The following is a 56,032-nucleotide window of genomic DNA, read 5'->3' as shown; positions in this document are numbered from 1 at the left end:
AGCCGACATGACCCGCAATCACGAAATACGCCCCGATCTGGATGAGGGAATCGACCGCAAGGTCTTGAGCCAGTTGCGCGCACGTTTTCTCAAGCTCAACACCATCCGGATGGAACGTGCCCTGGAAGGCCTCTCGCCTCGCCAGCAAAGCGTATTGACCTTGCTGCCCCTGTTTTTCCACGTCAATCACCCCTTGTTGCCCGGCTACGTCTCGAGCACGACTCCGGCAGGGCTGTCGAACTACGAACCCGACGCCAGCGTCCTCACCGAGGCCCAGCGGCTGACCCGCTCCTTCTCCTACAAGCCGCGCCACGGCAGCAACCCACCAAGGCCGATCCTCGGCCTGTTCCTGATGGGCAGCCTGGGCACGCTCGCCCAGGCGGATCAGAGCGACATGGACGTATGGGTCTGTCACGGACCGGACCTGAGCGACGATGAACTGGCCGAGCTGCGCAAGAAATGCCAGTTGCTCGAGGCCTGGGCGGCGACCCAGGGCGCCGAAGCCCACTTCTTCCTCATCGACCCGGCCCGGTTCGTACGGGGCGAAAGGGACAACCAGCTCAGCTCCGACGATTGCGGAACGACCCAGCACTACCTGCTGCTGGACGAGTTCTACCGCACCGCGATCTGGCTGGCGGGGCGTACGCCGATCTGGTGGCTGGTGCCGGTCTACGAAGAAGACAACTATGAGCAGTACACCCACACGCTGATTTCCAAGCGCTTTATCCGAGCGGACGAGACACTGGACCTCGGACACCTGGCCTACATCCCGCCGGGAGAGTTCATTGGCGCCGGCCTCTGGCAGTTGTTCAAGGGTATCGAGTCCCCTTACAAGTCCGTGCTCAAGCTGCTGCTGACCGAGGTCTATGCCAGCGAGCACCCCGACGTCCGGTGCCTGAGCCTGCGCTTCAAGCAGGCGGTATTCGCCAATCGCCTGGACCTGGAAGAACTGGACCCGTACATGCTGATCTATCGCCGCATCGAGGAATACCTCAAGGCCCGCGGCGAGCCCGAGCGTCTGGAACTGATCCGGCGCGCGCTCTACCTGAAGGTCAACCGCAAGCTCACCGGCCCGGCGCGCAGCAGCGGCTGGCAACGCACGCTGCTCGAGCGCCTGGCCAGCGAATGGGGCTGGGATCAGCGCCAACTGGCGCTGCTGGACAGCCGCAGCCAGTGGAAGGTGCGCCAGGTCAGCAACGAAAGACGGGCCCTGGTCAATGAACTGACCTACAGCTACCGCTTCCTGACCCAGTTCGCCCGCACCGAGAAAACCGTCAGCCTGATCAACAAGCGTGACCTCAACGTCCTTGGCCGACGGTTGTACGCGGCGTTCGAACGCAAGGCCGACAAGGTGGAGTTCATCAATCCCGGCATCGCGCCGGACCTGGCCGAAGACACCCTGACGCTGGTTCAGTCACCCAACAAGAAAGAACCCGGGCAAAACCAGTGGGGCCTTTATAACGGCAGCCTCAATGCCCTGGAGTGGGAGAATTTCGCGCCGATCAAGCGCAGCCGGGAATTGCTGGAGCTGCTGACCTGGTGCCATCGCAACGGCGTGATCGACAGCAGTACGCGGCTGGCGCTGCACCCCGGCGAGAGCGACCTGAGCGAGTTCGAGCTGTTCAACCTGCTGGGCAGCCTGCAACAGGCCATCGCGCTGCCCCTGGCCACGGTCGACGAAGAACGGCTGCTGCATGCCAGCGTGCCCAGCGAGGTGCTGATCCTGGTAAACGTCGGCATCGACCCGCTCAAGCATCACCGCGACCTGAACATCCTGATGACCACCGAACGCACCGACTCGCTGAGCTATGCCGGTGTCCGGGAAAACCTGGTGCTGACCCTCGACCAGGTCACGCTCAACAGTTGGAACGAAGTGCTGGTCAACCGCTTCGACGGCGAGCACGCGCTGCTCGACTGCCTGCGTGACTACCTCAACGACCTGCCCTCCGGGCCGCGCCAGCCGCGCTTGCAGGTCCGCTGCTTCTGCCACAACCGCGCGCAGTTCATTGCGCGAAGGGTCGAAGAAGTCATCGAAACGGCCCAGACGCTGCTGCTCAGCAACCTCAACCATCGCTATCTGCTTCAGGTCCAGCAGCACTACCATGTGCTGGAACTGGTGCCCGGCCAGGTCAACCACATTCCCCTGGCCAGCCTCTCGGCGCTGATGGATTACCTGGGTGAAGAGCTGGCCGCCTACAGTCCGCTGCACCTGGACTCGATGGCCCTGGAAGATCATGACCTGGCACTGGTCCTGCCCATGGGCCAACCCGAGTGCATCCAGGTGTTCTACCGGGTCAACGAGGACGACGCCGACCTGTACGTGCTCGACGAACTCAACGCCCTGTGGCAGCAGCGCCTGCCCTATCACGACGAGCAAAGCCTGCTGGTGCCGCTGCAACGCTTCCTGCAATCGGTGCTGTACCGCCGCGACGCCCTGCTGCCAATGGATGCCGCCCAGCCGTTGAACCTGGAAACCCTGTATTACCAGTTGCTGCCCTCGGGCAACGGACGGGCGCGGCGGATCGAGGCACGCCAGGCTCCGCAGACACCGGTGAACAAACCGTTCTATGACGTACAGGCCATCATCGGCAAAGCGGCCCATGGCCAGGTGCACGTCACCCTGTACTGCAACCAGCAGGAGTTCTCGGAACTGGAACACGGCGACCAGCTGTTCCGCGTAGTTGCCGGGGAAATCGTCGGCCAGCGCCGCGAGGCCGAACGCTATCGCTGCTACATCACCGACCTGGACCTCTCGGGCCTGGTGGGTGACGGTGCCTGCTCGAGCAATCTGTACCTGCGCTACAAGGCCGACCTGGAACGCGCCCTGAACGAGGCGCTGACCCTGGTCTGAATCAGAGGTGGAAATCGCCGCCCGCTTCGGGCTGGTATTCCACGGCCAGCAATGTCAGCTTCAGGGTCTTGCCGCCCGGCGCCGGCCAGTCGATGTGCTGGCCCACCTTCAGGCCCAGCAGCGCGCTGCCTACCGGCGCCAGGATCGAGACCTTGCCTTCATCGGCATTCGCGTCCTGTGGATAGACCAGCGTCAGGCGATAGTCCTTGCCGCTGCCTTCCTCGCGGCAATGCACACGCGAATTCATCGTCACGACGTCGGCGGGCACGTCTTCATGGCCCACCAGGGTCTCGGCGCGATCCAGTTCGGTCTGCAACGCGATCACGCCCGGGAGCGTTTCGTCCAGGCTGTCGATCAGACGCTCCAGACGCTGAACGTCCAGGCGGGTAAGAGTGATGGAAGGTGCGGTCATGATCCAGGCAGACTCCTTTCTTCTGCACGAAAAAAGCAAAACCCCGCCACAGGAAGACGGGGTTTTCACGGGCCTCGGCAAGGTGAGGCATAGCCGGACACTAACACAGCTCAATAAATATACAAGTCGGGGGGCTGGCACACCCAACTGTGGCGTGAGGATTTATCCCATCTGGGCTGTGCAGCCCTGAACTTGCCTGCCCTATCGACCTGCCTGGCTGCGTTCAGTCTTTCGGGCTGCTTGGCAACCAGCGGGGATAAATCCCCTCGCCACGGATGGTTACACCTGAGGTTTGCGCCTGGCCGCCTCGGCACAGATGACCCGCCGCCGCTCATCATCGGCCGAGCGCCACTCGCGGATATCCTCCACATGACGAAAGCATCCGAGGCAGACCTTTTGCTCGTCAAGTCGACAAAGGCTGATGCACGGCGACGGCACGGCGGGGCTGACGTTGCTGTAGAGCGGCTTGGGTGGCCGAACCGGGGCAGTCTGGTTCACGCGATCACAGGCCTTCGAAGTCGAATTCCACACCAGCCTGCTGCTTGACGATGCGTTCGAGCATCTCGCCCAGTTGCTCTTCGCTCTTGTCGCACAGCCAGCGCCCGCTCTCCTCGTCGTAGTCGAAGTGGAAGCCACCCGAGACCGCCGCCAGCCAAAGCTGGCGCAGTGGCTCCTGGCGACTGAAAATCAATTGGGTACCGTTTTCGAACTTGACAGTCAGCACGCCGGCGGAGCTTTCCAGGTCGATATCCAGCTCGCTGTCTTCGAATACATCCTCCAGGGTTTGCTGGGTCGCATCGACCAGATCGTGGAAACGGGCTTCAGTCAAACTCATTGCGGCAACCTCGAAAATGTCTGCTTATGCTCAAGCGCCGCAAGATACGGGCGCTTCCCGACGATTGCAAAGGATATACCGACCAACGACAACCGCAGCCACCGCAATCGATAACGGCGCCAGCCCCGCCGGACGGGAGGCCCGTTGCATAGGCAAGCCGCCGGGTGGCCGGTATACTCCGGCGCAATTAACGCATTTTCAAGGATTTCGCCATGAAGCGCCTGATCTCTTCCCTTGCTGCGCTCGTCGCGGTTGCCTGCCTAGTGACAGCCTGTGGTCAAAAAGGTCCGCTGTACCTGCCCGACGACAGCAAGTCTCCCGAAGAGCAGGCCAAGTCGTCACAATCCAGGTCCCACTCCCACGACACCCAGACCACTTACTAAGGGATTGCCATGGACGCTTTTAACTACCGTGGCGGGGAGCTGTTCGCGGAAGGGGTTGCCCTGTCTGCGATCGCCGAACGTTTCGGCACGCCGACCTATGTCTATTCCCGTGCCCACATAGAAGCGCAATATCGGACCTTCGCCGACGCCCTCGTCGGCATGCCGCACCTGGTGTGCTTCGCCGTCAAGGCCAACTCCAACCTGGGCGTGCTCAACGTCCTGGCACGCCTGGGCGCCGGCTTCGACATCGTCTCCGGTGGCGAGCTCGAACGCGTCCTGGCCGCAGGCGGCAGTGCCGACAAGATCGTGTTCTCCGGCGTCGGCAAGACCCGCGAAGACATGCGCCGCGCCCTGGAAGTCGGCGTGCACTGCTTCAACATCGAATCCACCGACGAGCTCGAACGCTTGCAGCTTGTCGCCGCCGAACTGGGTGTGCGCGCGCCGATTTCCCTGCGCGTGAACCCGGACGTCGACGCCGGCACCCACCCGTACATCTCCACCGGCCTGAAGGAAAACAAGTTCGGCATCGCCATTGCCGACGCCGAAGACGTGTACGTGCGCGCCGCCCAACTGCCGAACCTGGAAGTGCTGGGCGTCGACTGCCACATCGGCTCGCAGCTGACCACCCTGGAGCCCTTCATCGATGCCCTCGACCGCCTGCTGGCATTGGTCGACCGCCTCGGCGACTGCGGCATCTACCTGCGCCATATCGACCTGGGCGGCGGTGTCGGCGTGCGCTACCGCGACGAAGAGCCGCCCTTGGTGGCCGACTACATCAAGGCCGTGCGCGAGCGCCTCGAAGGCCGCGATCTGGCACTGATGTTCGAGCCTGGCCGGTACATCGTGGCCAACGCCGGCGTGCTGCTGACCCAGGTCGAATACCTCAAGCACACCGAGCACAAGGACTTCGCCATCGTCGACGCGGCCATGAACGACCTGATCCGCCCGGCGCTGTACCAGGCCTGGATGGACGTGTCCGCGGTTCGCCCACGCGATACCGCCCCACGCAGCTACGATATCGTCGGGCCGATCTGCGAAACCGGCGACTTCCTGGCCAAGGGCCGGGAACTGGCATTGCAGGAAGGGGATCTGCTGGCCGTGCATTCGGCCGGAGCCTACGGGTTTGTCATGAGTTCCAACTACAACACCCGGGGCCGTTGCGCCGAGGTGCTGGTGGACGGTGATCAGGCATTCGAAGTACGTCGCCGCGAGACGATAGCCGAGCTGTTCGCCGGCGAAAGCCTGCTGCCGGAGTAAGACCATGCTGCTGCGTTTCACCAAGATGCACGGCCTGGGCAACGATTTCATGGTCCTCGACCTGGTCAGCCAGCACGCGCACATCCTGCCCAAGCACGCCAAGCAATGGGGCGACCGCCACACCGGCATCGGTTTCGACCAGTTGCTGATCGTCGAAGCGCCCACCAACCCGGATGTGGACTTCCGCTATCGGATCTTCAACGCCGACGGCTCGGAAGTGGAGCAATGCGGTAACGGTGCGCGCTGCTTCGCCCGCTTCGTGCTGGACAAGCGCCTGACCGCCAAACGCAGGATCCGCGTCGAGACCAAGAGCGGCATCATCGAGCTGGACGTGCGCAACGATGGCCAGATCGGCGTCAACATGGGCGCCCCGCGCCTGAAGCCGTCAGAGATTCCGTTCGAAGCGCCGGCCCAGGCCCTGAGCTACCCGCTGGAAGTCGATGGCGCCACGGTGGAACTGGCCGCGGTGTCCATGGGCAACCCCCATGCCGTACTCCGGGTCACCGACATCAACAGTGCGCCGGTGCATGAGCTGGGGCCGAAGATCGAGCATCACCCGCGCTTCCCAGCGCGCGTGAACGTCGGTTTCCTGCAAGTCATCGACCGTCACCGCGCCCAACTGCGCGTCTGGGAACGAGGTGCCGGGGAAACCCAGGCCTGCGGAACCGGCGCCTGCGCCGCCGCGGTCGCCGCGATCAGCCAGGGATGGATGGATTCGCCCCTGCTGATCGACCTGCCGGGCGGGCGCCTGTCCATCGAATGGGCAGGCCCCGGCCAACCGGTGATGATGACCGGCCCGGCAGTTCGCGTATACGAAGGACAAGTTCGTCTTTGAATGAGCCAAACCCATGACCGACAAGCCACAGGTTCCAGCCTCGCAGCCCGACGAATCCCCTAGCCAGCTTCCGGATGCCGCGGCGGTGGCCGCTTATCTGGAGGCTCACCCGGACTACTTCGTCGAGCGTGAAGACTTGCTTTCAGTGATGCGCATCCCCCACCGACGCGGCGATACGGTGTCGCTGGTGGAGCACCAGATGAAGATCCTGCGCGAACGCAACATCGAGATGCGCCATCGTCTCTCGCACCTGATGGACGTCGCCCGGGACAACGACCGGCTCTTCGACAAGACCCGTCGCCTGATCCTGGCCTTGATGGACGCCAACACCCTCGAAGACCTGGTGATGAGTGTCGAAGACAGCCTGCGCCAGGACTTCCAGGTGCCTTTTGTCAGCCTCATCCTGTTCAGCGACAACGCCATGCCGGTGGGTCGCTGGGTGACCCACGCCGACGCACAGACGGCCATCGGTGGCTTGCTGACTGAAAACAAGAGCGTCAGCGGCAGCCTGCGCGAACACGAGCTGGACTTCCTGTTCGGCGAAGAACAGCGCAAGCAGATCGGCTCCACTGCCGTCGTCGCCATTGCCCATCAGGGCGTGCATGGCGTTCTGGCCATCGCCAGTCGCGATCCCCAGCACTACAAGAGCTCGGTGGGCACGCTGTTCCTCAGCTACATCGCCGAGGTCACCGGCCGGCTGCTGCCACGGTACACCGGCTCGCTGCGCTCGGTACGCTGATGATGGAGCGGCAGCTGGACGCCTACTGCGAGCACCTGCGCAGTGAGCGCCAGGTGTCGCCCCATACGCTGGCAGCCTACCGTCGCGACCTTGCAAAAGTGCTGGGCTGGTGTCAGAAACAGAACGTTGGCAGTTGGTCGGCACTGGACATCCAGCGCCTGCGCAGCCTGGTCGCCCGCCTGCACCAACAGGGCCAATCCTCTCGCAGCCTGGCCCGCCTGCTGTCGGCGGTGCGCGGCCTGTATCACTACCTCAATCGCGAAGGCCTGTGCGATCACGACCCGGCCACCGGCCTGGCGCCCCCCAAGGGCGAGCGCCGGTTGCCCAAGACCCTCGACACCGACAGGGCCCTGCAACTGCTCGAAGGGGCGGTCGAGGATGACTTCCTGGCACGACGGGACCAGGCGATCCTCGAGCTGTTCTATTCTTCCGGCCTGCGGCTATCGGAGCTGACGGGGCTGAACCTCGATCAACTGGACCTGGCCGACGGCATGGTCCAGGTACTGGGCAAGGGCAGCAAGACTCGCCTGCTGCCCATCGGCCGCAAGGCCCGGGAAGCCCTGGAGCTGTGGCTGCCGCTACGGGCACTGGCCAACCCCGCCGATGATGCCGTTTTCGTCAGCCAGCAGGGCCGCCGCCTCGGCCCCAGGGCGATCCAGCTGCGGGTCAAGGCCGCCGGCGAACGTGAACTGGGGCAGAATCTGCATCCGCACATGCTCAGGCACTCCTTCGCCAGCCATGTCCTGGAGTCATCCCAGGACCTTCGCGCTGTCCAGGAGCTGCTAGGCCATTCGGACATCAAGACCACCCAGATCTACACCCACCTGGACTTCCAGCACCTGGCGACGGTCTATGACAGTGCCCATCCCAGGGCCAAACGCATCAAGGGCGACGAATCATGACCATCGAGCTGATCACTTTCGACCTGGACGACACCCTGTGGGACACCGCCCCGGTGATCGCCAGCGCCGAAGCCGTCTTACGCCAATGGCTGGCCGATAACGCACCGAATCTGGGCGGTGTACCGGTGGAGCATCTCTGGACGATCCGCGAACAGGTGTTGCGCGAAGAACCGGGCCTGAAACACCGCATCAGTGCATTGCGCAGGCGCGTGCTGTTCCGTGCGCTGCAAGAAGCCGGCTATGACCAGTGGCAAGCCTCCGAGCTGGCAGACCAGGCCTTCGAGACCTTCCTGCACGCCCGCCATCAACTGGAGGTGTTCCCCGAGGTGCAACCGACCCTGGAGATCCTGGCCAACCACTTCGCCCTGGGCGTGGTCACCAACGGCAACGCCGATGTACGCCGCCTTGGGCTGGCCGATTACTTCAAGTTCGCCCTGTGCGCCGAAGACATCGGCATCGCCAAGCCTGACGCCCGGCTCTTTTACGAGGCCCTGCAACGCGGTGGCGCCACTGCGCAGACCGCCGTGCACATCGGCGACCACCCGGGCGACGATATCGCCGGCGCGCAACAGGCTGGCCTGCGCGCAGTGTGGTTCAACCCGGCGGGCAAGACCTGGGATGCAGAGCATGCGCCGGACGCCGAAATCCGCAGCCTGACCGAACTGCCAAGCCTGCTGGCGGGCTGGCATAGCCAGCGCTGAACGCTGCTTCACAGTCGCCAGAACCCTCCCCCTCCGGGGGAGCGAGCTGGCTCGCGAAGGCGGTGGCATAGCCAACATCAATGCCAGCAGAGCCATCGCTATCGTGAGCAGCTCGCTACACAGGAACTGCGCCTGATTCGGGAAATTCAATAGCGCCCATGAAAAAGCCCGCGACGACGGCGGGCTTTTTCGGCAAGCAAGAAGCAGAAGCTCAGATAGGACGGCTGCCGTACTTGTTGTCGGGCTTCTTGGGCGGATCGGCGACCACATTGGCCTCCACTTCCTGCACCTTTCCGCCCCTGGCCAGGAATTCTTCCATGGCCTTGGCGAGCGCATCACGCTCCTTGTTCTTGGCCTCTACGCTCGGCAACTCGTCGATCGATACTGCTGCCTTGGCCTTGCCCTTGGCAGGCGCCGGGACATCGGCAACATCATCGTCGGCCACATCTTCAGCCGCCGCTTCCAGACCGTCTTCGGCCTCGTCTTCGTCACCTACTTCGAGGTCGTCGTTTTCCAGATCATCGTCGCTCATGTTCTACCTCATGACTTGCGAAAAGCAGATTAGTTATAGCCCAGCTTCGCCATCTGTCGAAGGCTGCCAGAAAAAATTCAACATCCACCGGCAATCGGCGGTCATGCCCCTTCACCGTACAAGGTGGCGAGGACTTTACGGGCACCGCCATGATCACGGTGCTCGCCCAGATAAACACCTTGCCAGGTGCCCAGTGCCAGTCGCCCGTCCTTTACCGGCAGGCTGAGCTGACATCCCAGCACACTGGCCTTGAAGTGCGCCGGGAGGTCGTCCAGGCCTTCGTCGTTGTGCTCATAGTCGGCATTTCCTTGTGGGATCAGCCGATTGAAAAATCGTTCGAAGTCTCGACGTACCGCCGGATCGGCGTTCTCGTTGATGGTCAACGAGGCCGAGGTGTGCTGCAGCCACAGATGCAACAGACCGACACGACACGCCCTGAGTTCAGGCAGGCCGGCGAGCAACTCGTCCGTCACCAGGTGAAAGCCCCGGGGCCTTGCCCGCAGGGTAATCAGCGTCTGTTGCCACATACAGTTCTCCGCACGTTCGGCGCGCATTCTAGCGCGCTCTGGGAAAAAACAAAGAGCCTAATATTCCTCCTTCGATGTAAGCCTTTGACGGTAGAAAAGTCCTGTCGCCTGCATGGCAAAAAGCGCCTGGAAAACCGGCCCCTTCTTTGAGCAATGACAAATTCCAGACAAAAAAATGCCCGGCAAGCCGGGCATATTTTTTTGCGTGCGCTTACAGGTTGTAGCCACGCTCGTTGTGCTGGGCCAGATCCAGGCCGACAGCCTCTTCTTCCTCGGAGACGCGCAGTCCCATGACCGCATCCAGAACCTTGAGGATGATGAAGGTGACGATCGCGGTGTAGATCACGGTGAAACCCACGCCCTTGATCTGGATCCACACTTGCGCACCGATATCGGTGACGGTGCCGAAGCCGCCCAGGGCCGGCGCAGCGAACACGCCAGTGAGGATCGCACCGAGAATACCGCCGATACCATGCACGCCGAAGGCATCCAGGGAGTCGTCGTAGCCGAGCTTGCGCTTGAGGGTGGTTGCACAGAAGAAGCACACCACGCCTGCCGCCAGGCCGATGACCAGGGCGCCCATCGGGCCCACGGTACCGGCTGCCGGAGTGATCGCGACCAGACCCGCCACCACGCCCGAGGCAATGCCCAGTGCGCTTGGCTTGCCGTGGGTGATCCACTCGGCGAACATCCAGCCCAGCGCCGCGGCGGCGGTAGCGATCTGAGTCACCAGCATGGCCATGCCGGCGGTGCCGTTGGCGGCGACGGCGGAACCGGCGTTGAAGCCGAACCAGCCGACCCACAGCATGGCGGCACCCATCAGGGTGTAACCCAGGTTATGCGGCGCCATCGGCGTGGTGGGGAAGCCCTTGCGCTTGCCCAGTACCAGGCACGCCACCAGGCCCGCGATACCGGCGTTGATGTGCACCACGGTGCCACCGGCGAAGTCCAGCACGCCCCAGTCCCACATCAGGCCACCGTTGCCGGACCAGACCATGTGTGCGATCGGTGCATACACCAGGGTGAACCACACGCCCATGAAGATCAGCATGGCGGAGAACTTCATCCGCTCGGCGAAGGCGCCGACGATCAGGGCCGGGGTGATGATGGCGAACGTCATCTGGAAGGTGATGAACACCGCTTCGGGAAACAGCGCCGCCGGACCGGTCAGGCTGGCCGGGGTAACGCCTGCCAGGAACGCCTTGCCCAGGCCGCCGACGAAGGAATTGAAGTTGACGACGCCCTGCTCCATGCCGGTGGTGTCGAACGCGATGCTGTAGCCATAGATGACCCACAGGATGCTGATCAGACCGGTAATGGCAAAGCACTGCATCATCACGGAAAGAATGTTTTTCGACCGGACCATGCCGCCATAGAACAGCGCCAGACCGGGAATGGTCATGAACAGCACGAGAATCGTGGCAGTCAGCATCCAGGCGGTGTCGCCGGAATTCAGTACGGGGGCTGCCGCTTCTTCCGCCATGGCCAGGCCAGGCATTACGAAGGACAACAGGGCTCCTAGCCCTGCGAATTTACGCAGAGTCATATTGTTTTCTCCTGGGGCGTTGGGTTTGGCGGCTTAGATGGCGTCGGTATCGGTTTCGCCGGTACGGATGCGGATAGCCTGTTCCAGATTGACCACAAAGATCTTTCCGTCACCAATCTTGCCGGTGTTGGCAGCCTTGGTAATGGCCTCGATGACCCGGTCAAGATCCTTGTCGTCGATGGCGACGTCGATCTTCACCTTGGGCAGGAAGTCGACCACGTATTCCGCGCCGCGATACAGCTCGGTGTGGCCTTTCTGCCGGCCGAAGCCTTTGACCTCGGTAACGGTGATGCCCTGCACGCCGATTTCGGACAGCGACTCGCGCACGTCGTCCAACTTGAACGGCTTGATGATGGCAGTGACTAGCTTCATGAAACTCTCTCCCGAATTGGTGGACTTGCCCCAGGAAAACAAACCCGACTCAAGTCTAAGCGCAGTGCCTGGCTTTGTAACGCGTCGTCGGCCCAAGTTGCCCGACCAGCGCCAGTTAACCGTTCCTGACGGAGCTCCCCGCTCCGTCCGCTGCACTGCATTCGTCACAACGACTGCATCAGTGCATGGGTCACCAGCCTCTAAGCAGAAACCTTGCCATCTGTGCCCAAACCCTCTGATTTCAGTCTCTTACCTGCACAGCCAGCCCGCATGACGCCACGAACCGCAGCGATACGCACAACAACGGTGCGACAGCGCCCGCCCCCATGCGCGAAAAGCGTGCATCCCGGGCTTGCGGATTGACTATAGACACTGCGTGATACACTGCCCGTCATCGTTTCCAGGACACCTGCCATGCTTGCGCCAAAAGACCTCCTCGACGCCCTGAGCGGCCACGCCTCCCGCCTCCTGAGTGGCGACACGCCCCTGCCCAGGAGTGAAATCGAAAGCCAGCTCAAGGCCCTGCTTCAAAGTGGCTTCAGCAAGCTGGACCTGGTGAGCCGGGAAGAATTCGACAGCCAGATGGTCGTGCTGGCCCGCACGCGCGCGCGCCTCGAGAGCCTGGAGGCGAAGGTGGCGGAGTTGGAAGCCAGGCTGGGCTCGGCGGCCGAGTAACGAAGACGCATCAAGGGGCACAGGCCCGATCGGCTTTTCGCCGTTCAGCCACTGAGCACCTGCCGAGCCTGCTCCGACAGCGTCACCATCGGCAACTCCAGGATGAAGAGCGCCCCCTGCCCCGGACCGGCGCTCTGCACCGCCAGGTCACCGCCCATCTCGTGCGCGGCCAGGATGCAGCTGTGCAGGCCAAAACCGTGGCCGTCGGCCCGTGTCGTGAAGCCATGCTCGAAGACATGGGCGATATTGCCCATGGCAATGCCTTCGCCGTTGTCCTCGACTTCGATACGTGCCCGCTGATCACCCACGGCTTTCAGGCGAAGGACGATCCGTGACGGGCGGTCCGTCACCGACTCGAGCGCCTGCCGGGCGTTGTTGATCAGGTTGATCAGTATCTGCAGCACCTTGTGCTTATCCAGTGCCATCAGCGGTATGTCGTCGAGCTCCTGGACCAGCGTCACGTCATGGCGAGCCAGGGATCCATGGCAGATGCGGACCACGTCCTCCATCAGCTCTTTCAGTGAACCTGGCTCCAGCACGCTGGAATTGCCGGCATAGGACTGCTGGGTGGCGACGATCTCCTTGATGTGGTCGATGCTCCTGGTGAGCAGGGCCAGCTCCTTGATCATGCTCTCGCGCTCGGTCGCCAGCGATTCGGCCAGCATGCCAAGGTATTCCGGCAGCGCGCGGCCTTTCGGATCGCGGCTGATGAAATCCCCCAGGTTGTCCGAATGCTCTCTCATCAGTTGAACGACCTTGGCCACCCCCACCGCCTTCGATGCGTGCACCTTGTCGTACAGGACCTGGGCCGACACGTTCACGCTGTTGAGCACATTGCCCACGTTGTGCAGCACATTCGTCGCGATTTCCGCCATGCCGGCCCGACGCGCCGTGGTGACCAGCTCGGCCTGCGCCTCGCGCAGTTCATCGTTGACCCTGGCCAACTGCTGCGGACTGGGGATCCTCAGCGCCGCGGGCACCAGCCGGACCAGGAGAATGGCAGTGATCACCGAGGCAATCGCCGTGACCACCTTAATCAGCGCCGACAACCAGTAGTAGGGTTGCCAGATCGTCAGGATTTCGATCAGGTGGCTGGTGCCGCAGGCCAGGATGAAGACGCCGAAGGCCGCCAGCATCCAGTCGAACGGCACGTCCTTGCGCTTGTGGATAAAGTAGATGAGGGTGAAGGGGATGGTGACGTATGACAGGGCAATGAGGCTATCGGCGATCACATTGGTCCAGAGCAGGTCCGGGCGCCACATGTAGCAGTGCCCATGGGGCATGAAGCGTTTGTCGGTCAACAGCGCCAGCAGATCGTCCATGGCCGCGTCCTCCCTGTGCCTTTGAACCGACAGATGCCGATCAAATGCAGTCTAGCAGAGGCCCGGGACGCTCAGGACCGCCCGGGCCTTCGGCAACATTCTGCGAAAATTTGCGCTGCAATTGCCGCTCCGACGCACTCTGTCACGACTACCCTTCAGGAACCGCAGGACGCGGCCCTTATTCACTCAAGGAACGATTCATGTCGCTCGCCATCATCCATAGCCGCGCCCAGGTAGGGGTGCAGGCTCCCGCCGTTACCGTAGAGGTTCACCTGGCCAACGGCTTGCCGTCGCTGACGATGGTCGGTCTGCCCGAGGCCGCGGTGAAGGAAAGCAAGGACCGGGTGCGCAGCGCGATCATCAATTCGGGGCTGAACTTTCCGGCCCGACGCATCACCTTGAACCTGGCGCCGGCCGACCTGCCCAAGGATGGCGGGCGGTTCGACCTGGCGATTGCCCTGGGTATCCTGGCCGCCAGCGTGCAGGTGCCGACCCTGGCCCTGGAAGATGTGGAATGCCTCGGTGAGCTGGCCTTGTCCGGCGCGGTGCGCCCGGTGCGCGGGGTTTTGCCCGCAGCGCTGGCGGCACGCCAGGCGGGGCGGACGCTGCTGGTTCCACGGGCCAATGCCGAGGAAGCCTGCCTGGCGTCGGGCCTGAAGGTGATCGCCGTCGACCACCTGCTCGAAGCGGTGGCGCACTTCAACGGCCACACCCCGGTCGAGGCCTTCGTGTCCAACGGGCTGCTCGCCGCCAGCAAGCCATACCCCGACCTCAACGAAGTGCAAGGCCAGGTCGGGGCCAAGCGTGCCTTGCTGATTGCCGCCGCCGGTGCCCATAACCTGTTGCTCAGCGGGCCACCGGGCACCGGCAAGACGTTGCTGGCGAGCCGCCTGCCAGGGCTGCTGCCGCCCCTGGCCGAGTGCGAGGCCCTGGAGGTCGCGGCGATTCAGTCGGTCGCCAGTTGCGTGCCGTTGAGCCACTGGCCGCAGCGGCCGTTTCGCCAGCCCCATCATTCGGCGTCCGGTCCGGCACTGGTCGGCGGCGGGTCCAAGCCGCAGCCGGGGGAAATCACCCTGGCCCACCATGGCGTACTGTTTCTCGACGAACTGCCGGAGTTCGACCGCAAGGTATTGGAGGTCCTGAGGGAGCCGTTGGAATCAGGGCATATCGTGGTCTCACGCGCCCGTGACCGTGTGCGATTTCCAGCGCGTTTCCAGCTGGTGGCGGCGATGAACCCCTGTCCCTGCGGTTATCTGGGGGAGCCCACCGGGCGCTGTTCCTGCACGCCGGACATGGTGCAGCGCTACCGCAACAAGCTTTCCGGCCCCTTGCTGGATCGCATCGACCTGCACCTGACCGTTGCCCGGGAAGCCACGGCACTGAATCCCAAGGGTGAACCGGGCGAGGATACGGCCACCGTTTCCGAGCAAGTGGCCGAAGCCCGTGAACGCCAGCAAAGACGCCAGGGCTGCGCCAACGCTTTCCTCGACCTGCCAGGCCTGCGGCGACATTGCACGTTATCCCCGGCCGACGAGACCTGGCTGGAAACGGCGTGCGAACGACTGTCCCTGTCCCTACGCGCTGCCCATCGCCTGCTCAAGGTCGCCAGGACACTGGCGGACCTCGAGCAAAAGGGCCGCATCAGCCGGGATCATCTGGCCGAGGCGTTGCAGTATCGACCCTCCGCCTGACCGCTTCATGGCTTGCTCAGGTCGACCAGGGGCATCTCCCGTACCTCGGTTTTCTGGCCGTTCTGGATCGAGTCGATATGCTTGAGCGCCTTGTCCACAGCGCCCTTATCCGCCAGCAGGCTGTAGTGGATCATGAACTGGCGGTGCTCTTTCGGCCCGATGACAGGCACCAGGCCCAACGGCCTCTGGTAGCGACGGTTATAGGAAAAACTGGTACCCGGCTCCAATCCGGTCACGTACCCCTGGCCTTGGGTGTCGGTGTTCTTCCACAGGGAAAACACCGGGAGCGTCGCGGTGTTGAAACCCACCGATACGCCAAGGTTACCGGCCCTGTTGTGGAGGACGGTAAGCGTGTCGCCCTTGGCATCGGCATAGGGCACGACGTTATAGACAGTTTCGTCGTAGTCCCTGGTAGGCCCCCGGTAGGTTTGCCAGTCGGCCAGGTCGCCCTTGGCCTTGTCGTTGAACGGCGAGACCTGCTTGACCGGCGCAGCGAAGCGGGCACCCTGCTCGAGGAACGGCGTGCTGAAATTGCTGTGATAAAGCGCCTGGTACTCCTTGGGATAATCGCCATTGTTGGTCAGGGTATCGTTGAGCGAAAAGGTCACGCTGCCAGGTTCGGTGACCAATTCGGTCTGCACCGAGAAATCCACCTTCTTGAAGGCCTGTTCCTTCAGCTCGCCCCGCAGGGTGATCGCGTACGGCGGCTTTTCATCGATATGCAGGGTGACCTTGTTGGCCGGGATGTTGGCGGCGCGACCGTGGAGGGTCAGCAACTCGCCGTTATCCATGCCAGGGTGGCCCACCCATTCGTAGCCACAACGCGTCACCAGTTCGTTGAACCCTTCGAGCCATCCCAGTCCGCCTCGGCCGTTGAGCTCGATGAAAGCCGGGTTGACGACTTCCTTGACCGGCGAATCCCAGCCCATGCGCACATTCCCCACCGAGGCCTGCAACACATTCATGCCCCGGGTCGGGACCACGGAGAGTTTCAGGGTGCCATTGTCGATGTCGACGACACTGACACCCTCCTGCCGCCCACCGTGCAGTGTGCGCAGGGTGACGGAAAATGGCTTGTCGGTCTTGACGCCCAGCTGCTGGCTGGTGATCTGCCAGGGTTGGGCGGCTTTGTCGGTGTCCAGCAGGACATAGTCCCAGGCCATGGCCTGGGAGGCAGCGCCCAAGGCGCCAAGGGCAATGATAAGTCGGAGCGGAGACATGGAGATGGCCTTCTTTTTTGGAGTTGTGCGGGTTTTATAGTCTTGGAGAAACGTTTCAGCAAGTCGAAAAACCGCAATCGATCAAAAACGAGGCGATGGAAAAGAGGGGGCGGGGGCAGCAGCGGGCTTACCCGCAAGGACGACGGAACAACGGGTGCCAACGATCAACGCTAATGCGGGGGTGATTCGCTGATCGGGGATGCAAAGATCGGCGTACACGGCAATTTCTGTGGAAGCTGGCCTGCTTCCACAGGAATGGGGGGCGTTCGGCTAAGCCTCAGCGAAACCGATCAACTTCCTGACGCAGGTCCTGGGCCAGCTTTTCCAGTTCCTTGGCGGTGATCGCCAGGTTAGAGACCACTTCACGCTGTTCGCTGTTGGCCATGGCAATGCTCTGCAGGTTGCTGCTGAGCAAGGTCGCGGTGCTGCTCTGCTCCTGGGTGGCGGTGGTGATGGCCGCGAATTGCTGACCGGCGGAGCGACTCTGCTCGTCGATGCGCGCCAGCGCCGAGGCCACATTGGCGTTGCGCGACAGGCCTTCCTGCATCAGCAGGTTGCCCTGCTCCATGGTGCTGATAGCGTTGCCGGTTTCCTGCTGGATGCTGGTGATCATGCTGGAGATTTCATCAGTGGCCTGACGAGTACGAGACGCCAGGCTGCGGACTTCGTCGGCCACCACCGCGAAACCGCGGCCCTGTTCACCCGCACGAGCCGCTTCGATGGCGGCGTTCAGGGCAAGCAGGTTGGTCTGCTCGGCGATGGACGTGATCACGCCCACGATGCCGCCGATTTCCTGGGAGCGCTGGCCCAGGGTATTGATGACCGTGGCGGTGCTGTTGAGCGCCCCGGCAATCTGCTCCAGGGAGGACGACGCTTCGTCCATCGAGGTACGACCGATCTGGGTCTGTTGCGCGTTTTCCTGGGCCAGGCGCTGGGTATTGCCCATGTTGTCGGCAATGTTCGCCGACGTTGCACTGAACTCCTCCACCGCACCGGCCATGCTGGTGATCTCGCCCGACTGCTGCTCCATACCCTCATACGCACCGCTGGACAGACCGGACAGGGCCTGGGCGCGGCTGTTGACTTCATGGGAGGCCTTGCGGATGTGCTCGACCATGGTCGACAGGGCCTGGCTCATCTGATTGAAAGCCCGGGACAGCTGACCGATTTCGTCGTGGCTCGATACGTTCAAGCGCACGCTCAGATCACCGGCTCCCAAGGCTTCCGCCTGGCGTACCAGATCCCCCAGCGGCGCCAGCTTGCTGCGCAGCAGCCATACCGCCGCACCAACGGCCAGCAGCATCGCCAGCAGGCTGCCGATGGCCAACTGGGTGCCCACGCTCCAGGTCACCGCGTTGATCTCGGTTTTCGGCATGCTCGCCACGACGGCCCAGGGCCCGCCTTCGAACGGCACGGCAACGCTATAGAACGTCTCGGCGCTATCGCTCCAGAACTCACCCTTGCCCGGCGTCTTGACCAGCTTCTGGATCGTCGTGCTCGCCTGGTCCAGGGCCTGCACGCCGGCAGGCGGCACCAGCCATTTGTTTTGCTCGTCCAACAGGGCCAGCGAACCGGTCTGGCCAATGCGGAAGCGCTTGAGATTCTCGAATTGCGCGTTTTGCGCGTCGGTGTAATCGAATCCTACGTACAGTGCGGCAATGATCTTGCCGCCGCTGTCACGAACCGGGCTGTACTGGGTCATGTAGTAGCGCCCGAACAGCAGGGTGCGACCGATGTAGCTTTGCCCACCCATCAGGCGGGCATAGGCCGGGCTGGCATGGTCGAGCACGGTACCGATGGCTCGCGTGCCGTCCTGCTTGGTGACCGAGGTGCTGACGCGGACGAAATCGTCACCGTTGCGCACGAACACCGTGGCGGTGCCGGCAGTCATCTGCTTGAACTCATCGACTTCGGTGAAATCGTTGTTCAGCACCGCATTGCCCAGGTTCAGGCTCGGGAGCTGCACGCCCGCCACTGCGACTGGCTGGTCGGGATGCACGCTCAGGCCGGCGCTGAAACGTTTTTCGAACAGGCCGGCCAACCGCTGGGTGCTTTCCCTCAGGGTGCCATGGAAAGTGCTGAGTTGATCGGCTAGAAGACGCGCTTCACTGGCCAGATGCTCTTCACGGGTGGCGAGGTTGGCTGTATCCAGCGAACGCAAGGCAAATACAGTACTGCCGGAAATTACGACCGCCAGTATCACGGCAAGGGCAAGCCCCAGCTGTGAGGCGATACGGGCACGGGGTTGAGACATGACGGCTCCTGGACGAGTGACCAGATCATCCTGATCGAGTCGCACACTCGGCTTTTTTTCGGGGTGAAATATCGGTAAGCCCTTTCTGAACGAAGGTTCCATCTTCACGGATTCGGCGGCAAAGCCGAATACTTGAGCGCGTTGGACGGATTAATGCCAACTAGCCACCATCCAAGCTTCAACGATTCAGCCCAGGCGCTCCACCGCAGGCAATTGCATGGCCTTGACCTCCCCCTGGAGGAAGTCACTGAGCCGACGCAAACGTTCTCCCCCTGGCCGGGTTTTCGGCCAGACCAGATAGTAGTGCTCTCCGCTGGCCACGGCGGTGGGCCACGGCAGGCTCAAACGTCCCTGGGCCACGTCTTCGGCCACCATCAACAGATCACCCATGGATACGCCGTAACCTCGGGCCGCCGCAATCATGCCCAGCTCCAGCGTATCGAACACCTGCCCACCCTTGAGGGACACCTTATCTGACAGCCCCATGCACTCGAGCCACTTGCGCCAGTCCCGACGGTCGGGCGTCGGGTGCAGCAATTCGACACTGGCCAGCCGTTGCGCATCCCAGGGTCGATCGCTTCCCAGGTTCGGCGCGCCTACCGGAATCAACTCCTCGGGGAAAAGGAAACTGGCCTCCCAATCCGCTGGAAAATGCCCATTACCCAGGAGCACCGCGCAATCGAAGGGTTCGGTGTTGAAGTCCACGGAGTCGACGTCCATCCAGGCGCTGGTCAACTGCACCTCATTGCCAGGCTGCAGATGTCGAAAGCGACTCAGGCGCGCCAGCAACCAGCGCATGGTCAGGGTCGAGGGCGCCTTCATGCGCAGGATGCCGTCCTCCCCGTGCAGGGTGTGGCAGGCCCGCTCCAGCGCCATGAAGCCTTCGCGCACGCCTGGCAACAGCAACCGCGCCGCTTCGGTCAGTTGCAGGTTGCGACCACTGCGCTGGAACAACCGACAGGCAAAGTGCTCCTCGAGGGTGCGGACATGCCGGCTGACCGCACTCTGGGTGATCGACAGCTCTTGCGCCGCCCGGGTGAACGAGCTGTATCGCGCCGCCGCTTCGAATGCCCGCAGCGCATACAGGGGAGGAAGACGACGGGACATGAGAAAAGCTCCGGGGATGAGTCCTGCACCTTAGCAAATAGTTGCTCTGCATGAGTTTTAATCATGCCAGCGATCTTTTTTATCCTTTTGTGCAAAGCCCGGCAAGGGCCGAGAATCGACGCTTTACTGCCTCGTCTGGACAGGGAGTGTTATGAACATGCGGCATCCGGTGCATACCGAACTCGGGGCCATTCTGCGGCTGGCGGGGCCATTGATTGCCTCGCAGCTGGCGCATATGTTGATGGTGCTGACCGACACCCTGATGATGGCGCGCTTGAGCCCCGAAGCCCTTGCCGGCGGCGGTCTCGGTGCCGCGGCCTACTCGTTCGTCTCGATTTTCTGCATTGGCGTGATCGCGGCCGTGGGTACCCTGGTGGCGATCCGCCGGGGCGCGGGCGATGTCGAGGGCGCCACCCGCCTGACCCAGGCCGGGTTGTGGCTGGCCTGGCTGATGGCCCTGATGGCCGGACTGCTGCTGTGGAACCTCAAGCCGGTACTGCTGATGTTCGGCCAGACCGAAACCAACGTGCTGTCCGCCGGGCAATTCCTGCTGGCGCTGCCGTTCGCCCTGCCTGGTTACCTGAGCTTCATGGCCCTGCGCGGCTTCACCAGCGCCATCGGCCGCGCCACGCCGGTCATGGTCATCAGCCTGTGGGGCACGGTCATCAATTTCCTGCTCAATTACGCACTCATCACCGGCATGTTCGGCCTGCCGAAACCGGGCCTGATGGGGATCGGCCTGGTAACCGCCATTGTCGCCAACTGCATGGCGCTGGCGTTGGCATGGCATATCCACCGGCACCCGGCCTACCGCGCCTATCCGCTGCTCGAAGGCCTGTCGCGCCCCAACCGCCAGTACCTCAAGGAGCTCTGGCGCCTGGGCCTGCCGATTGGCGGCACGTACGCAGTGGAGGTCGGCCTTTTCGCGTTCGCCGCGCTGTGCATGGGCACCATGGGCAGCACGCCGCTGGCGGCCCACCAGATCGCCCTGCAGATCGTCTCGGTGGCGTTCATGGTCCCGGCGGGGATGTCGTATGCGATCACCATGCGGGTCGGCCAGCACTACGGGGCCGGGCAATTGTCGATGGCGCGGCTGTCCGGGCGGGTCGGCATCGGCTTCGGCGCGTCGGTGATGCTGGCTTTCGCCATGGTGTTCTGGCTGCTGCCGAACCAGTTGGTCGGTCTGTTCCTGGACCATGACGACCCGGCATTCCGCTCGGTCATCGACCTGGCGGTGAGCCTGCTGGCCGTGGCGGCGTGGTTCGAGCTGTTCGACGGCACGCAGACCATCGCCATGGGTTGCATTCGCGGACTCAAGGATGCCAAGACGACCTTCCTGGTGGGCCTGGGGTGTTATTGGCTGATCGGCGCGCCGGCCGCGTGGTGGATGGCTTTCCACCTGAACTGGGGGCCGACCGGTGTCTGGTGGGGCCTGGCCCTGGGGCTGGCCTGCGCGGCGGTGAGCCTGACGCTGGCATTTGAATGGAAGATGAAGCGGATGATTCGCAGTGAGGCTGGACAGCCCGGTTTCGAAGCCATTCAGGCCAAGTGAAATCCATCTCTTTGTAAGAGCGAGCTTGCTCGCGATCGCGATAGGTCTGTCACATCCATTTTGACTGGTACCCCGCTATCGCGAGCAAGCTCGCTCCCACAAGGGTTTGTGTCAGACCACGACGTCGTGTGTGGACTGCTGATCACCCTCGAACGTCAAGTACTCGACCAATTCCGGCAACGGCAACGGCTTGCTGATCAGGTAGCCCTGGACCTGGTCGCAACCGAAGCCACGCAGCAGGTCCAGCTGCTCGGGGGTCTCCACCCCTTCGGCCACAACTTCCAGGTTCAGGTTGTGGGCCAGGTTGATCATCGCGTGCACCAGCTTGCGGTTCTCTTCGCGCTGCTCCATGCCGCCGACAAAGCTCTTGTCGATCTTGAGCAAGGCGATGGGTAGGCTGTTGAGGTGCACGAACGAGGAGAACCCGGTACCGAAATCGTCCAGGGAAAAACGCACCCCCAGGCGCCCCAGGGCGTCCATGGTCTGCTTGACCAGCTCGCTGCGACGCATGACGGCGGTTTCGGTGAGCTCGAACTCCAGCCATTGCGCCTCGACGCCGCGTTCGGCGATCAGCCGGCTCAAGGTCGACAGCAACTGGCTGTCCTGGAACTGCCGGAATGACAGGTTGACCGCCATGTGCAACGGCGCCAGCCCTCGCTCGCGCAGCGCCTGCATGTCCCGCAGTGCCCGGGAAATCACCCAGTAACCCAGTGGCACGATCAGGCCACTCTGCTCCGCCAGCGGCACGAACTCACTCGGCGGCAGCAACCCGCGCTCGCCGTGACGCCAGCGCACCAGGGCTTCGAGGCCGACAATGTTGCCGCTATCGAGGTCCAGTCGCGGTTGGTAATGCAGTTCCAGCTCATCGCGACGCAGTGCCCGGCGCAGTTCGCTCTCAAGGTCGGCGAGGCTGCGGGCATTGCGGTTGATACGTTCGTTGAAGATATGAAAGGTACAGCCCTGGGTGCTCTTGGCCTGCTGCATGGCGATGTGGGCGTGCCACATCAGCGGGTCGGCGCCGGCCTGGGCGCGGGCATGGGCGATGCCCAGGCTGCAACCGATCAGCAGGCTCTCGCCGTCCACCCAATACGGCTCGGCCATGGCCTGGGTGATGCGCTCGGCGATCCACTCGGCCCGTTGCGGCGCGCGGCGGGTATCGATCAGCAAGGCGAATTCGTCGCTGCCCAATCGCGCCAATTGGTCGCCGGCCTCGAGCGAACCCTTGAGTCGCGACACCACTTGCAGGATCAAGCGGTCGCCGGCCTGGTGGCCCAGGGCATCGTTGGCGTGGCGGAAGTTGTCCAGGTCCAGATGACCGAGTGCCAGGCCGCGACCTTCGTTCTCGGCCAGGCGCGCCGCCAGCAGGGTCTGGAAACCCTGGCGGTTGGCGATGCCCGTCAAGGGGTCCTGCTCGGCCAGGCGCTGCAACGTGTTTTCCAGCACACCGCGCTCGCGTACATGGCGCAGGCAACGACGCAGGGTCGCGCTGTCGAGCGTGTCGCGCACCAGCCAGTCGCTGGCGCCATCGGGCGGTGTCGCAGGTTCCTGCTCCAACAGCAGGACAGTCGGCAGGCGGCAACGGCCGGGTGCCGGCTGCAATGCCGCGACGGTCAGCAGCACGGCACTACGATTGTCTTCGAACAGGTCGCTGACCGACTCCCAGTCCGGGGCGCTGGTCAACACGATCGAGCCCGCCATGGGCGCCAGGCACTCGCGCAGTCTCGCCGGCCACTCAGGCTCTTCGGCCAATAACAGCAAACGCAAGGGTTCGACAGGCGTGGACAAGCTGACTCCCTAGACTCTGCAAGGTGGTAGGCGCCGGGCATTATGACCTGCCAATCGGCAATGACCAATGTCAATGGTTCTCAAATACAGACTTCTGGCGATTTTTTCATCCAAAAAACGAACATTTTCCGCCAATCTGCCGCAAATTCCGCATGGCGCAGGCAAAACGGTGATTTGCGTCAGTTGTCGAGTCACAAGTCGGACAGAGCAGCACAATTCGCTGAGCCTGTTAAAATGCCGGCCCATTTTCGCAAACGACTCCCTGACCCCGTCATGTCCCGACTCAACCCCCGGCAGCAAGAAGCCGTGAACTATGTCGGCGGCCCACTTTTGGTGCTCGCCGGTGCAGGCTCCGGCAAGACCAGCGTAATCACCCGCAAGATCGCGCACCTGATCCAGAATTGCGGCATCCGTGCCCAATACATCGTCGCCATGACGTTCACCAACAAGGCTGCCCGGGAAATGAAGGAACGGGTCGGCGGCCTGCTGCGCCCTGGCGAAGGCCGGGGCCTGACGGTCTGCACCTTTCACAACCTGGGGCTGAACATCATCCGCAAGGAGCATGTGCGGCTGGGCTACAAGCCGGGCTTTTCGATTTTCGACGAGACCGACGTCAAGGCCCTGATGACCGACATCATGCAGAAGGAATACTCCGGCGACGACGGCGTCGACGAGATCAAGAACATGATCGGCGCCTGGAAGAACGACCTGGTGCTGCCTCCCGAAGCCCTGGAGAACGCTCGCAATCCCAAGGAACAGACCGCCGCCATCGTCTACGCCCATTACCAGCGCACGCTCAAGGCCTTCAACGCGGTGGACTTCGACGACCTGATCCTGCTGCCGGTCAAGCTGTTCCAGGACCACGCCGACATCCTGGAGAAATGGCAGAACAGGGTCCGCTACCTGCTGGTGGACGAATACCAGGACACCAACGCCAGCCAGTACCTGCTGGTGAAGCTGCTGATCGGCAAACGCAACCAGTTCACCGTGGTGGGCGACGACGACCAGTCGATCTACGCCTGGCGCGGTGCCCGGCCGGAAAACCTGATGCTGCTCAAGGAAGACTACCCATCGCTCAAGGTGGTGATGCTGGAGCAGAACTACCGTTCCACCAGCCGTATCCTGCGTTGCGCCAACGTGTTGATTTCCAACAACCCTCACGAATTCGAAAAACAGCTGTGGAGCGAGATGGGCCACGGTGACGAGATCCGTGTGATCCGCTGCCGCAACGAAGATGCCGAAGCCGAGCGCGTGGCCATGGAAATCCTCAGCCTGCACCTGCGCACCGACCGGCCCTACAGCGACTTCGCCATCCTGTATCGCGGCAACTACCAGGCCAAGCTGATCGAACTCAAGCTTCAGCATCATCAGATCCCTTATCGCCTGTCCGGTGGCAACAGCTTTTTCGGCCGCCAGGAAGTGAAGGACCTGATGGCCTATTTCCGCCTGATCGTGAACCCGGATGACGACAACGCCTTCCTGCGGGTGATCAACGTCCCGCGCCGGGAAATCGGTTCCACCACCCTGGAAAAACTTGGCAACTACGCCACCGAGCGCAAGATCTCGATGTACGCCGCCACCGATGAAATCGGCCTGGGCGAACACCTGGACAGCCGTTTCACCGATCGCCTGGCGCGCTTCAAGCGCTTCATGGACAAGGTACGCGAGCAGTGCGCCGGGGAAGACCCGATCTCGGCGCTGCGCAGCATGGTCATGGACATCGACTATGAAAACTGGCTGCGCACCAACAGCTCCAGCGACAAGGCCGCCGACTACCGCATGGGCAATGTCTGGTTCCTGATCGAAGCGTTGAAGAACACCCTGGAAAAAGACGAAGACGGCGAAATGACCGTCGAGGACGCCATCGGCAAGCTGGTGCTGCGCGATATGCTCGAGCGCCAGCAGGAAGAGGAAGAAGGTGCCGAAGGCGTGCAGATGATGACCCTACATGCCTCCAAGGGCCTGGAGTTTCCCTACGTGTTCATCATGGGCATGGAAGAGGAAATCCTGCCCCACCGCTCCAGCATCGAAGCCGACACCATCGAAGAAGAACGGCGCCTGGCCTACGTCGGCATCACCCGGGCACGCCAGACGCTGGCATTCACATTCGCCGCCAAGCGCAAGCAATACGGCGAGGTGATCGACTGCGCCCCGAGCCGCTTCCTCGACGAACTGCCGCCGGATGACCTGGCCTGGGAAGGCAACGACGACACGCCGACCGAAGTGAAGGCCGTGCGAGGCAACAACGCCCTGGCCGATATACGCGCGATGCTCAAACGCTAGAATCGATTTTTTCAACTGACCTCAGGCGTCGAAAGCGCCACCAAAGGAGGCTTCATGGAAGCCCTGCACCAGAAAATCCGTGAACAAGGCATCGTGCTTTCCGATCAGGTTCTGAAAGTCGACGCCTTCCTGAACCACCAGATCGACCCGCAGCTGATGAAGCTGATCGGCGACGAATTTGCCGCGCGGTTCAGGGATTCGGGCGTGACCAAGATCGTCACCATCGAAGCCTCGGGCATTGCCCCGGCGATCATGACCGGCCTGAACCTGGGCGTACCGGTGATCTTCGCCCGCAAGCAGCAATCCCTGACCCTGACGGAAAACCTGCTGTCGGCTACCGTGTATTCGTTCACCAAGAAAACCGAAAACACCGTAGCTATCAGCCCGCGCCACCTGACCAGCAGCGACCGCGTGCTGATCATCGATGACTTCCTGGCCAACGGTAAGGCGTCCCAGGCGCTGATCTCCATCATCAAGCAGGCAGGCGCAGCCGTGGCCGGACTGGGGATCGTGATCGAGAAATCGTTCCAGGGCGGGCGCGCGGAGCTGGATGCCCAAGGCTATCGCGTCGAATCCCTGGCCCGGGTGCAATCCCTGGAAGGCGGGGTCGTGACCTTTATCGATTGATCCGCAACCCTGTGGGCGCAAGCCTGTTCGCGATGAGGTCGCACATCCAGCATCGAGTTGGCTGATAGTCCGCTATCGCGAGCAGGCGCGCGCCCACAGGCGTCTCAGGCTGATCGCTATGGCGCAGTGGCCTTGAGACCCGCCAGCAACAACCGCTGGGCCAGCTCCTCCTTCAGGCCTTCAGGGCTCGTCAGTTGCATCCGCTCCAGGTGCTGGGCAAATTCCCACGGCTGCGGTGCGTCCAGCGCGGCTTTACCCAATTCCAGGATCTCGGTGAGCTTGAACTTGCTCTTGAGCCAGTTCAGCGCCCGCAGCAGGTCCCGCTCTTCAGCGTCGAAATCGCAGCCCAGCGGGTACTCCGGGAAAAGATTCGGATGCCGTGCCTGGATCGTCTGCAAGCGCTGCGAAGTGTTCTCGGCGAATCGCGGATCGAGACGGAAATCCTTCGGCAGCTTGCCGGCGTTTTGTGCCTGCTCGATCAGCCCCGGCTGGAACCGGGAATCGCTGATATTGAGCAGCGCCTCGATCACTGCGGCATCGGTCTTGCCCCGCAGGTCGGCGATACCGTACTCGGTAACCACGATGTCTCGCAAATGCCGGGGAATCGTGCAGTGGCCGTACTCCCAGACGATGTTGGAGCTGACCTCGCCCCCTGCCTCGCGCCAGCTGCGCAGCAGCAGGATCGAACGCGCGCCCTCCAGCGCATGGCCCTGGGCAACGAAGTTGTATTGCCCTCCCACGCCGCTGAGCACCCGCCCGTCTTCCAGCTGGTCAGCCACCCCGGCGCCCAGCAATGTCATGGTGAACACCGTGTTGATGAACCGGGCATCGAGCCGTTGCAAGCGCTTGAGCCGCTCCTGGCCGTACAGCTCGTTGATGAAACTGATACGGGTCATATTGAATTCGAGCCGCCTGCTCTGGGGCAGCTCGTGCAGGCGCTCGTAGAAACTGCGCGGCCCAAGAAAGAACCCGCCATGGATGCAGACGCCATCGGGCTGGGCCGCCTCGTCGAGGGTACCGGCGTTGGCCTGTTCCTGGGTCGGCTCGTCGGGATAGACCTTGCGCCGGATGATCCCCGCTTCCGCCAGCGCCAACAGGCCGTTGACGAACATTTCACTGCAGCCGTACAGCCCCTTGGCAAACGGTTCGACCCCGCCCTCGCGCTCGATCAACCGGGCCCACTGGCTGAGGTTCAGGTCCGCCAGCAGGGCCTGGTATCCGGCGTTGTCGGCCTGGCGCGCCAACAGTGCCGCCGTCAGCGCGTCGCCCATCGAGCCGATGCCAATCTGCAAGGTGCCGCCGTCGCGCACCAGGGTGCTGGCGTGCAGGCCGATGAAATGATCCTGGAACCCCACCGGCATGTTCGGCGTGGAAAACAACCGGTGGCTGTCCTTCTCATCGATCAACAGGTCGAAGGTGTCGATGCCGACCTCAGCATCGCCCGGCATGTAGGGCAGGTCGCTGTGGACCTGCCCCAGCATGAGGATCGTCTCCCCCTCCGCGCGCCGCTTGGCGATCATCGGCAACAGGTCGAGGGTGATGTCGGGGTTGCAGCTGAGGCTCAGGCGATCCGGGTATTGCGGGTCGCTCGCCACCAGTTGTGCCACCAGGTTCAGGCCGGCGGCGTTGATGTCCCGGGCCGCATGGCTGTAATTGCTGCTGACGTAGTCCTGCTGGGCCGAAGCACTGTGCAACAGGCTGCCGGGCTGCAGGAAGAATTGCTGGACCCGGATATTGGCCGGCAGGCTGTCCCGATGCAGGTCGGCGAGATAATCCAGTTCGGGGTAGTCGCCAAAGACACGCTCGATGAAGGGCTCCAGGAAACGCTTCTGCAAACCATCGCCCAGGTTCGGCCGTCCCAGGCTCAGCGCCGTGTAGAGGGTCAGCTGCCGCTCCGGCAGTTGGGCGATGCGTCGGTAAAGCGCGTTGACGAACAGGTTGGGCTTGCCCAGCCCCAGGGGCATGCCAAGGTGAATGTGCGTCGGCAACCGCTCCAGCACCTCGTCCACCGCCTGTTCGATTGAACACAATTGCACCATCGGCCCCTCCGACCTGCTCCGTGAATGTGGGTTGGACCGAGATTGACGGGTCTTGGTTGCGATGAACAGCGTTGCAAAGCCGCAGGCACAAAAAAGCCGCTCGTAAGCGGCTTTTCCGGATGGATGCGGGCTGTTGGCTTTTACAGGCCAGACATCTCTTTGATTGCGCCCTTGAGCTCCTCATCCGAGCAATCGGCGCAAGTGCCTTTAGGCGGCATGGCATTGATACCGGTGATGGCCTTGGCCAGGATACCGTCAAGACCGCCCTGGTGATCGGCACGCTCTTTCCAGGCCGCTTTGTCACCGATTTTAGGGGCACCCAGCAAGCCAGTGCCGTGGCATGCATTGCAGTGTTTCGCAATGACATCCTTCGGTGCCTTGGCCCCACCAGCGCCACCAGCCGAAGCGGCGACTTCCATGCCCTTGCATTCTTTCCCCTGAACACAAACCTGGCCGACGGGTTCAAGACGCTTGGCGATTTCATCGTTGGGCGCCGCTTGAGCGCTCGCAGCCCATAGGGCCAATACGGTTGCTGGTGCAGCCAGCATTTTCATAATTAGGTTCACGCGTACACCCTCAATGGTGGCTAGTCACGCCTGCGGCCACGGTTTGCAGGCGGGCGCAAGTATAGCGGTAAGCCTGCCACACTGAAACAACCCTAAAGTCGCAAGGGTCTTGTCAGCCATGGCCCGCTCACCCCCAGGCGCCTTTGCCATCCAGGCTCGGCGCCGTTTTTCCTAGAAATTGGCCGGCGTAGCTGCGCTGATCAGTCGCGCCGGCGTATCGAACGGATTACGAAAACGGTGTGGCTTGGTGCTCTCGAAATAGTAGCTGTCGCCTGCCTCGAGCACGAATGTCTCGGCCCCCACCACCAACTCCAACCGGCCCTCCACCAGGATCCCGGTTTCCTCGCCCTCGTGGGTGAGCATCTCGTCACCAGTATCGGCGCCAGGCGGATAGATTTCGTTCAGAAAGGCAATCGCCCGGCTCGGGTGCGCCTTGCCCACCAGCTTCATGGTCACGGCACCATCGGAGATGTCGATCAATTCGTTGGCTTTGTAGACGATCTGGGTAGGTTTCTCCTGGAGGATTTCCTCGGAAAAGAATTCGACCATGGACATGGGAATCCCGCCGAGAACCTTGCGCAGCGAGCTGATCGAGGGGCTGACGCTGTTTTTCTCGATCATGGAAATGGTGCTATTGGTAACGCCCGCGCGCTTGGCGAGTTCACGCTGGGAAAGACCTTTGAGTTTACGAATGGCTTGCAGTCGTTCACCGACGTCCAATGCAGGAACCTCCAGGGAGTGTTGTGTGGTAAGTGAGCGTTATCATGGCGACAGCGTTCAGTATTTACAACACTTTGGCCCGAATCCCGTGCGGTGAAGCGACCTCCGGTCGACCCAGCCTCGCCTCAGCCCTCGGAATAGAGCCGTGGCACTCGTCGCAGGTTACAAAAAATCTGATAGGGAATCGTCCCGGCGGCCTTCGCCACGTCACTGGCGAGCACGTGCTTTCCCCAAAGCTCAACGGTGGAACCGAGGCCGGCCTGGGGCAGGTGCGTCAGGTCGACACACAGCATGTCCATCGACACTCGCCCGACCAGTTGGCTGGGCTGTCCGTCGATCCGCACCGGCGTACCGGTCGGCGCCTGGCGCGGATAGCCGTCTGCATAGCCCATGGCAACCACCCCGACCCGGGTCGGTTGCGCGGTCACGAAACGGGCGCCGTATCCCACCGGCTCGCCGGCGGGCAATTCCCGCACGCTGATGATCTTCGACTCCAGTGTCATCACCGGTTGCAGGCGTGACGCCGTGGCCTGGGCCTCCTCGAAGGGCGTCGCGCCATACAGCATGATGCCCGGACGCACCCAGTCGCTTGGTATCTGCGGCCAACCCAGAACCGCCGGTGAATTGCGCAGGCTCGTTTCCGCCACCAGGCCCTGGCGCGCAGCCTCGAACACCGTCAGTTGCTGGACAGTGCTGGGGTCATGCAGCTCATCGGCACGGGCAAAGTGAGTCATCAACACGATCTTCGCCACCTTGCCGCTGGCCAGCAGTCGACGGTAGGCGCCTTGATAGTCCGCCGGGTGCAAGCCGACCCGATGCATCCCGGAGTCAAGCTTGAGCCAGACGGTGATCGGCTTGCTCATCGTCGCTTTCTCGATCGCTTCGAGCTGCCACAACGAGTGCACGACACACCACAAGTCATGCTCGACGATCAACGCCAATTCATCGGCTTCGAAAAAGCCTTCCAGCAGCAAGATCGGCCCACGGATCCCACCGGCCCGCAACTCCAGGGCCTCTTCGATGCAGGCCACGGCGAACCCATCGGCACTGTCCTGCAGGGCCTCGGCGCAACGTACCGCACCGTGCCCGTAGGCGTCGGCCTTGATGACCGCAAGGGCCTTGGCCCCTGTGACTTCGCGGGCCAGTTGGTAGTTATGACGCAGGGCTTGGAGATCGATCAGGGCACGGGCAGGACGCATGGCGGCAGACTTCTAATAGTCGGACAGGGTAAAAAACCGGCGCTGGCTGACGGCATGCACCATCAACAGCGCCGGGAGAGGGACTGGTTCGATCGGTTTACGGCAGCGCGGCCACGACCGACAGTTCAATGAGGATTTCCGGCTCGCAGAGCCGGGCCTGCACTGTGGCCCGTGCCGGCGCGACACCTTGGGGCAGCCATTTGTCCCAGACCGCGTTCATGCCTGCGAAATCCGCCTCGATGTCTTTCAGGTAGATCGTCACCGACAGCAAGCGGCTCTTGTCGGTCCCGGCCAGGTCGAGCAGACGCTCGATATTGGCGAGGGTTTCGCGGGTCTGTTGTTCAATGCCGGCGCTCATGTCGTCGCCGACTTGCCCGGCCAGGTAAACGGTGCCGTTGTGCACCACAACCTGGCTCATGCGGTCATTGGTGAGCTGGCGCTGGATTGCCATGTTTCGCAGACTCCTGATGTTTGCTGCCATAACGGGAAATATCGAGACCTTCGGCGCTGATCTGTGGCTTTTTCCGAGCCATCAGGTCCGCCAGCAGACGACCGGAACCGCAAGCCATGGTCCAGCCGAGCGTGCCATGGCCGGTGTTCAGGAACAGGTTCCTGAACGGCGTGGCGCCGACGATCGGCGTACCGTCCGGGGTGGTCGGGCGCAGGCCGGTCCAGAAACTGGCCTGGGCCAGGTCACCGCCCTGAGGATAAAGGTCGTTGACGATCATCTCCAGGGTTTCGCGGCGACGCGGGTTCAGGGACAGGTCGAAACCGGCGATTTCCGCCATGCCACCCACGCGGATGCGGTTGTCGAAGCGGGTGATCGCCACCTTGTAGGTTTCGTCGAGGATGGTCGAGGTGGGCGCCATTGCCGGATTGGTGATCGGCACGGTCAGGGAGTAACCCTTGAGCGGATACACCGGTGCACGGATACCGAGGGGCTTGAGCAATTGCGACGAATAGCTGCCCAGGGCCAGGACGTAGCGGTCGGCGGTTTCCAGCTTGCCGTCGATCCAGACGCCGTTGATGCGGTCGCCGGCAGAGTCCAGGCGCTGGATGTTCTGGCCGAAGCGGAATTCCACACCGAGCTTGACGGCCATTTCCGCCAGGCGCGTGGTGAACATCTGGCAATCGCCGGTCTGGTCGTTGGGCAACCGCAAGGCGCCGGCGAGGATATCGGTGACATTGGCCAGGGCCGGCTCGACCCGCGCGATGCCTTCGCGATCGAGCACCTCGAAGGGCACGCCGGACTCCTTCAGCACCGCGATGTCTTTCGCCGCGCCGTCGAGCTGGGCCTGGGTACGGAACAACTGTGTCGTCCCCAGGGTACGGCCTTCGTAGGCAATGCCGGTTTCGGCGCGCAGTTCGTCGAGGCAGTCGCGGCTGTACTCCGACAGGCGCACCATGCGCTCCTTGTTGATGGCATAACGGCTGGCGGTGCAATTGCGCAGCATCTGCGCCATCCACAGGTACTGGTCGATGTCGGCAGTGGCCTTGATGGCCAGCGGAGCATGACGCTGCAGCAGCCACTTGATGGCCTTGAGCGGCACACCCGGCGCGGCCCACGGCGAGGCATAACCCGGCGATACCTGGCCGGCGTTGGCGAAGCTGGTTTCCATGGCCGGCGCCGGCTGACGGTCGACCACCACCACTTCAAACCCGGCCCGGGCCAGATAGTAAGCACTGACAGTGCCGATGACGCCGCTACCCAAGACCAGAACGCGCATTTTATGACCTCATCGCGGATAACCGCTGACGTTTGTTGTACACAGCTTTGATGCGCGCAGTTTAAAAAAGATCAGCCAGTGCTTTTCACTATATAAATGCCTATATTTGGCGAGAATTCTCGGCAAAAACCCTTTTCATGGAGGAGCATCCCCTGTGCGTACCAATACACAGACCAAACGCGAGCTGGACAAAATCGACCGCAACATCCTGCGCATCCTCCAGGCCGACGGGCGGATCTCCTTCACCGAGCTGGGCGAAAAGGTCGGCCTGTCCACCACACCGTGTACCGAGCGGGTGCGGCGCCTGGAGCGCGAAGGGATCATCATGGGCTACAACGCCCGGCTAAACCCGCAGCACCTCAAAGGCAGCCTGCTGGTGTTTGTCGAGATCAGCCTCGACTACAAGTCCGGCGACACTTTCGAAGAATTCCGACGCGCCGTGCTGAAATTGCCCCATGTGTTGGAATGCCACCTGGTGTCGGGGGATTTCGACTACCTGGTCAAGGCACGGATTTCCGAAATGGCCTCGTATCGCAAGCTGCTGGGAGACATCCTGCTCAAGCTGCCCCACGTGCGTGAATCCAAGAGCTACATCGTGATGGAAGAGGTGAAGGAGAGCCTGAACCTGCCGATTCCGGATTGAACCTGGGCGTTGCGGCGTCAGACCAATACCTGCCGATTGCTGGCCATGTACTCATGGATCTGCTGCTCGACCCGCGGATGGATCAGCTCCACCGGGCGCCGGCCATTGGGGCATGGCAGACTCGCCGTGGTGCCGAACAGCCGACAGATCAACGGTCGCTCGTCATAGACGGTGCAACCGTTCGGTCCCAGGTGAACGCAATCGAGCGCTTCCAGGGCGGCGTCCTGTTCGGCCCGGGTCTTGCGCGGCAGACGGGCCATTTCCTCGGGGGACGTCGTCACCGGTCCGCAGCAGTCATGGCAGCCCGGCACACATTCGAACGACGGGATCTGCTGGCGCAGCGTGCGGATTTTTTGACTGTTGCAACTCATCGAAACGGCTACCCAGGCGAGACAGTTCGGGATTCTGCCTTAAAAGCAGTGGGCCAGACAGCGTCGGCCGACCGATGTTGCTCACGAGCAAAGTCGCGGCTTATGCTCCGTAAAATTTCTCAAACATGACAATCAGGATTACGCACATGAACGCCCGTGTTCAGCAAGCTGTCCCGAGCCACGCACACGCCGCCTCCTATTACGCCGCCAGCAGCCTGCCACAGCCGGACCACCCAGTGCTGCAAGGCGAGCGGATGGCGGATGTGTGCGTGGTCGGCGGCGGGTTTTCCGGGCTGAACACCGCCATCGAACTGGCCGAGCGCGGCATGAGCGTCATCTTGCTGGAGGCACACAAGATCGGCTGGGGGGCGAGCGGGCGTAACGGCGGCCAGTTGATCCGTGGCGTCGGCCATGGCCTCGATCAGTTCGCCCCGGTCATCGGGGCCGATGGCGTGCGCGAGATGAAACTCATGGGCCTGGAAGCGGTAGAAATCGTCCGACAACGCATCGAGCGTTTTCAGATTCCTTGCGACCTGACCTGGGGTTATTGCGACCTCGCCAACAAACCTGCCGACCTGGAAGGTTTCGCCGAAGACGCCGAAGAATTGCGCGCCCTGGGTTATCGCCACACAACGAGACTGCTGCAGGCCCACGAGATGCACAGCGTAGTGGGTTCGGATCGCTACGTGGGTGGCCTGATCGACATGGGCTCGGGCCACCTGCACCCGCTGAACCTGGCCCTGGGCGAAGCCGATGCGGCACAGCGCCTGGGGGTCGGCCTGTTCGAGCAATCGGCGGTCACGCGCATCGACTACGGCCCGGAAGTGACGGTACATACACAACAGGGCTCGGTCCGCGCCAAGACCCTGGTCCTGGGTTGCAATGCCTATCTCAATGGCCTCAACCAGGAACTGAGCGGCAAGGTGCTGCCGGCCGGCAGCTACATCATTGCCACACAACCCCTGAGCGAGGACCTGGCACAGCGTCTATTGCCACAGAACATGGCTGTCTGCGATCAGCGAGTGGCGCTGGATTACTATCGTCTTTCGGCGGACCGACGCTTGCTGTTCGGCGGCGCCTGTCATTATTCGGGGCGGGATCCGCAGGACATCGGCGCCTATATGCGTCCGAAGATGCTCAAGGTCTTCCCGCAACTGGCTGATGTGAAAATCGATTATCAGTGGGGTGGGATGATCGGCATCGGCGCCAATCGCCTGCCGCAGATCGGCCGGCTGAAGGATCAACCCAATGTGTATTTCGCCCAGGCTTACTCAGGCCATGGGGTGAATGCCACGCACCTGGCCGGCAAGTTGCTGGCCGAGGCCATCAGCGGGCAACAAAGCGGCAGGTTCGATCTGTTCGCCCGGGTGCCCCATATCACCTTCCCCGGCGGCAAATACTTGCGCTCGCCGCTGCTGGCGCTGGGCATGCTGTGGCACAGGATGAAAGAGCTGGTCTGATCCATGGTGGGGTGTGGCGAGGGCATCCAGACTCTCGCCATCCCCGTCTGCGCTTGGCGAGCGATTGCTCAAAGCCGCCAGAATGGCTTGAGCCCCTCCTCCCTCGCCTGTTCACGCGTCAACCCGATATCCCGTAACTGTTCGGGCGTCAGCTCCAGCAAGGCCTTGCGTGTATGCAAGCGATGCCAGAACAGGCCCCAGCGGCTCAGGCAGGCAGGCCCGCTGCGCAGCATTGGATTGCGCAACTCCCTTTCCTGCCCCGCCTGGAGTTCCTGACCGTGCAGCGCCAGCCGTACATCGCTCAAGCCGTTCATTTTCATCGCTCCTGTTTACTTGGGTAGCCAGAGCTTTCATGATGCGCGGACGGCCAAATGCAATACAGATTCAACCATTGTCTTTTAGAAGCATACAGATAAGGCTTTTCCGTCACTGAATCCTGTTTTTCCCGGCCAACTGTATCGGTATCGTTCTCACCTCTATCGAGAGTACGCCATGACCCTCTACGTGAACCTCGCCGAATTGCTCGGCACTCGCATCGAACAGGGCTTCTATCGTCCGGGCGACCGGCTGCCGTCGGTGCGGGCCCTGAGCGTGGAGCACGGGGTCAGCCTGAGTACGGTGCAGCAGGCCTACCGCGTATTGGAAGACAGCGGCCTGGCGATGCCGAAGCCCAAGTCCGGTTATTTCGTGCCGGTCAGCCGAGAATTGCCCGAGCTGCCGGCGGTTGGCCGCCCGGCCCAGCGTCCGGTGGACATCTCCCAATGGGACCAGGTGCTTGAACTGATACGTGCGGTACCGCGCAAGGACGTGGTACAGCTGGGGCGCGGCATGCCGGATATCCACTCACCGACCATGAAACCGCTGCTGCGCAGCCTGGCGCAAATCAGCCGCCGGCAGGATATGCCGGGGCTGTATTACGACAATATCTACGGCAACCTGGCACTGCGCGAGCAGATCGCCCGCCTGTTACTGGCTTGCGGCTGCACACTCGGGGCGGGTGACCTGATCGTCACTACCGGTTGCCACGAGGCGCTGTCGGTCAGCATTCGCGCCACTTGCGAGCAAGGCGATATCGTCGCGGTAGACTCCCCCAGCTTTCACGGCGCCATGCAGACCCTCAAGGGCCTGGGCATGAAAGCACTGGAAATCCCCACCGACCCACTGACCGGTATCAGCCTGGATGCATTGGAACTGGCGTTGGAACAGTGGCCGATCAAGGCCATACAGTTGACGCCCAGCTGTAACAACCCGCTGGGCTATATCATGCCGGACGCCAATAAACGCGCCCTGCTGACCCTGGCTCAACGCTTCGACGTGGCGATTATCGAAGACGATGTGTATGGGGAACTGGCCTACACCTATCCACGACCACGCACGATCAAATCCTTCGACGAAGACGGCCGAGTCCTGCTTTGCAGTTCGTTTTCCAAGACCCTGGCACCCGGCCTGCGGGTCGGCTGGGTAGCGCCGGGACGCTATCTGGAACGGGTGCTGCACATGAAATACATCAGCACCGGTTCCACCGCCCCGCAGCCGCAGATCGCCATCGCGGAGTTTCTCAAGGCCGGGCATTTCGAACCCCACTTGCGCCGGATGCGCACCCAGTACCAGCGCAATCGCGACGTGATGATCGATTGGGTCAGTCGCTACTTTCCGCCGGGCACCCGGGCCAGTCGCCCGCGGGGCAGCTTCATGCTGTGGGTCGAGTTGCCCGAAGGCTTCGATACGCTGAAGCTCAACCGGGTCCTGAACGACCAGGGCGTACAGGTCGCCGTCGGCAGCATCTTTTCCGCGTCGGGCAAATACCGCAATTGCCTGCGGATGAACTACGCTGCCAAACCAACGGCACAGATCGAAGAAGCCGTGCGCAGGGTCGGTGCGGCCGCCATCGCGTTGTTGAACGAAAGCCAACGCGACGTCGTCTGAACTTACGCAGGGAAGCAGCACCCGACAGCCGATAGATGCCAACTTGCGGAACGCTCCTACGTGAGACCCAGACCGATCCTGACTGCTCTACTGTTAATCGCCTCGCTGTTGGGTGGCTGCGCCAGTCTTGATGTCACTCGCGAGCCGTCCCAGGCGCTGCCGGCCTCACAGTCTTCCTTCGGCCGCTCGGTCCAGAGCCAGGCCGCCCCGCACGAGGGGCGCTCGGGGTTCCGCCTGCTGTCCGACAGCGCCGACGCCTTCTCCGCCCGCGCCGAGCTGATTCGCCAGGCCCAGAGCAGCCTGGATTTGCAGTACTACATCGTGCACGACGGCATCAGCACGCGGATGCTGGTGGATGAGTTGCTCAAGGCCGCCGACCGCGGCGTGCGAGTGCGGATCCTGCTGGACGACACCACCAGCGACGGCCAGGAGCAAATCATCGCCACCCTCGCCGCACATCCACAGATCGAGATCCGCCTGTTCAACCCGCTGCACCTGGGGCGCGCCACCGGTGTAACCCGTGGCCTGGGGCGCCTGTTCAACCTGTCGTTGCAGCATCGGCGGATGCACAACAAGCTCTGGCTGGCGGACAACAGCATGGCGATCGTCGGCGGGCGCAACCTGGGGGATGAATATTTCGATGCCGAGCCCAACCTCAACTTCACCGACATCGACCTGCTAGGCGTCGGCCCGGTAGCCGAACAGCTGGGACACAGCTTCGACCAGTACTGGAACAGTGCCCTGAGCAAGCCCATCGAGCAATTCCTGTCCCATCGCCCCACCGCCCAGGACCTGGCCAACAGTCGCCAACGCCTGCAGGAGTCCCTGGAACAGACGCACAAGGAGAACCAGGCGCTGTACCGACAGCTGACCACCTACAGGACTCAGCCACGCCTGGATATCTGGCGCACTCAGTTGATCTGGGCCTGGAACCAGGCATTGTGGGACGCCCCCAGCAAAGTGCTGGCCAAGGACGAGCCGGATCCGCAGTTGCTGTTGACCACGCAGTTGGGACCGGAGCTGACGGGGGTGCAGGACGAACTGATCATGATTTCGGCCTATTTCGTGCCCGGTCAGCCAGGGCTGGTGTACCTCACCAGCCGCGCCGATGCCGGAGTCTCGGTGAGCCTGCTGACCAACTCACTGGAAGCCACCGATGTACCCGCGGTGCATGGCGGTTATGCGCCCTATCGCAGGGCGTTGCTGGAGCATGGGGTACGCCTGTTCGAACTGCGCCGCCAACCCGGGGATACCGGAGGCAGCAGCCCCCACCTGTTCTACAGCAAGTCCTACGGCGAATCGGATTCCAGCCTGCACAGCAAGGCGATCATTTTCGACCGGCAGAAGTCCTTCATCGGGTCTTTCAATTTCGACCCGCGCTCAGTGCTGTGGAACACCGAGGTAGGCGTCCTGGTGGACAGCCCGGAACTTGCCGGCCAAGTGCGTGAGCTGGCCTTGCAAGGCATGGCGCCGCCGCTCAGCTATCAAGCCCGGCTCAAGGATGGCAGGCTCGTGTGGAGCACCGAGGACAACGGCAAACTGCACGACCTGGACAGCGAGCCGGGTAGCTGGTGGCGACGCTTCAACGCCTGGTTCGCCACCACCGTGGGACTGGAGCGAATGCTGTAGGCGCTGTGTCGCGCTTGCAGGATTCAGGCGGTCTGCGCGGTGCCAAACGCTCCCTGGCGCAACAACAGGATCACCAGCCCGAACGCTCCCACGGCCATGAACAAGGGCAGTGCATGGCCGCTGATCCACTGGCTGCCCGCGCCCGCCACCAAGGGGCCGATCAAGCAACCGATTCCCCACAGCTGGGCGATATGGGCATTGGCCCGCACCAGCGCATCGTCGCGATAACGCTCGCCGATCAGGATCAAGGACAAGGTGAACAATCCGCCCGCACTGGCACCGAACAGCACCCACAGGGGCCAGATCAGCAAGGTATCGATCAACAATGGAACAGCGAGGCTGGACAAGGTCAGCGCCACCGCGCAACCGGCGAACAGCGAGCGGCGCGACAACCGATCGGCCAAGGCTCCGATGGGCAGTTGCAACAAGGCATCACCCACAACCACCGTACTGACCATCGCCAAGGCGATATCGGCGCTGAACCCCTGGCGCAGGCAATACACCGGCAACAGCGTCAGGATCATCGCCTCGAACGCGGCGAACAGCGACACGGCCCAGGCAATCGCGGGCAAGCCCCGGCAGAAACCCCATAGATCCCTGAGCGTAACGCTGCAGGCTTCGCTGCTGGGAGCACCGCTACGGCCAAGCAATAACAGCGGCGAGACCAGCAGCAGGGCTACGCCCACCCAGAAGCCGTAATCGTGCTCGGTGCCCAAGGCGCCGAGCAGCAACGGACCAGACAGTTGGCTCAAGGCGTAGCTGCTGCCATACAGCGCCACAAGTCGGCCCCGCCACTGTTCAACGACCAACTGGTTGATCCAGCTCTCACCCAGAATGAACACCAGGGTCAGGACCACACCGATCAACAACCGCAATACCAGCCATACCGGATAGCTGGGCAACAGCGCCAGCATCCCGATGGACACCGCGCCGCCCCAAAGGCACAGGCGCATCAAGGCCGCCGTGCCGAAACGCGCCGCCAGGCGGCTCGACACCTTGGCACCGAGCAACACTCCCACGGCCGGCATGGCCGCCATCACTCCAATGGCAAACGAGCCATAGCCCCAGCTCTCCAGGCGCAGCGACACCAGCGGCATGCTTACGCCCAGGGCCAGGCCGACGCTCAGGACTGACGACAACACGGCGAAATAAGTCGCCCAACGCATTTCCACGCTCCTGTGGACAGTTATTCGCTTTTCAGTGTTCGCCCAAAACAAATGCGGGAGCGAGCTTGCTCGCGATGACGGCGCAACATTCAACAGAGTCGTCGACTGCCTTACCGCTATCGCGAGCAAGCTCGCCCCCACAAGGGACCCGGGCTACATGAAGCGCGGGGTCTTCGTTGTCAGAGCTTGATCCAGGTCGCCTTCAGCTCGGTGTATTTATCGAACGCATGCAGCGACTTGTCGCGTCCGTTGCCCGACTGCTTGAAGCCACCGAACGGCGCGGTCATGTCGCCGCCGTCGTACTGGTTTACCCACACGCTGCCGGCCCGCAGGGCCTTGGCGGTGAGGTGGGCCTTGGAGATGTCCCGGGTCCATACCGCCGCCGCCAGGCCATAGGGCGTGTCGTTGGCGATCTGGATGGCTTGCTCGGCGGTGTCGAAGGCGATGACCGACAAGACCGGGCCGAAGATCTCCTCCTGGGCGATTTTCATGGCATTGCTCACACCGTCGAAAATCGTCGGTTCGACGTAGGTGCCACCGGTTTCTTCCAGGATCCGCTTGCCGCCAGCCACCAGCTTGGCACCATCGCCATGACCGGCCTCGATGTAGGACAGCACGGTGTTCATCTGCTGGGTGTCCACCAGCGCACCGACCGTCGTGGCCGGATCCAGTGGATTACCCGGCTTCCAGCCCTTGAGGGCTTCGATCACCAGGGGCAGGAAAGTGTCCTTGATGGAGCGCTCCACCAGCAGGCGCGAGCCGGCGGTGCAGACTTCGCCCTGGTTGAAGGCAATGGCGCTGGCGGCCGCTTCGGCGGCGGCCTGCAGGTCCGGGGCATCGGCGAACACGATATTCGGACTCTTGCCACCGGCCTCCAGCCAGATGCGCTTCATGTTGGATTCGCCGGAATAGATCATCAACTGCTTGGCGATCCTGGTGGAACCGGTGAACACCAGCGTATCGACGTCCATGTGCAGGGCCAGGGCCTTGCCTACGGTATGACCATAGCCGGGCAACACGTTCAGCACGCCTTTCGGAATGCCCGCCTCGACAGCCAGGGCGGCGATACGGATAGCGGTCAGCGGGGATTTTTCCGAGGGCTTGAGTACCACCGAGTTACCGGTGGACAGCGCCGGGCCCAGCTTCCAGCAGGCCATCAACAGCGGGAAGTTCCACGGCACGATAGCTCCCACGACACCCACTGGCTCGCGGGTTACCAGGCCCAGTTGGTCGTGCGGGGTCGAGGCCACTTCGTCATAGAGTTTGTCGATGGCTTCGCCGCTCCAGCTCAATGCCTGGGCCGCACCGGGAACGTCGATGTTGAGCGAGTCGCTGATAGGCTTGCCCATGTCCAGGGTTTCGAGCAGGGCCAGCTCTTCGGCGTGCTGCTTGAGCAGGCCGGCGAAACGAATCATGGTGGCTTTGCGCTTGCTCGGCGCCAGGCGCGACCAGGCGCCGGAATTGAAGACGGCGCGTGCGTTCTCTACGGCTCGCTGGGCATCGGCAACGTCGCAGCTGGCGATCTTGCCCAGCAAACGGCCATCGACCGGGCTGACGCACTCGAAGGTTTCACCGGACACTGCATCGGTGTATTCGCCATTGATGAAGGCGCGGCCTTCAATGCGCAGATCGCGGGCACGCTGTTCCCAGTCGGCACGAGTCAGGGTGGTCATGCGAGTGTCCTCCTCTTATTGGAAAATAAACGCCGTGCTGCGCGCAGCGCTCAAGAATTCTGCCCGGCCAGCCTATTCGCGGCGTACGTTTTTGGCACAGGGCACCCGCCACCCTAAACCAGCCGCCCCTCAAGTTTCAATATATTTGACACAAGGCCAGTAAACGGCCTTGCGATGTTCATTTTAATAAACATAGACTCGGAACCTTCCAGGCATTCACCAGGGATTACGCAAATGAACATCCAGGACATCGTCGACTTCAGTCAGGCCAGCACCGCCGCCGACCGTTATCGCCCGGATCCGGCCAAGGTCCTCAAGGGTGACCCCGAGCAGGCCGTGTTCAACCACTACAACAGCCCTTGCAGGCAGATGAATGCTGGCGTGTGGGAAGGCGCCGTCGGTCAGTGGACCGTCAACTACACCGAGCATGAATACTGTGAGATCGTCCAGGGCGTATCCGTACTACGAGACCAGGAAGGCAATGCCAAGACCTTGCGGGCCGGCGACCGCTTCGTGATCCCGGCAGGTTTCAAGGGTACCTGGGAAGTGCTGGAACCGTGCCGCAAGATCTACGTGGTGTTCGAACAGAAGGCTTGAGCATGGGAGTCTTGCGGGCCTGACCTCACGGCGGACAGGTATTGCGGTGCGCTCCTGATCCGACAAGCAACAAAAAAGGCCCGTATCTCGCGATACGGGCCTTTTTCGTAAGAAGGAAAAATCAATTACTTGATTTTGCCTTCCTTGTAGATCACGTGCTTGCGAACAACCGGATCATATTTCTTGATCTCGATTTTGTCCGGGGTAGTACGCTTGTTCTTGTCGGTAGTGTAGAAGTGACCAGTACCGGCGCTCGAGATCAAACGAATCAATTCACGCATGATTAGCTCCCTTAAACCTTGCCATCGCGGCGAAGTTCGGCCAGCACGACATCAATGCCGCGCTTGTCGATGATACGCATGCCCTTGGCAGATACGCGCAGACGTACAAAACGTTTCTCGGACTCAACCCAGAAGCGGTGATGCTGCAGGTTCGGCAGGAAACGACGACGGGTTTTGTTGTTTGCGTGGGAAATGTTATTCCCAGTCACCGGACCCTTACCGGTAACTTGACAGACTCTAGACATGCCTCAGCCCTCTAAAACCACATGCCCAACCCGGCATGGGTTGGCCGCTTAATCTCTCAGTCATTTGGCGCCAGGCGCCGCGTTTCTTTAAGGGTCTTACCGGCTACACCTACAGTGAAGGAACCGGGCCCCTAGAAAAGAGCGCTGCTTTATACCAGAAAGACCTCGGTGCAACAACAGCCCGTGTGATTTGTCTTCATGAGAATGCATAGGCCTGCAGCCCCGGATCACTGGGGCAAAGGCTGGCGAGACCCATGACCGCTCGTCGCTGGATTGAGGTTTTTTCAACCGCCAGTGGGTTTCGCCTCATCAATTGACCTGCAAAGCCTGCCGGAAAAAGCAAAAAGGGGATAGTCATTTGCCAACGAGCCCACTAGGGTAGGCCTTTTCCAGACTGCACTCGCAGATGGGCCTCCGACCTGCACAAGGAACCTGCTCATGCGCCTCGCTGCCCTATCACTGTTGCTCGTCCCCCTGCTGGCCAGCCCCCTGGCCCAGGCCGCTGCCCTGAGCGTCTGCACCGAAGCCAGCCCGGAAGGGTTCGACGTCGTCCAATACAACTCCCTGACGACCACCAACGCCTCGGCCGACGTCCTGATGAACCGACTGGTGGATTTCGACACCGCCAGCGGCAAGGTGGTCCCCAGCCTGGCCGAACAGTGGGATATCTCGCCCGACGGCCTGACCTATGTGTTCAAGCTGCGGCCCAAGGTCAAATTCCATCGCACCGAATATTTCACTCCGCACCGCGAGCTGACCGCCGAGGACGTGAAGTTCAGTTTCGAGCGCATGCTGGATCCGGCCAACCCCTGGCATAAAGTCGCCCAGAGCGGTTTCCCCCACGCCCAATCCATGCAACTGCCGGCGCTGATCAAGAAGATCGACGCCCTCGACCCGCTGACCGTGCGCTTCACCCTTGACCACGCGGACTCGACCTTCCTGGCCACCTTGAGCATGGGGTTCGCCTCGATCTATTCGGCTGAATATGCCGACCAGTTGATGAAGGCCGGCACGCCGGAAAAACTCAACGGCCAGCCCATCGGCACCGGCCCGTTCATTTTCAACCGGTTCCAGAAGGATGCTTCGATCCGCTACAAGGCCAACAGCGACTATTTCGGCGGCAAGCCCCAGGTAGACCCGCTGGTCTTCGCCATCACGCCAGATGCGAACGTGCGCCTGCAGAAACTGCGACGCAACGAATGCCAGATCGCCCTCTCGCCCAAGCCGCTCGACGTACAGGCCGCCCGACAGGAGCCGACGTTGAAAGTGGAACAGACCGACGCCTTCATGACCGCTTTCGTAGCGATCAACAGCCAGCACCCACCGCTGGACAAACCCGAGGTCCGGCAGGCCATCAATCTCGCCTTCGACAAGGGCAGCTACCTCAAGACCGTCTTCGAAGGCACCGCCCAGGCGGCCAACGGCCCTTACCCGCCAAACACCTGGAGCTACGCCAAGAACCTGCCCGGCTACGCCCATGACCCGGCCAAGGCCCGCGACCTGCTGGCCAAGGCGGGCCTGAAGGACGGTTTCAAGACGACGATCTGGACCCGACCTTCCGGCAGCCTGCTGAACCCCAACCCCAGCCTCGGCGCACAACTGCTGCAATCGGACCTGGCGGAAATCGGCATCCAGGCCGAGATCCGCGTGATCGAATGGGGCGAGTTGATCCGCCGCGCCAAGGCCGGCGAGCACGACCTGCTGTTCATGGGCTGGGCCGGCGACAATGGCGACCCGGACAACTTCCTCACGCCGCAGTTTTCCTGCGCGGCGGTCAAGTCCGGCACCAACTTCGCTCGCTATTGCAATGCCGACCTGGACAAGCTGATCGCAGCCGGCAAGACCACCAGCGAACAGGGCGTGCGCACCAAGCTCTATGAGCAGGCCCAGGCACAGATCCAGCAACAGGCCCTATGGCTGCCCCTGGCGCACCCCACCGCCTTCGCGCTGGCTCGCAAGGAAGTCCAGGGTTACGCGGTCAGCCCGTTTGGTCGACAGGATTACTCGAAGGTCAATCTCAAGCCGTAAGCCGCAAGCCGCAAGCTCAGATCACACCCTGCCCTGGACTTGCGGCTTGAAGCTGACAGCTTGCCACCGCCTCACATCCACCCAGACTCCGCCATGGACAGCGGCTCCCCGTCGCCCACGATGAAATGATCGAGCACCCGCACATCGATCAGTTCCAGCGCCTCCTGGAGGCGCTCGGTGAGGACCCGGTCGGCCTGGCTCGGCTCGGTGTTGCCCGAAGGATGGTTGTGACACAGGATCAGCGCGGCGGCATTGTGGGCCAGGGCGCGCTTGACCACTTGCCGCGGATAGACGCTGGCGCTGTCGATTGAACCGCGAAACAGCGCTTCGTAGGCCAGCACCCGGTGTCGCGAATCCAGGAACAGGCAACCGAACACTTCATGGGGTTCATGGCGCAGCATGGCCTTGAGGTAATCACGCACGGCCAACGGGCTCTCCAGCACCGACGCGCGGCGCAGATCCTGGGCCAGGTGCCGGCGTCCCATCTCCAGGATCGCCTGCAATTGCGCGAATTTCGCCGGCCCCAGGCCCAACTGCGCGCTGAACGTTCGCAGGTCGGCCTCCAGCAGCACGCGCACGCAACCGAATTGCCGCAGCAGGTGTCGAGCGAGGTCCACCGCGCTTTTGCCCGAAACACCGGTTCGCAGGAAAATCGCCAGCAACTCGGCGTCGGAAAGACTCGCCGGGCCCAACTCCAACAACTTTTCCCGGGGCCGCTCGGCCGCCGGCCAATCACGAATACTCATAGGACCTCCCTGGTCAGTGGTGCGCCGCTGTTCCATAGCGGACGCTGTGATATCGTAGCCCATCTTTTTTGCAGGCGATTTGCACCCTGGCAAGCGGTTGCCAAGAGGTTCGCCTTGCACTGACCACTGAAATCGAAAGGCAGGCCTATGCAGCGGCTGTATCGGAAACGCATCGTTCTGGGCGTCGGCGGCGGCATTGCCGCCTACAAGAGCGCCGAGCTGGTTCGCCGACTCATCGACCAGGGCGCGGAAGTACGGGTCGTCATGACCCGCGGCGGCAGTGAGTTCATCACTCCGCTGACCATGCAGGCCCTGTCCGGGCACCCGGTCCACCTGGATCTGCTCGACCCGGCGGCCGAAGCCGCCATGGGGCATATCGAGCTGGCCAAGTGGGCCGACCTGGTGCTGATCGCACCGGCCACCGCCGACCTGATCGCCCGCCTGGCCCAAGGCATCGCCGACGACCTGTTGACCACCCTGGTGCTCGCCACCGACGCGGTGGTCGCGGTCGCGCCGGCGATGAACCAGGCCATGTGGCGCGACCCGGCCACCCAGGCCAACCTGCAACTGCTCGAAAGCCGCGACCTGAAAGTCTTCGGCCCGGCCTCCGGCAGCCAGGCCTGTGGGGATGTCGGCATGGGTCGCATGCTCGAAGCAACCGACCTGGCCCAATGCGCCGCCGATTGCTTCAAGCGCCAGGCGCTGACCGGCAAACACGTGCTGATCACCGCCGGCCCCACCCAGGAAAACATCGACCCGGTGCGCTACATCACCAACCACAGCTCCGGGAAAATGGGCTTCGCCCTGGCCGAAGCCGCCGTGGAAGCCGGCGCCCGGGTCACCCTGATCACCGGCCCGGTGCACCTGCCGACGCCGGACCGGGTGACCCGCATCGACGTGGTCAGCGCCCGGGACATGCTGGCGGCCTGCGAAGCGGCCATCCCTTGCGACCTGTTCATCGCCTCGGCGGCGGTTGCGGACTACCGTCCCGAGGTCGTCGCCCCACAAAAATTGAAGAAAGACCCTACAAGCGGCGACGGCCTGTTATTACAAATGGTCCGCAACCCGGATATTCTTGCCACCATCGCCACCCGTCCCGACCGCCCTTTCAGCGTCGGCTTCGCCGCCGAAACCGAAAACCTGCTCGATTACGCCGCGCGCAAGCTCAAGGACAAGAATCTGGACTTGATCGTCGCCAACGACGTCGCCAACCCGAGCATCGGCTTCAACAGCGAAGAAAACGCCTGCAGCGTGATCGACCGCCAGTTGCACGCCACCCTTTTCGCCCAGACCAGCAAGGGCAAGATCGCCCGCCAACTGATCACTTTTATCGCCGAACGGCTGAACCAGGTTTAATTTTCCATGCACGCTCTACAAGCCAAGATCCTCGACCCCCGCATCGGCAGCGAATTCCCGCTGCCGCAGTACGCCACACCGGGCTCCGCCGGTCTCGACTTGCGGGCCATGCTCAAGCAGGACACCATCCTGGAACCAGGCCAGACCCTGCTGATTCCCACCGGTCTGTCGGTGTACATCGGCGATCCGGGCCTGGCCGCTCTGATCCTGCCGCGTTCGGGCCTGGGTCATAAGCACGGTATCGTGCTGGGCAACCTGGTGGGCCTGATCGATTCCGACTACCAGGGTGAGCTGATGGTTTCGTGCTGGAACCGTGGCCATACGACATTCAACATCGCGGTGGGCGAACGCATCGCCCAACTCGTGCTCGTACCGGTGGTCCAGGCCCACTTCGAACTGGTCGAGGAATTCGACGAGAGTCAGCGCGGCGCAGGCGGTTTCGGGCACTCGGGCAGCCACTGACCGGTGAGATCGGCCGGGCGTCCTGCCCGGCCGGTTTATTAAGCTTCTGTTTCAGGGCAAAAAATGCGCAATGGCTTTCTGCTAGGTTTCCCATCCGGAATCAATGTATTAGGCGTGCGAGGCCGGGGTAACGCTGTCTCATGGCACTTTCCCACCACGAACTCTCTGTCAAAAACGCCGTCATACCCTTCAGCTTGAGCCTGCCGACGCTGTCCGTCGGCCTGTCCAGTCACCTTCTGATAGAGCGCCCCGTCCATGAACACCCCAGCCGCAATCGCCCCGATCTTCCCTGACAGCATCTTCCGCGCCTACGACATCCGTGGCGTGGTGCCGGAGACGCTGACCGCCGAAACCGCCTACTGGATCGGTCGTGCCATCGGTTCCCAGAGCCTGGCCCAAGGCGAACCCAACGTATGCGTCGGTCGCGATGGCCGCCTGTCCGGCCCCGAACTGGTCGAACAACTGATCAAGGGCATTGCCGACAGCGGCTGCCACGTCAGCGACGTGGGCCTGGTCCCGACCCCTGCGCTGTACTACGCCGCCAATGTGCTGGCAGGTAAATCCGGCGTGATGCTCACCGGCAGCCACAACCCGTCCAACTACAACGGCTTCAAGATCGTGATCGCTGGCGACACCCTTGCCAACGAGCAGATCCAGGCCCTGCATACCCGCCTCAAGACCAACGACCTGAGCAGCGGCAAGGGCAGCGTGACCAAGGTCGATATCCTCGAGCGCTACAACGACGAAATCGTCAAGGACGTGAAACTCGCCCGTCGCCTGAAAGTGGTGGTCGATTGCGGCAACGGCGCGGCCGGCGTGATCGCCCCGCAACTGATCGAAGCCCTGAACTGCGAGGTCATCCCGCTGTTCTGCGACGTGGATGGCAACTTCCCCAACCACCATCCGGACCCGGGCAAGCTGGAAAACCTCGAAGACCTGATCGCCAAGGTCAAGGAAACCAATGCCGACCTGGGCCTGGCCTTCGACGGTGACGGCGACCGCGTAGGCGTAGTGACCAATACCGGCAGCGTGGTGTTCCCCGACCGTCTGTTGATGCTGTTCGCCAAGGATGTGGTGGCTCGCAACCCCGACGCGGAAATCATCTTCGACGTCAAATGCACCCGTCGCCTGGTGCCGCTGATCAAGGAATATGGTGGTCGCCCCCTGATGTGGAAGACCGGTCATTCGTTGATCAAGAAGAAAATGAAGCAGAGCGGCGCCCTGCTGGCTGGCGAGATGAGCGGCCACATCTTCTTCAAGGAGCGCTGGTTCGGTTTTGACGACGGTATCTACAGTGCCGCGCGCCTGCTGGAGATCCTCAGCAAGGAGCCTGCGAGCGCCGAAGCGCTGTTCGCGACCTTCCCGAACGATATTTCTACGCCGGAAATCAATATCCATGTGACCGAAGAGAGCAAATTCAGCATCATTGATGCACTGCACGACGCTCAATGGGGCGAAGGGGCCGAGCTGACCACCATCGACGGTGTACGGGTCGACTATCCCCATGGCTGGGGCCTGGTTCGCGCATCCAACACCACACCGGTGCTGGTATTGCGTTTCGAGGCCGATAACGAAGCCGAACTGCAGCGCATCAAGGATGTGTTCCACACCCAACTCAAACGTGTTGCACCCGATCTCAAACTACCGTTCTGACTTTTTGAAGCTCCGGAGCCCTGAATGACCCTCGAACGCGAAGCCGCCACCAATACCGCCAAGGTTCTGTCCGAAGCGTTGCCGTATATCCGACGCTACGTCGGCAAGACCCTGGTGATCAAATATGGCGGCAACGCGATGGAGAGCGAGGAGCTGAAGACCGGCTTCGCCCGCGACATCGTGCTGATGAAGGCCGTGGGCATCAACCCGGTGGTAGTACATGGTGGTGGCCCGCAGATCGGTGACCTGCTCAAGCGCCTGTCGATCGAAAGCCACTTCATCGATGGCATGCGCGTCACCGACGCGCAGACCATGGATGTGGTGGAAATGGTCCTCGGCGGCCAAGTCAACAAGGACATCGTCAACCTGATCAACCGCCATGGCGGCAGCGCCATCGGCCTGACCGGCAAGGACGCCGAGCTGATCCGGGCGAAGAAACTCACCGTTACCCGCCAGACACCGGAAATGACCCAGCCGGAAATCATCGACATCGGTCACGTGGGCGAAGTGGTCGGCATCAACACCGACCTGCTGAACCTGCTGGTCAAGGGCGACTTCATCCCGGTGATCGCGCCGATCGGCGTGGGCGCCAATGGAGAGTCGTACAACATCAACGCCGACCTGGTGGCCGGCAAGGTCGCCGAAGCCCTGAAGGCCGAAAAACTGATGTTGCTGACCAACATCGCCGGTTTGATGGATAAGTCGGGCAAGGTCCTGACCGGGCTGTCGACCCAACAGGTCGACGACCTGATAGCCGACGGCACTATCTACGGCGGCATGCTGCCGAAGATCCGCTGCGCGCTGGAAGCGGTACAGGGCGGCGTGGGCAGCTCGTTGATCATCGACGGCCGGGTACCGAACGCCATCCTGCTGGAAATCTTCACCGATACCGGCGTGGGTACGTTGATCAGCAATCGCAAGCGTCCTTAAGCGATATCGGTAAAAAAAGACCCCGCTCAACGGGTTGAGCGGGGTCTTTTTTTGACTATTGCGGGAGCGAGCTTGCTCGCGATAGCAGTGGGTCAGTCAATATCAATGCTGAATGATAAGCCGCTATGGCGAGCAAGCACGCTCCCACAAGGCTTGGCACAGGCCTTTTAAACACCGAACTGCGCCCGGTAGGCCTCCACCGCCGGCAGATGCTGCTTGAGCTGCGGATCGTCGGCCAGGAACTCCAGGACCTGATTCAGCGACACGATGCTGATCACTGGGATGCCGAAATCACGCTCCACTTCCTGGATCGCCGACAGTTCGCCGTTACCGCGCTCCTGGCGGTTCAGGGCGATCAGCACACCGGCGGCCTTGGCGCCTTCCTGTGAAGCGATGATCTGCATCACCTCGCGGATGGCGGTGCCGGCGGTGATCACGTCGTCGATGATCAGTACGTCACCGGTCAGCGGCGCGCCCACCAGGCTGCCCCCTTCGCCATGGGCCTTGGCTTCCTTGCGGTTGAAGCACCAGGGCAGGTCGCGGCCGTGGTGTTCGGCCAGGGCGACGGCGGTGCTGGCGGCCAGCGGGATACCTTTATAGGCGGGGCCGAACAGGACGTCGAACGAAATACCACTCTCGACAATGGCCGCCGCGTAGAAACGCCCCAGCTGCGCCAGGGCCGAACCGCTGTTGAACAGGCCGGCATTGAAGAAATACGGGCTCGTACGCCCGGACTTGAGGGTGAACTCACCGAAGCGCAGAACGCCGCGATCGATGGCAAAACGAATGAAATCGCGTTGATACGCCTGCATGAAAAAAAGCCTCAGATACCGCGGATTTAGCTAAATAGGTAGACGGCGTGTATCATACACGCACGTGATTTTTGGGGCCATTTATGCGGATCATCAGTGTGAACGTCAATGGTATTCAGGCTGCAGTGGAGCGAGGTTTGCTCAGTTGGCTGCAAGCACAGAATGCCGACGTCATCTGCCTGCAGGACACCCGCGCCTCCGCCTTTGAACTGGACGATGCAGCCTTCCAACTGGATGGTTACTTCCTTTATGCCTGCGATGCCGAAGTCCCCGCCCAAGGTGGCGTGGCCTTGTACTCGCGGCTGCAACCGAAGGCTGTCATCAACGGTCTCGGTTTCGAGACGGCGGACCGCTACGGGCGCTACCTGCAAGCCGATTTCGACAAGGTCAGCATCGCGACCTTACTGCTCCCGTCGGGGCAGAACGGCGATGAAGATTTGAATCAGAAATTCAAGTTGATGGACGACTTCGCCCGTTATCTGGATAAACAGCGGCGCAAACGTCGCGAGTACATCTATTGTGGCTCGCTGTACGTGGCGCAACAGAAGCTGGATATCAAGAACTGGCGCGACAGCCAGCAATCGCCTGGCTTCCTGGCGCCGGAACGGGCCTGGATGGACGAGATCATCGGCAACATGGGTTATGTCGATGCCCTGCGTGAAGTCAGCCGCGAAGGCGACCTGTACAGCTGGTGGCCAGACAACGAACAGGCCGAGATGCTCAACCTCGGCTGGCGTTTCGACTATCAGCTGCTGACGCCAGGCTTGCGCCGTTTCGTACGCAGCGCACGCCTGCCCCGCCAGCCACGGTTCTCGCAGCACGCACCGTTGATCGTGGACTACGACTGGACGCTGACGATCTGAGTGTCGTCCGGCCGCCACAAAAAAACCGACAGAACTGTCGGTTTTTTTGTGAGCGACCATTTTTTCGATAAGGGAAGCGAACCTGCTCGCCTCCCCTATCAATGACTAGCTGATCATTATTTGATCAGCCGCCAAGTGAACGGATACCGATACGGCTGCCCCTCGTTGGCCTTGACCCCGGCAATGATGGTCAACACCAGCGCACCAATGGCGATCAGTCCGAACAGGAAGAAACCGATCACCACGAGCATCAGCAGGAAACTGATCATCGAAGCGATCGCCACGGTGATCTGGAAGTTCAGTGCTTCCTTGCCCTGGGCATCGATGAACGGGTCAGACTCGCGCTTGACCTGCCAGAGCACCAGGGGCCCGATCAGCGTACCGAACGGAATCACGATGCCCAGCAGGGCGGACAGGTGGCAAAACATTGCCCACTGACGTGCCTCCTGGCTTGGCTTAGGCAGCAGGACTTGCTCATCACTCATGTCGCTCTCCTTGTCTGAAGCGTGTCACGATCAGTCGGCCAGTACGGCCTTTTGCAGTTCGAAGATCTCGTTCATGCCTTTCTTCGCCAGCTCCAGCATAGCGTTCAATTCTTCAGGCTGGAACGGCGCGCCTTCGGCGGTGCCCTGCACCTCGATGAAGCCACCGGTGCTGGTCATGACCACGTTCAGGTCGGTCTCGGCGGCGGAGTCTTCCAGGTAGTCCAGGTCCAGCACCGGCTCACCCTGATACATGCCCACGGACACCGCGCCGATCATCTGCTTGAGAGGATCGCCGCCCTTGAGACCGCCACGCTTCTTGATGACTTTCAAGGCATCGACCAGCGCGACCATGGCACCGGTGATGGACGCGGTGCGGGTCCCGCCGTCGGCCTGGATCACGTCGCAATCGACATACAGCGTCACATCGCCCAGCTTGGACATGTCCAGGGCGGCGCGCAGCGAACGGCCGATCAGGCGCTGGATTTCCAAGGTCCGGCCACCCTGCTTGCCACGGCTGGCTTCGCGCTGGTTCCGCTCGCCGGTGGCACGCGGCAGCATGCCGTATTCGGCGGTCAGCCAGCCTTGACCCTGGCCCTTGAGAAACCGTGGCACGCCGTTTTCGACGCTCACCGTGCAGATGACTTTGGTATCACCGAATTCGACCAGTACAGATCCCTCGGCGTGTTTGGTGTAGTTGCGGGTAATGCGGATCGAGCGAAGCTGATCGGCAGCGCGACCACTTGGACGTTTCATAGGGGACACCTGTACAGAGGACGGAAAACTGCCGGCATTATAGAGCCGTGAGCCTGCGGAGGGCAGTTCTAAAAAACCGGTGCGACGAGCGAAGCCTCTCCCGGGCCCGGCCGACGGGCTGCAGCGCTTTGTCACATGCTCGGTTTGGGGCATGCGCCCCACTGCGCTACAATCCTGCGCCTTTGCGGCCCTTCGGCTTTAATTCATAGATTCCAGGCCTCACGACCACCGTCGTGCCCAGCCTGCATTGCGAGGAACCCCCATGGTGCACAGCATGACCGCCTTCGCCCGCGTCGAAAAAGCCGGCGCACAAGGCACGCTGAGCTGGGAGCTGCGCTCGGTCAACAGCCGTTACCTGGAGCCCCACCTGCGCCTGCCTGAATCCTTCCGCGACCTCGAAGGCGGCGTACGCGAAGCGCTGCGCCAGGGCCTGTCCCGGGGCAAGCTTGAATGCACCCTGCGCTTCACCGAGGAAAACACCGGCAAGACCCTCCAGGTAGATCGCGAGCGCGCCGCGCAACTGGTGGCCGCCGCCGAAACCGTCGCCAGCCTGATCAAGAACCCCGCCGCCCTCAACCCTCTGGAAGTGCTGGCCTGGCCCGGCGTGCTGGTGGGTGACGCCAGCGATCCCCAGGCTCTCAACGCCGAGGCACTGGCTTTGTTCAACCAGGGATTGCAGGAGCTCAAGGCCGGGCGCGAGCGCGAAGGTGCGGAACTGGCCCGGCTGATCAACGAACGCTTGACCGCCATCGAGGAAGACGTGGCGACCCTGCGCGAACTGGTCCCGCAGATGCTGGCCACCCAGCGTCAGAAAGTGCTCGACCGTTTCACCGACATGAAGGCCGAGCTGGACCCCCAGCGCCTGGAACAGGAAATGGTCATGCTCGCACAGAAGAGCGACGTGGCCGAAGAACTGGATCGCCTGAGCACCCACATCATCGAAGTGCGCCGGGTGCTCAAGTCCGGCGGCGCGGCCGGCCGCCGCCTCGACTTCCTGATGCAGGAGCTCAACCGCGAAGCCAACACACTGGGCTCCAAGGCCTTCGACCCGCGCAGTACCCAGGCTGCGGTCAACCTCAAGGTGTTGATCGAGCAGATGCGCGAACAAGTGCAGAACATTGAGTAAGGCTAACCCGACATGACCCACAGCACCGGCACTCTCTACATCATCTCCGCGCCCTCGGGCGCCGGCAAGACCAGCCTGGTCAAGGCACTGATCGACGCCGAGCCGCAGATCCGCGTCTCCGTCTCCCACACCACCCGCGCCATGCGCCCGGGCGAAGTGAACGGCGTGAACTATCACTTCGTCGACCGCGAAGAGTTCGTGAGGATGGCCGAGCACGGCGACTTCCTGGAGCGTGCCGAAGTCTTCGGCAACCTCTACGGCACCTCGCAGAGCTTCTTGCAGCAGACCCTGGACGAAGGCCACGACCTGATCCTGGAAATCGACTGGCAAGGTGCCGAACAGGTGCGCAAGCTGATGCCCCAGGCCCGTTCGATCTTCATCCTGCCACCGAGCCAGGAAGCGTTGCGCCAGCGCCTGACCAATCGCGGCCAGGACAGCGACGACATCATCGAAGGCCGGATGCGCGAAGCGGTCAGCGAAATGAGCCACTACGTGGACTACGATTACCTGATCATCAACGACGATTTTGCCCACGCACTGGACGACCTCAAGGCGATTTTCCGCGCCAGCCAGCTGCAACAGAAACGCCAGCAACAACGTTTCGGCAAATTGCTGGCTGAATTATTGGGCTGAACAGCCCTTCCCAAAACCGTTGCGACGGCCTTACATTGGTACTCGCAGCGCGCCGAGGGGTTTGGTTAAAAAATCAGCGCTTCCCTAAACGCTGGTGTTTTTTTAAACTGTCGAGTCCGCTCGCCCAACCGGGCAGCGCGCATATTGCATTCGCTCCGAGGAATACCATGGCCCGCGTAACCGTTGAAGACTGCCTAGAACACGTGGAAAACCGCTTTGAGCTGGTCATGCTCTCTACCAAGCGGGCCCGTCAGCTGGCCACCGGTGGCAAAGAGCCGTTGGTCCAGTGGGAAAACGACAAGCCTACCGTGGTAGCGCTGCGTGAAATCGCCGAAGGCCTGATGAGCTACGAGTTCATCGCCAATGCCGAAATCGTTGAAGACGAGCCGCTGTTCGCAGCGTTCGAGGACGAGTCCAACGAGGCGGTCTAAGCCTATGCCTGGTCGACGTAGCACGGCGCGGGGTCACAGCAAACGGCAGGAGTCATCATGCCGAGCATAGACGCCCTCGCCGATCGCTTATCGGCCTACCTCGGCAAGGACCAGGTCAACCTGGTCCGCCGAGCCTATTTCTACGCCGAACAAGCCCACGACGGCCAACGCCGCCGCAGCGGCGAGGCGTACGTCACGCATCCCCTTGCCGTGGCGAACATCCTTGCCGACATGCACATGGACCATCAGAGCCTGATGGCGGCCATGCTCCATGACGTGATCGAAGACACCGGCATCGCCAAGGAAGCACTGCAAGCGCAGTTCGGCGAAACCGTGGCCGAACTGGTCGACGGAGTCAGCAAGCTGACCCAGATGAACTTCGAGACCAAGGCCGAGGCCCAGGCCGAGAACTTCCAGAAAATGGCCATGGCCATGGCCCGCGACATCCGCGTGATCCTGGTCAAGCTCGCCGACCGCCTGCACAACATGCGCACCCTGGAAGTGCTGTCCGGTGAAAAACGCCGGCGCATCGCCAAGGAAACCCTGGAAATCTACGCACCCATCGCCAACCGCCTGGGCATGCATGCGATCCGCATCGAATTCGAAGACCTCGGCTTCAAGGCCATGCACCCGATGCGTTCGGCGCGGATCAACCAGGCCGTCAAGCGCGCCCGGGGCAACCGCAAGGAAATCGTCAACAAGATCGAGGAGTCGTTGAGCCACTGCCTGGCCATCGACGGCATCGAAGGCGAAGTCAGCGGCCGGCAGAAACACCTCTACGGCATCTACAAGAAAATGCGCGGCAAGCGCCGGGCCTTCAACGAGATCATGGACGTGTACGCGTTCCGGATCATCGTCGACAAGGTCGACACCTGCTACCGCGTACTGGGTGCTGTGCATAATTTGTACAAACCGTTGCCGGGGCGCTTCAAGGACTACATCGCGATCCCCAAGGCCAACGGCTACCAGTCGCTGCACACCACGTTGTTCGGCATGCACGGCGTACCGATCGAGATCCAGATCCGTACCCGTGAAATGGAAGAAATGGCCAACAACGGCATCGCCGCCCATTGGCTCTACAAGTCCAGCGGCGACGAACAGCCC

54 protein-coding genes and 2 pseudogenes (1 of these 56 cut by a window edge) are annotated in these 56,032 nt (G+C 62.2%); 27 read left to right on the top strand and 29 right to left on the bottom strand.

Features of this window, described 5'->3' with window-relative positions; genetic code table 11:
* Positions 1-7 precede the first annotated feature (7 nt).
* Positions 8-2,851, top strand: a complete 2,844-nt coding sequence (locus tag BT179_RS05445) for a class I adenylate cyclase (protein ID WP_072430944.1) — start codon at positions 8-10, stop codon at positions 2,849-2,851.
* Between the two features lies 1 nt (position 2,852).
* On the opposite strand, the gene rnk is transcribed toward BT179_RS05445, so the two are convergent.
* The 3 genes from rnk to cyaY form a co-directional block, all read right to left on the bottom strand.
* Entirely contained in the window at positions 2,853-3,263 is a 411-nt protein-coding gene (gene rnk / locus BT179_RS05440; RefSeq protein WP_072390586.1) for a nucleoside diphosphate kinase regulator, read from the bottom strand.
* Positions 3,264-3,542: 279 nt separating this feature from the next.
* Complete coding sequence (locus BT179_RS05430; RefSeq protein WP_072390592.1) at positions 3,543-3,761, bottom strand: DUF1289 domain-containing protein; 219 nt, start codon at positions 3,759-3,761, stop codon at positions 3,543-3,545.
* A 4-nt stretch (positions 3,762-3,765) separates the two neighbouring features.
* A complete protein-coding gene (gene cyaY, locus BT179_RS05425; protein WP_072390595.1) occupies positions 3,766-4,098 on the bottom strand; it encodes an iron donor protein CyaY in 333 nt (110 codons plus the stop codon).
* 212 nt (positions 4,099-4,310) lie between these two features.
* Between cyaY and BT179_RS05420 the strand changes: the two genes are divergently transcribed.
* From BT179_RS05420 to BT179_RS05395, 6 genes are read left to right on the top strand one after another with little or no spacing between them, the layout of a single operon-like run.
* The gene (locus BT179_RS05420) at positions 4,311-4,481 is read left to right on the top strand and encodes an LPS translocon maturation chaperone LptM (RefSeq protein ID WP_072390601.1); all 171 of its coding nucleotides are present in this window, start codon (positions 4,311-4,313) and stop codon (positions 4,479-4,481) included.
* 9 nt (positions 4,482-4,490) lie between these two features.
* Positions 4,491-5,738 (top strand): diaminopimelate decarboxylase, encoded by a 1,248-nt coding sequence (gene lysA, locus BT179_RS05415; protein WP_072390604.1) that lies wholly within the window; start codon positions 4,491-4,493, stop codon positions 5,736-5,738.
* A gap of 4 nt (positions 5,739-5,742) precedes the next feature.
* Positions 5,743-6,573, top strand: coding sequence for a diaminopimelate epimerase (dapF, locus tag BT179_RS05410; protein ID WP_072390607.1), 831 nt, complete (start codon positions 5,743-5,745; stop codon positions 6,571-6,573).
* 13 nt (positions 6,574-6,586) lie between these two features.
* Complete coding sequence (locus tag BT179_RS05405) at positions 6,587-7,312, top strand: DUF484 family protein (RefSeq protein WP_072430945.1); 726 nt, start codon at positions 6,587-6,589, stop codon at positions 7,310-7,312.
* 2 nt (positions 7,313-7,314) lie between these two features.
* Positions 7,315-8,214 carry a tyrosine recombinase XerC gene (gene xerC, locus BT179_RS05400; protein ID WP_072390611.1) on the top strand — a complete coding sequence of 300 codons (900 nt, stop codon included), beginning with the start codon at positions 7,315-7,317 and terminating at the stop codon, positions 8,212-8,214.
* Positions 8,211-8,915 (top strand): HAD family hydrolase, encoded by a 705-nt coding sequence (locus BT179_RS05395; RefSeq protein WP_072390614.1) that lies wholly within the window; start codon positions 8,211-8,213, stop codon positions 8,913-8,915. The genes xerC and BT179_RS05395 overlap by 4 nt, the downstream gene beginning before the upstream one ends.
* 211 nt (positions 8,916-9,126) lie before the next feature.
* Here the strand turns inward: BT179_RS05395 and sutA are convergent, their stop codons facing one another.
* The 4 genes from sutA to glnK form a co-directional block, all read right to left on the bottom strand.
* A complete protein-coding gene (sutA, locus tag BT179_RS05390; protein ID WP_072390617.1) occupies positions 9,127-9,447 on the bottom strand; it encodes a transcriptional regulator SutA in 321 nt (106 codons plus the stop codon).
* A 101-nt stretch (positions 9,448-9,548) separates the two neighbouring features.
* Entirely contained in the window at positions 9,549-9,974 is a 426-nt protein-coding gene (locus tag BT179_RS05385) for a secondary thiamine-phosphate synthase enzyme YjbQ (protein ID WP_072430946.1), read from the bottom strand.
* 211 nt (positions 9,975-10,185) lie between these two features.
* Positions 10,186-11,520 (bottom strand): ammonium transporter, encoded by a 1,335-nt coding sequence (locus BT179_RS05380; protein WP_072390623.1) that lies wholly within the window; start codon positions 11,518-11,520, stop codon positions 10,186-10,188.
* Positions 11,521-11,553: 33 nt separating this feature from the next.
* Positions 11,554-11,892, bottom strand: coding sequence for a P-II family nitrogen regulator (glnK, locus tag BT179_RS05375; protein WP_002555808.1), 339 nt, complete (start codon positions 11,890-11,892; stop codon positions 11,554-11,556).
* 414 nt (positions 11,893-12,306) lie between these two features.
* Here glnK and BT179_RS05370 point away from each other — a divergent pair, with 414 nt between their 5' ends.
* Positions 12,307-12,567 (top strand): accessory factor UbiK family protein, encoded by a 261-nt coding sequence (locus tag BT179_RS05370; RefSeq protein WP_072390626.1) that lies wholly within the window; start codon positions 12,307-12,309, stop codon positions 12,565-12,567.
* A 44-nt stretch (positions 12,568-12,611) separates the two neighbouring features.
* Here the strand turns inward: BT179_RS05370 and BT179_RS05365 are convergent, their stop codons facing one another.
* Complete coding sequence (locus BT179_RS05365; RefSeq protein ID WP_072390629.1) at positions 12,612-13,889, bottom strand: sensor histidine kinase; 1,278 nt, start codon at positions 13,887-13,889, stop codon at positions 12,612-12,614.
* 200 nt (positions 13,890-14,089) lie between these two features.
* Here BT179_RS05365 and BT179_RS05360 point away from each other — a divergent pair, with 200 nt between their 5' ends.
* Positions 14,090-15,580: a YifB family Mg chelatase-like AAA ATPase gene (locus BT179_RS05360; RefSeq protein WP_072390632.1), complete on the top strand. Its 1,491-nt coding sequence runs from the start codon at positions 14,090-14,092 to the stop codon at positions 15,578-15,580.
* 5 nt (positions 15,581-15,585) lie between these two features.
* Here the strand turns inward: BT179_RS05360 and BT179_RS05355 are convergent, their stop codons facing one another.
* The 4 genes and pseudogenes from BT179_RS05355 to BT179_RS05340 all read right to left on the bottom strand — a co-directional run bounded on the left by BT179_RS05355 (position 15,586) and on the right by BT179_RS05340 (position 20,161).
* Positions 15,586-16,800, bottom strand: coding sequence for an aldose 1-epimerase family protein (locus BT179_RS05355; protein WP_072430947.1), 1,215 nt, complete (start codon positions 16,798-16,800; stop codon positions 15,586-15,588).
* Between the two features lie 277 nt (positions 16,801-17,077).
* Complete coding sequence (locus tag BT179_RS27155) at positions 17,078-17,800, bottom strand: methyl-accepting chemotaxis protein (protein WP_371264378.1); 723 nt, start codon at positions 17,798-17,800, stop codon at positions 17,078-17,080.
* A 132-nt stretch (positions 17,801-17,932) separates the two neighbouring features.
* Positions 17,933-19,054, bottom strand: a pseudogene (locus BT179_RS27150) (Cache 3/Cache 2 fusion domain-containing protein); the annotation flags it as partial.
* A gap of 186 nt (positions 19,055-19,240) precedes the next feature.
* Positions 19,241-20,161, bottom strand: a complete 921-nt coding sequence (locus BT179_RS05340; protein WP_072430948.1) for a LysR substrate-binding domain-containing protein — start codon at positions 20,159-20,161, stop codon at positions 19,241-19,243.
* Positions 20,162-20,312: 151 nt separating this feature from the next.
* Here BT179_RS05340 and BT179_RS05335 point away from each other — a divergent pair, with 151 nt between their 5' ends.
* Entirely contained in the window at positions 20,313-21,713 is a 1,401-nt protein-coding gene (locus BT179_RS05335) for a NorM family multidrug efflux MATE transporter (protein WP_072430949.1), read from the top strand.
* Positions 21,714-21,824: 111 nt separating this feature from the next.
* On the opposite strand, the gene BT179_RS05330 is transcribed toward BT179_RS05335, so the two are convergent.
* Positions 21,825-23,498 carry a putative bifunctional diguanylate cyclase/phosphodiesterase gene (locus BT179_RS05330; protein ID WP_072430950.1) on the bottom strand — a complete coding sequence of 558 codons (1,674 nt, stop codon included), beginning with the start codon at positions 23,496-23,498 and terminating at the stop codon, positions 21,825-21,827.
* Between the two features lie 273 nt (positions 23,499-23,771).
* Between BT179_RS05330 and rep the strand changes: the two genes are divergently transcribed.
* Together rep and BT179_RS05320 are read left to right on the top strand one after the other, a co-directional pair.
* Complete coding sequence (gene rep, locus BT179_RS05325) at positions 23,772-25,781, top strand: DNA helicase Rep (protein ID WP_072390655.1); 2,010 nt, start codon at positions 23,772-23,774, stop codon at positions 25,779-25,781.
* Between the two features lie 54 nt (positions 25,782-25,835).
* Entirely contained in the window at positions 25,836-26,408 is a 573-nt protein-coding gene (locus BT179_RS05320; RefSeq protein ID WP_072390660.1) for a xanthine phosphoribosyltransferase, read from the top strand.
* A 116-nt stretch (positions 26,409-26,524) separates the two neighbouring features.
* Here the strand turns inward: BT179_RS05320 and BT179_RS05315 are convergent, their stop codons facing one another.
* The 6 genes from BT179_RS05315 to dadA all read right to left on the bottom strand — a co-directional run bounded on the left by BT179_RS05315 (position 26,525) and on the right by dadA (position 32,659).
* Positions 26,525-28,447 (bottom strand): acetyl-CoA hydrolase/transferase C-terminal domain-containing protein, encoded by a 1,923-nt coding sequence (locus tag BT179_RS05315; RefSeq protein ID WP_072430951.1) that lies wholly within the window; start codon positions 28,445-28,447, stop codon positions 26,525-26,527.
* A 140-nt stretch (positions 28,448-28,587) separates the two neighbouring features.
* Positions 28,588-29,001, bottom strand: coding sequence for a c-type cytochrome (locus BT179_RS05310; RefSeq protein WP_072390667.1), 414 nt, complete (start codon positions 28,999-29,001; stop codon positions 28,588-28,590).
* Positions 29,002-29,184: 183 nt separating this feature from the next.
* Positions 29,185-29,733: a cupin domain-containing protein gene (locus tag BT179_RS05305; protein ID WP_072430952.1), complete on the bottom strand. Its 549-nt coding sequence runs from the start codon at positions 29,731-29,733 to the stop codon at positions 29,185-29,187.
* Positions 29,734-29,858: 125 nt separating this feature from the next.
* On the bottom strand, positions 29,859-30,932 hold the full coding sequence (alr, locus tag BT179_RS05300) for an alanine racemase (RefSeq protein ID WP_072430953.1): 1,074 nt from the start codon (positions 30,930-30,932) through the stop codon (positions 29,859-29,861).
* A 97-nt stretch (positions 30,933-31,029) separates the two neighbouring features.
* Positions 31,030-31,383 carry a RidA family protein gene (locus tag BT179_RS05295; protein WP_053148623.1) on the bottom strand — a complete coding sequence of 118 codons (354 nt, stop codon included), beginning with the start codon at positions 31,381-31,383 and terminating at the stop codon, positions 31,030-31,032.
* Complete coding sequence (dadA, locus tag BT179_RS05290) at positions 31,355-32,659, bottom strand: D-amino acid dehydrogenase (RefSeq protein WP_072430954.1); 1,305 nt, start codon at positions 32,657-32,659, stop codon at positions 31,355-31,357. Before dadA ends, BT179_RS05295 begins: the two co-directional genes overlap by 29 nt.
* Before the next feature lie 154 nt (positions 32,660-32,813).
* Here dadA and BT179_RS05285 point away from each other — a divergent pair, with 154 nt between their 5' ends.
* The gene (locus tag BT179_RS05285; protein WP_003206849.1) at positions 32,814-33,302 is read left to right on the top strand and encodes an Lrp/AsnC ligand binding domain-containing protein; all 489 of its coding nucleotides are present in this window, start codon (positions 32,814-32,816) and stop codon (positions 33,300-33,302) included.
* Positions 33,303-33,319: 17 nt separating this feature from the next.
* On the opposite strand, the gene BT179_RS05280 is transcribed toward BT179_RS05285, so the two are convergent.
* The gene (locus tag BT179_RS05280; protein ID WP_072390681.1) at positions 33,320-33,673 is read right to left on the bottom strand and encodes a YkgJ family cysteine cluster protein; all 354 of its coding nucleotides are present in this window, start codon (positions 33,671-33,673) and stop codon (positions 33,320-33,322) included.
* A 146-nt stretch (positions 33,674-33,819) separates the two neighbouring features.
* Here BT179_RS05280 and BT179_RS05275 point away from each other — a divergent pair, with 146 nt between their 5' ends.
* On the top strand, positions 33,820-35,133 hold the full coding sequence (locus BT179_RS05275; RefSeq protein ID WP_072430955.1) for an NAD(P)/FAD-dependent oxidoreductase: 1,314 nt from the start codon (positions 33,820-33,822) through the stop codon (positions 35,131-35,133).
* Between the two features lie 68 nt (positions 35,134-35,201).
* Here the strand turns inward: BT179_RS05275 and BT179_RS05270 are convergent, their stop codons facing one another.
* Positions 35,202-35,447 (bottom strand): DUF1127 domain-containing protein, encoded by a 246-nt coding sequence (locus tag BT179_RS05270; protein ID WP_072390687.1) that lies wholly within the window; start codon positions 35,445-35,447, stop codon positions 35,202-35,204.
* 178 nt (positions 35,448-35,625) lie between these two features.
* Here BT179_RS05270 and BT179_RS05265 point away from each other — a divergent pair, with 178 nt between their 5' ends.
* Together BT179_RS05265 and BT179_RS05260 are read left to right on the top strand one after the other, a co-directional pair.
* Positions 35,626-37,059, top strand: a complete 1,434-nt coding sequence (locus BT179_RS05265; protein WP_072390690.1) for an aminotransferase-like domain-containing protein — start codon at positions 35,626-35,628, stop codon at positions 37,057-37,059.
* A gap of 60 nt (positions 37,060-37,119) precedes the next feature.
* Positions 37,120-38,688, top strand: a complete 1,569-nt coding sequence (locus BT179_RS05260; protein WP_072390693.1) for a phospholipase D family protein — start codon at positions 37,120-37,122, stop codon at positions 38,686-38,688.
* A 23-nt stretch (positions 38,689-38,711) separates the two neighbouring features.
* On the opposite strand, the gene BT179_RS05255 is transcribed toward BT179_RS05260, so the two are convergent.
* Positions 38,712-39,854: an MFS transporter gene (locus tag BT179_RS05255; RefSeq protein ID WP_072390696.1), complete on the bottom strand. Its 1,143-nt coding sequence runs from the start codon at positions 39,852-39,854 to the stop codon at positions 38,712-38,714.
* A gap of 179 nt (positions 39,855-40,033) precedes the next feature.
* Positions 40,034-41,527 carry an aldehyde dehydrogenase gene (locus BT179_RS05250; RefSeq protein ID WP_072390699.1) on the bottom strand — a complete coding sequence of 498 codons (1,494 nt, stop codon included), beginning with the start codon at positions 41,525-41,527 and terminating at the stop codon, positions 40,034-40,036.
* A 234-nt stretch (positions 41,528-41,761) separates the two neighbouring features.
* Here BT179_RS05250 and BT179_RS05245 point away from each other — a divergent pair, with 234 nt between their 5' ends.
* Positions 41,762-42,124: a cupin domain-containing protein gene (locus BT179_RS05245; protein WP_072430956.1), complete on the top strand. Its 363-nt coding sequence runs from the start codon at positions 41,762-41,764 to the stop codon at positions 42,122-42,124.
* 125 nt (positions 42,125-42,249) lie between these two features.
* Here BT179_RS05245 and rpmG read toward each other — a convergent pair whose 3' ends face one another.
* Both rpmG and rpmB read right to left on the bottom strand, forming a co-directional pair.
* Positions 42,250-42,405, bottom strand: a complete 156-nt coding sequence (rpmG, locus tag BT179_RS05240; RefSeq protein WP_003177274.1) for a 50S ribosomal protein L33 — start codon at positions 42,403-42,405, stop codon at positions 42,250-42,252.
* A gap of 11 nt (positions 42,406-42,416) precedes the next feature.
* Entirely contained in the window at positions 42,417-42,650 is a 234-nt protein-coding gene (gene rpmB / locus BT179_RS05235; RefSeq protein ID WP_007921114.1) for a 50S ribosomal protein L28, read from the bottom strand.
* Between the two features lie 438 nt (positions 42,651-43,088).
* Between rpmB and BT179_RS05230 the strand changes: the two genes are divergently transcribed.
* Positions 43,089-44,678 carry an ABC transporter substrate-binding protein gene (locus BT179_RS05230; protein ID WP_072430957.1) on the top strand — a complete coding sequence of 530 codons (1,590 nt, stop codon included), beginning with the start codon at positions 43,089-43,091 and terminating at the stop codon, positions 44,676-44,678.
* Between the two features lie 71 nt (positions 44,679-44,749).
* Here BT179_RS05230 and radC read toward each other — a convergent pair whose 3' ends face one another.
* Positions 44,750-45,424: a RadC family protein gene (gene radC, locus BT179_RS05225; RefSeq protein WP_072430958.1), complete on the bottom strand. Its 675-nt coding sequence runs from the start codon at positions 45,422-45,424 to the stop codon at positions 44,750-44,752.
* Positions 45,425-45,571: 147 nt separating this feature from the next.
* On the opposite strand from radC, the gene coaBC reads away from it, so the two are divergent.
* The 4 genes and pseudogenes from coaBC to argB all read left to right on the top strand — a co-directional run bounded on the left by coaBC (position 45,572) and on the right by argB (position 49,825).
* Complete coding sequence (gene coaBC, locus BT179_RS05220) at positions 45,572-46,780, top strand: bifunctional phosphopantothenoylcysteine decarboxylase/phosphopantothenate--cysteine ligase CoaBC (protein WP_072390707.1); 1,209 nt, start codon at positions 45,572-45,574, stop codon at positions 46,778-46,780.
* A gap of 6 nt (positions 46,781-46,786) precedes the next feature.
* Entirely contained in the window at positions 46,787-47,242 is a 456-nt protein-coding gene (gene dut / locus BT179_RS05215) for a dUTP diphosphatase (RefSeq protein WP_072390710.1), read from the top strand.
* A 249-nt stretch (positions 47,243-47,491) separates the two neighbouring features.
* A pseudogene (locus tag BT179_RS05210) lies at positions 47,492-48,895 on the top strand (phosphomannomutase/phosphoglucomutase); the annotation flags it as partial.
* A gap of 24 nt (positions 48,896-48,919) precedes the next feature.
* A complete protein-coding gene (argB, locus tag BT179_RS05205) occupies positions 48,920-49,825 on the top strand; it encodes an acetylglutamate kinase (RefSeq protein ID WP_053192101.1) in 906 nt (301 codons plus the stop codon).
* 167 nt (positions 49,826-49,992) lie between these two features.
* Here argB and pyrE read toward each other — a convergent pair whose 3' ends face one another.
* Positions 49,993-50,637: an orotate phosphoribosyltransferase gene (gene pyrE / locus BT179_RS05200; RefSeq protein WP_072390716.1), complete on the bottom strand. Its 645-nt coding sequence runs from the start codon at positions 50,635-50,637 to the stop codon at positions 49,993-49,995.
* Positions 50,638-50,720: 83 nt separating this feature from the next.
* Here pyrE and BT179_RS05195 point away from each other — a divergent pair, with 83 nt between their 5' ends.
* On the top strand, positions 50,721-51,500 hold the full coding sequence (locus BT179_RS05195; RefSeq protein ID WP_072390719.1) for an exodeoxyribonuclease III: 780 nt from the start codon (positions 50,721-50,723) through the stop codon (positions 51,498-51,500).
* A 116-nt stretch (positions 51,501-51,616) separates the two neighbouring features.
* On the opposite strand, the gene BT179_RS05190 is transcribed toward BT179_RS05195, so the two are convergent.
* Both BT179_RS05190 and rph read right to left on the bottom strand, forming a co-directional pair.
* Positions 51,617-51,985 carry a DUF4870 domain-containing protein gene (locus BT179_RS05190; protein WP_072390721.1) on the bottom strand — a complete coding sequence of 123 codons (369 nt, stop codon included), beginning with the start codon at positions 51,983-51,985 and terminating at the stop codon, positions 51,617-51,619.
* Between the two features lie 30 nt (positions 51,986-52,015).
* Complete coding sequence (gene rph, locus BT179_RS05185) at positions 52,016-52,738, bottom strand: ribonuclease PH (RefSeq protein WP_072430960.1); 723 nt, start codon at positions 52,736-52,738, stop codon at positions 52,016-52,018.
* 262 nt (positions 52,739-53,000) lie between these two features.
* Between rph and BT179_RS05180 the strand changes: the two genes are divergently transcribed.
* The 4 genes from BT179_RS05180 to spoT all read left to right on the top strand — a co-directional run.
* Complete coding sequence (locus BT179_RS05180; protein WP_072430961.1) at positions 53,001-53,864, top strand: YicC/YloC family endoribonuclease; 864 nt, start codon at positions 53,001-53,003, stop codon at positions 53,862-53,864.
* Positions 53,865-53,876: 12 nt separating this feature from the next.
* Complete coding sequence (gene gmk / locus BT179_RS05175; protein ID WP_072390727.1) at positions 53,877-54,497, top strand: guanylate kinase; 621 nt, start codon at positions 53,877-53,879, stop codon at positions 54,495-54,497.
* A 167-nt stretch (positions 54,498-54,664) separates the two neighbouring features.
* Positions 54,665-54,928, top strand: coding sequence for a DNA-directed RNA polymerase subunit omega (gene rpoZ / locus BT179_RS05170; protein WP_003177259.1), 264 nt, complete (start codon positions 54,665-54,667; stop codon positions 54,926-54,928).
* 57 nt (positions 54,929-54,985) lie between these two features.
* On the top strand, positions 54,986-56,032 hold the 5' end (the start) of the coding sequence (spoT, locus tag BT179_RS05165) for a bifunctional GTP diphosphokinase/guanosine-3',5'-bis pyrophosphate 3'-pyrophosphohydrolase (RefSeq protein ID WP_072390731.1). The gene runs 1,059 nt beyond the window's last position; only the first 1,047 of its 2,106 coding nucleotides appear in the window; it begins with the start codon at positions 54,986-54,988; its stop codon lies beyond the right edge, outside the window.

The sequence above is a fragment of the Pseudomonas sp. NFACC43 genome, assembly GCF_900119645.1.
Classification (GTDB): Bacteria; Pseudomonadota; Gammaproteobacteria; order Pseudomonadales; family Pseudomonadaceae; genus Aquipseudomonas.
The sequence above is the reverse complement of the archived record's forward strand: the minus strand, read 5'-3'. Positions and strand labels throughout refer to the sequence as shown.

Excerpts from the sequence above, each read along its gene's own strand:
- BT179_RS05445 (WP_072430944.1), top strand. The coding sequence starts at position 8 with ATGACCCGCAATCACGAAATACGCCCCGATCTGGATGAGGGAATCGAC.
- rnk (WP_072390586.1), bottom strand. The coding sequence starts at position 3,263 with ATGACCGCACCTTCCATCACTCTTACCCGCCTGGACGTTCAGCGTCTG.
- cyaY (WP_072390595.1), bottom strand. The coding sequence starts at position 4,098 with ATGAGTTTGACTGAAGCCCGTTTCCACGATCTGGTCGATGCGACCCAG.
- BT179_RS05420 (WP_072390601.1), top strand. The coding sequence starts at position 4,311 with ATGAAGCGCCTGATCTCTTCCCTTGCTGCGCTCGTCGCGGTTGCCTGC.
- lysA (WP_072390604.1), top strand. The coding sequence starts at position 4,491 with ATGGACGCTTTTAACTACCGTGGCGGGGAGCTGTTCGCGGAAGGGGTT.
- dapF (WP_072390607.1), top strand. The coding sequence starts at position 5,743 with ATGCTGCTGCGTTTCACCAAGATGCACGGCCTGGGCAACGATTTCATG.
- BT179_RS05405 (WP_072430945.1), top strand. The coding sequence starts at position 6,587 with ATGACCGACAAGCCACAGGTTCCAGCCTCGCAGCCCGACGAATCCCCT.
- xerC (WP_072390611.1), top strand. The coding sequence starts at position 7,315 with ATGGAGCGGCAGCTGGACGCCTACTGCGAGCACCTGCGCAGTGAGCGC.
- BT179_RS05395 (WP_072390614.1), top strand. The coding sequence starts at position 8,211 with ATGACCATCGAGCTGATCACTTTCGACCTGGACGACACCCTGTGGGAC.
- sutA (WP_072390617.1), bottom strand. The coding sequence starts at position 9,447 with ATGAGCGACGATGATCTGGAAAACGACGACCTCGAAGTAGGTGACGAA.
- BT179_RS05385 (WP_072430946.1), bottom strand. The coding sequence starts at position 9,974 with ATGTGGCAACAGACGCTGATTACCCTGCGGGCAAGGCCCCGGGGCTTT.
- BT179_RS05380 (WP_072390623.1), bottom strand. The coding sequence starts at position 11,520 with ATGACTCTGCGTAAATTCGCAGGGCTAGGAGCCCTGTTGTCCTTCGTA.
- glnK (WP_002555808.1), bottom strand. The coding sequence starts at position 11,892 with ATGAAGCTAGTCACTGCCATCATCAAGCCGTTCAAGTTGGACGACGTG.
- BT179_RS05370 (WP_072390626.1), top strand. The coding sequence starts at position 12,307 with ATGCTTGCGCCAAAAGACCTCCTCGACGCCCTGAGCGGCCACGCCTCC.
- BT179_RS05365 (WP_072390629.1), bottom strand. The coding sequence starts at position 13,889 with ATGGACGATCTGCTGGCGCTGTTGACCGACAAACGCTTCATGCCCCAT.
- BT179_RS05360 (WP_072390632.1), top strand. The coding sequence starts at position 14,090 with ATGTCGCTCGCCATCATCCATAGCCGCGCCCAGGTAGGGGTGCAGGCT.
- BT179_RS05355 (WP_072430947.1), bottom strand. The coding sequence starts at position 16,800 with ATGTCTCCGCTCCGACTTATCATTGCCCTTGGCGCCTTGGGCGCTGCC.
- BT179_RS27155 (WP_371264378.1), bottom strand. The coding sequence starts at position 17,800 with ATGGCCGGTGCGGTGGAGGAGTTCAGTGCAACGTCGGCGAACATTGCC.
- BT179_RS05340 (WP_072430948.1), bottom strand. The coding sequence starts at position 20,161 with ATGTCCCGTCGTCTTCCTCCCCTGTATGCGCTGCGGGCATTCGAAGCG.
- BT179_RS05335 (WP_072430949.1), top strand. The coding sequence starts at position 20,313 with ATGAACATGCGGCATCCGGTGCATACCGAACTCGGGGCCATTCTGCGG.
- rep (WP_072390655.1), top strand. The coding sequence starts at position 23,772 with ATGTCCCGACTCAACCCCCGGCAGCAAGAAGCCGTGAACTATGTCGGC.
- BT179_RS05320 (WP_072390660.1), top strand. The coding sequence starts at position 25,836 with ATGGAAGCCCTGCACCAGAAAATCCGTGAACAAGGCATCGTGCTTTCC.
- BT179_RS05315 (WP_072430951.1), bottom strand. The coding sequence starts at position 28,447 with ATGGTGCAATTGTGTTCAATCGAACAGGCGGTGGACGAGGTGCTGGAG.
- BT179_RS05310 (WP_072390667.1), bottom strand. The coding sequence starts at position 29,001 with ATGAAAATGCTGGCTGCACCAGCAACCGTATTGGCCCTATGGGCTGCG.
- alr (WP_072430953.1), bottom strand. The coding sequence starts at position 30,932 with ATGCGTCCTGCCCGTGCCCTGATCGATCTCCAAGCCCTGCGTCATAAC.
- BT179_RS05295 (WP_053148623.1), bottom strand. The coding sequence starts at position 31,383 with ATGGCAATCCAGCGCCAGCTCACCAATGACCGCATGAGCCAGGTTGTG.
- dadA (WP_072430954.1), bottom strand. The coding sequence starts at position 32,659 with ATGCGCGTTCTGGTCTTGGGTAGCGGCGTCATCGGCACTGTCAGTGCT.
- BT179_RS05280 (WP_072390681.1), bottom strand. The coding sequence starts at position 33,673 with ATGAGTTGCAACAGTCAAAAAATCCGCACGCTGCGCCAGCAGATCCCG.
- BT179_RS05275 (WP_072430955.1), top strand. The coding sequence starts at position 33,820 with ATGAACGCCCGTGTTCAGCAAGCTGTCCCGAGCCACGCACACGCCGCC.
- BT179_RS05270 (WP_072390687.1), bottom strand. The coding sequence starts at position 35,447 with ATGAACGGCTTGAGCGATGTACGGCTGGCGCTGCACGGTCAGGAACTC.
- BT179_RS05265 (WP_072390690.1), top strand. The coding sequence starts at position 35,626 with ATGACCCTCTACGTGAACCTCGCCGAATTGCTCGGCACTCGCATCGAA.
- BT179_RS05255 (WP_072390696.1), bottom strand. The coding sequence starts at position 39,854 with ATGCGTTGGGCGACTTATTTCGCCGTGTTGTCGTCAGTCCTGAGCGTC.
- BT179_RS05250 (WP_072390699.1), bottom strand. The coding sequence starts at position 41,527 with ATGACCACCCTGACTCGTGCCGACTGGGAACAGCGTGCCCGCGATCTG.
- BT179_RS05245 (WP_072430956.1), top strand. The coding sequence starts at position 41,762 with ATGAACATCCAGGACATCGTCGACTTCAGTCAGGCCAGCACCGCCGCC.
- rpmG (WP_003177274.1), bottom strand. The coding sequence starts at position 42,405 with ATGCGTGAATTGATTCGTTTGATCTCGAGCGCCGGTACTGGTCACTTC.
- rpmB (WP_007921114.1), bottom strand. The coding sequence starts at position 42,650 with ATGTCTAGAGTCTGTCAAGTTACCGGTAAGGGTCCGGTGACTGGGAAT.
- BT179_RS05230 (WP_072430957.1), top strand. The coding sequence starts at position 43,089 with ATGCGCCTCGCTGCCCTATCACTGTTGCTCGTCCCCCTGCTGGCCAGC.
- radC (WP_072430958.1), bottom strand. The coding sequence starts at position 45,424 with ATGAGTATTCGTGATTGGCCGGCGGCCGAGCGGCCCCGGGAAAAGTTG.
- coaBC (WP_072390707.1), top strand. The coding sequence starts at position 45,572 with ATGCAGCGGCTGTATCGGAAACGCATCGTTCTGGGCGTCGGCGGCGGC.
- dut (WP_072390710.1), top strand. The coding sequence starts at position 46,787 with ATGCACGCTCTACAAGCCAAGATCCTCGACCCCCGCATCGGCAGCGAA.
- argB (WP_053192101.1), top strand. The coding sequence starts at position 48,920 with ATGACCCTCGAACGCGAAGCCGCCACCAATACCGCCAAGGTTCTGTCC.
- pyrE (WP_072390716.1), bottom strand. The coding sequence starts at position 50,637 with ATGCAGGCGTATCAACGCGATTTCATTCGTTTTGCCATCGATCGCGGC.
- BT179_RS05195 (WP_072390719.1), top strand. The coding sequence starts at position 50,721 with ATGCGGATCATCAGTGTGAACGTCAATGGTATTCAGGCTGCAGTGGAG.
- BT179_RS05190 (WP_072390721.1), bottom strand. The coding sequence starts at position 51,985 with ATGAGTGATGAGCAAGTCCTGCTGCCTAAGCCAAGCCAGGAGGCACGT.
- rph (WP_072430960.1), bottom strand. The coding sequence starts at position 52,738 with ATGAAACGTCCAAGTGGTCGCGCTGCCGATCAGCTTCGCTCGATCCGC.
- BT179_RS05180 (WP_072430961.1), top strand. The coding sequence starts at position 53,001 with ATGGTGCACAGCATGACCGCCTTCGCCCGCGTCGAAAAAGCCGGCGCA.
- gmk (WP_072390727.1), top strand. The coding sequence starts at position 53,877 with ATGACCCACAGCACCGGCACTCTCTACATCATCTCCGCGCCCTCGGGC.
- rpoZ (WP_003177259.1), top strand. The coding sequence starts at position 54,665 with ATGGCCCGCGTAACCGTTGAAGACTGCCTAGAACACGTGGAAAACCGC.